This is a genomic window from Rhizobium sp. 862_C5_N1_2, from assembly GCF_051811205.1.
Lineage (GTDB): Bacteria > Pseudomonadota > Alphaproteobacteria > Rhizobiales > Rhizobiaceae > Rhizobium > Rhizobium leguminosarum.
The window spans coordinates 1,630,115-1,685,745 of sequence record NZ_JBPWPT010000001.1 but is presented as its reverse complement, the minus strand read 5'-3'; the positions used below and the strand labels follow the sequence as shown (position 1 = coordinate 1,685,745).

At 60.6% G+C, this 55,631-nt stretch carries 56 protein-coding genes, 3 tRNA genes and 1 pseudogene (1 of these 60 cut by a window edge); 20 read left to right on the top strand and 40 right to left on the bottom strand.

All coding sequences use genetic code 11. The features are described from left to right. Positions 1-432 carry the 5' portion of a metal-dependent hydrolase gene (locus ACD590_RS08545; RefSeq protein ID WP_334543779.1) on the bottom strand. 273 nt of this gene lie to the left of the window's left edge, so the window shows 432 of its 705 coding nt (coding positions 1-432); its start codon is at positions 430-432; its stop codon lies beyond the left edge, outside the window. 179 nt (positions 433-611) lie between these two features. Between ACD590_RS08545 and ruvX the strand changes: the two genes are divergently transcribed. Next, positions 612-1,106: a Holliday junction resolvase RuvX gene (gene ruvX, locus ACD590_RS08540; protein ID WP_047622261.1), complete on the top strand. Its 495-nt coding sequence runs from the start codon at positions 612-614 to the stop codon at positions 1,104-1,106. On the opposite strand, the gene ACD590_RS08535 is transcribed toward ruvX, so the two are convergent. The 3 genes from ACD590_RS08535 to ACD590_RS08525 all read right to left on the bottom strand — a co-directional run bounded on the left by ACD590_RS08535 (position 1,043) and on the right by ACD590_RS08525 (position 2,333). Further along, positions 1,043-1,375 (bottom strand): DUF6105 family protein, encoded by a 333-nt coding sequence (locus ACD590_RS08535; protein ID WP_018445606.1) that lies wholly within the window; start codon positions 1,373-1,375, stop codon positions 1,043-1,045. The two genes, ruvX and ACD590_RS08535, sit on opposite strands and share 64 nt — an antisense overlap. Further along, complete coding sequence (locus ACD590_RS08530) at positions 1,372-1,545, bottom strand: hypothetical protein (protein ID WP_018445607.1); 174 nt, start codon at positions 1,543-1,545, stop codon at positions 1,372-1,374. The genes ACD590_RS08535 and ACD590_RS08530 overlap by 4 nt, the downstream gene beginning before the upstream one ends. 128 nt (positions 1,546-1,673) lie before the next feature. Then, complete coding sequence (locus ACD590_RS08525; RefSeq protein ID WP_018445608.1) at positions 1,674-2,333, bottom strand: TetR/AcrR family transcriptional regulator; 660 nt, start codon at positions 2,331-2,333, stop codon at positions 1,674-1,676. A gap of 248 nt (positions 2,334-2,581) precedes the next feature. Between ACD590_RS08525 and map the strand changes: the two genes are divergently transcribed. The 5 genes from map to ACD590_RS08500 all read left to right on the top strand — a co-directional run bounded on the left by map (position 2,582) and on the right by ACD590_RS08500 (position 8,545). Beyond that, the gene (gene map / locus ACD590_RS08520; RefSeq protein ID WP_018241817.1) at positions 2,582-3,418 is read left to right on the top strand and encodes a type I methionyl aminopeptidase; all 837 of its coding nucleotides are present in this window, start codon (positions 2,582-2,584) and stop codon (positions 3,416-3,418) included. Between the two features lie 7 nt (positions 3,419-3,425). Further along, complete coding sequence (gene radC / locus ACD590_RS08515; RefSeq protein ID WP_026230553.1) at positions 3,426-4,253, top strand: RadC family protein; 828 nt, start codon at positions 3,426-3,428, stop codon at positions 4,251-4,253. Between the two features lie 118 nt (positions 4,254-4,371). Further along, positions 4,372-5,778 carry a Si-specific NAD(P)(+) transhydrogenase gene (gene sthA, locus ACD590_RS08510; RefSeq protein ID WP_439002431.1) on the top strand — a complete coding sequence of 469 codons (1,407 nt, stop codon included), beginning with the start codon at positions 4,372-4,374 and terminating at the stop codon, positions 5,776-5,778. A gap of 34 nt (positions 5,779-5,812) precedes the next feature. Next, on the top strand, positions 5,813-6,616 hold the full coding sequence (locus tag ACD590_RS08505; protein ID WP_439002430.1) for an endonuclease/exonuclease/phosphatase family protein: 804 nt from the start codon (positions 5,813-5,815) through the stop codon (positions 6,614-6,616). 159 nt (positions 6,617-6,775) lie between these two features. Further along, on the top strand, positions 6,776-8,545 hold the full coding sequence (locus ACD590_RS08500; protein WP_439002429.1) for a B12-binding domain-containing radical SAM protein: 1,770 nt from the start codon (positions 6,776-6,778) through the stop codon (positions 8,543-8,545). 135 nt (positions 8,546-8,680) lie between these two features. Here ACD590_RS08500 and ACD590_RS08495 read toward each other — a convergent pair whose 3' ends face one another. The 6 genes from ACD590_RS08495 to ACD590_RS08470 form a co-directional block, all read right to left on the bottom strand. Beyond that, positions 8,681-9,103, bottom strand: a complete 423-nt coding sequence (locus ACD590_RS08495) for a nuclear transport factor 2 family protein (RefSeq protein WP_168299246.1) — start codon at positions 9,101-9,103, stop codon at positions 8,681-8,683. A gap of 271 nt (positions 9,104-9,374) precedes the next feature. After that, positions 9,375-10,859, bottom strand: coding sequence for a trigger factor (tig, locus tag ACD590_RS08490; RefSeq protein ID WP_018241811.1), 1,485 nt, complete (start codon positions 10,857-10,859; stop codon positions 9,375-9,377). Between the two features lie 200 nt (positions 10,860-11,059). Further along, positions 11,060-11,144: transfer RNA gene (locus ACD590_RS08485), tRNA-Leu, on the bottom strand. A 153-nt stretch (positions 11,145-11,297) separates the two neighbouring features. After that, on the bottom strand, positions 11,298-11,888 hold the full coding sequence (locus tag ACD590_RS08480) for a GDYXXLXY domain-containing protein (RefSeq protein WP_439002428.1): 591 nt from the start codon (positions 11,886-11,888) through the stop codon (positions 11,298-11,300). Beyond that, positions 11,885-12,988, bottom strand: a complete 1,104-nt coding sequence (locus ACD590_RS08475; protein ID WP_112902772.1) for a DUF2157 domain-containing protein — start codon at positions 12,986-12,988, stop codon at positions 11,885-11,887. Before ACD590_RS08475 ends, ACD590_RS08480 begins: the two co-directional genes overlap by 4 nt. 395 nt (positions 12,989-13,383) lie before the next feature. Continuing rightward, entirely contained in the window at positions 13,384-13,635 is a 252-nt protein-coding gene (locus ACD590_RS08470) for a hypothetical protein (protein WP_439020965.1), read from the bottom strand. 229 nt (positions 13,636-13,864) lie between these two features. On the opposite strand from ACD590_RS08470, the gene ACD590_RS08465 reads away from it, so the two are divergent. The 3 genes from ACD590_RS08465 (at position 13,865) to trmFO (ending at position 16,013) form a co-directional block, all read left to right on the top strand. After that, on the top strand, positions 13,865-14,011 hold the full coding sequence (locus ACD590_RS08465) for a DUF1127 domain-containing protein (protein WP_010067591.1): 147 nt from the start codon (positions 13,865-13,867) through the stop codon (positions 14,009-14,011). 294 nt (positions 14,012-14,305) lie between these two features. After that, positions 14,306-14,449, top strand: a complete 144-nt coding sequence (locus tag ACD590_RS08460) for a DUF1127 domain-containing protein (RefSeq protein WP_003573524.1) — start codon at positions 14,306-14,308, stop codon at positions 14,447-14,449. Positions 14,450-14,579: 130 nt separating this feature from the next. Further along, the gene (trmFO, locus tag ACD590_RS08455; protein ID WP_439002427.1) at positions 14,580-16,013 is read left to right on the top strand and encodes a methylenetetrahydrofolate--tRNA-(uracil(54)-C(5))-methyltransferase (FADH(2)-oxidizing) TrmFO; all 1,434 of its coding nucleotides are present in this window, start codon (positions 14,580-14,582) and stop codon (positions 16,011-16,013) included. 103 nt (positions 16,014-16,116) lie between these two features. On the opposite strand, the gene ACD590_RS08450 is transcribed toward trmFO, so the two are convergent. From ACD590_RS08450 to yajC, 5 genes are all read right to left on the bottom strand, one after another. Continuing rightward, entirely contained in the window at positions 16,117-16,584 is a 468-nt protein-coding gene (locus tag ACD590_RS08450) for a hypothetical protein (RefSeq protein WP_439002426.1), read from the bottom strand. A gap of 71 nt (positions 16,585-16,655) precedes the next feature. Then, positions 16,656-17,513: a phytoene/squalene synthase family protein gene (locus tag ACD590_RS08445; RefSeq protein ID WP_439002425.1), complete on the bottom strand. Its 858-nt coding sequence runs from the start codon at positions 17,511-17,513 to the stop codon at positions 16,656-16,658. 2 nt (positions 17,514-17,515) lie between these two features. Beyond that, positions 17,516-17,902, bottom strand: coding sequence for an Mth938-like domain-containing protein (locus tag ACD590_RS08440; protein ID WP_439002424.1), 387 nt, complete (start codon positions 17,900-17,902; stop codon positions 17,516-17,518). Positions 17,903-17,905: 3 nt separating this feature from the next. Continuing rightward, positions 17,906-20,446: a protein translocase subunit SecDF gene (gene secDF, locus ACD590_RS08435; RefSeq protein ID WP_439002423.1), complete on the bottom strand. Its 2,541-nt coding sequence runs from the start codon at positions 20,444-20,446 to the stop codon at positions 17,906-17,908. 45 nt (positions 20,447-20,491) lie between these two features. Continuing rightward, on the bottom strand, positions 20,492-20,839 hold the full coding sequence (gene yajC, locus ACD590_RS08430) for a preprotein translocase subunit YajC (protein WP_003558894.1): 348 nt from the start codon (positions 20,837-20,839) through the stop codon (positions 20,492-20,494). Positions 20,840-21,045: 206 nt separating this feature from the next. On the opposite strand from yajC, the gene ACD590_RS08425 reads away from it, so the two are divergent. After that, entirely contained in the window at positions 21,046-21,918 is an 873-nt protein-coding gene (locus tag ACD590_RS08425) for an ATP-binding protein (RefSeq protein ID WP_247266169.1), read from the top strand. Between the two features lie 148 nt (positions 21,919-22,066). On the opposite strand, the gene ACD590_RS08420 is transcribed toward ACD590_RS08425, so the two are convergent. The 13 genes from ACD590_RS08420 to ACD590_RS08360 form a co-directional block, all read right to left on the bottom strand. Continuing rightward, positions 22,067-23,671: a peptidoglycan DD-metalloendopeptidase family protein gene (locus ACD590_RS08420; RefSeq protein ID WP_247266168.1), complete on the bottom strand. Its 1,605-nt coding sequence runs from the start codon at positions 23,669-23,671 to the stop codon at positions 22,067-22,069. 245 nt (positions 23,672-23,916) lie between these two features. Next, on the bottom strand, positions 23,917-24,570 hold the full coding sequence (locus ACD590_RS08415; protein WP_018241800.1) for a protein-L-isoaspartate(D-aspartate) O-methyltransferase: 654 nt from the start codon (positions 24,568-24,570) through the stop codon (positions 23,917-23,919). Next, on the bottom strand, positions 24,567-25,340 hold the full coding sequence (gene surE / locus ACD590_RS08410; protein WP_439002422.1) for a 5'/3'-nucleotidase SurE: 774 nt from the start codon (positions 25,338-25,340) through the stop codon (positions 24,567-24,569). Before surE ends, ACD590_RS08415 begins: the two co-directional genes overlap by 4 nt. A gap of 4 nt (positions 25,341-25,344) precedes the next feature. Continuing rightward, on the bottom strand, positions 25,345-26,628 hold the full coding sequence (gene serS, locus ACD590_RS08405; protein WP_439002421.1) for a serine--tRNA ligase: 1,284 nt from the start codon (positions 26,626-26,628) through the stop codon (positions 25,345-25,347). 199 nt (positions 26,629-26,827) lie between these two features. Continuing rightward, positions 26,828-27,655 (bottom strand): twin-arginine translocase subunit TatC, encoded by an 828-nt coding sequence (tatC, locus tag ACD590_RS08400; RefSeq protein WP_018241797.1) that lies wholly within the window; start codon positions 27,653-27,655, stop codon positions 26,828-26,830. Then, the gene (tatB, locus tag ACD590_RS08395; protein WP_018241796.1) at positions 27,652-28,263 is read right to left on the bottom strand and encodes a Sec-independent protein translocase protein TatB; all 612 of its coding nucleotides are present in this window, start codon (positions 28,261-28,263) and stop codon (positions 27,652-27,654) included. Before tatB ends, tatC begins: the two co-directional genes overlap by 4 nt. Positions 28,264-28,314: 51 nt before the next feature. Then, positions 28,315-28,506 carry a twin-arginine translocase TatA/TatE family subunit gene (locus ACD590_RS08390; RefSeq protein ID WP_003538990.1) on the bottom strand — a complete coding sequence of 64 codons (192 nt, stop codon included), beginning with the start codon at positions 28,504-28,506 and terminating at the stop codon, positions 28,315-28,317. Positions 28,507-28,689: 183 nt separating this feature from the next. Next, entirely contained in the window at positions 28,690-29,406 is a 717-nt protein-coding gene (scpB, locus tag ACD590_RS08385; protein ID WP_065277110.1) for an SMC-Scp complex subunit ScpB, read from the bottom strand. Beyond that, on the bottom strand, positions 29,403-30,260 hold the full coding sequence (locus tag ACD590_RS08380; RefSeq protein WP_112902754.1) for a segregation and condensation protein A: 858 nt from the start codon (positions 30,258-30,260) through the stop codon (positions 29,403-29,405). The genes scpB and ACD590_RS08380 overlap by 4 nt, the downstream gene beginning before the upstream one ends. 18 nt (positions 30,261-30,278) lie before the next feature. After that, the gene (gene nagZ / locus ACD590_RS08375; RefSeq protein WP_026188370.1) at positions 30,279-31,292 is read right to left on the bottom strand and encodes a beta-N-acetylhexosaminidase; all 1,014 of its coding nucleotides are present in this window, start codon (positions 31,290-31,292) and stop codon (positions 30,279-30,281) included. 114 nt (positions 31,293-31,406) lie between these two features. Next, positions 31,407-34,685, bottom strand: coding sequence for an SPOR domain-containing protein (locus ACD590_RS08370; RefSeq protein ID WP_439002420.1), 3,279 nt, complete (start codon positions 34,683-34,685; stop codon positions 31,407-31,409). A 62-nt stretch (positions 34,686-34,747) separates the two neighbouring features. After that, positions 34,748-36,505: an arginine--tRNA ligase gene (gene argS, locus ACD590_RS08365; RefSeq protein ID WP_018241791.1), complete on the bottom strand. Its 1,758-nt coding sequence runs from the start codon at positions 36,503-36,505 to the stop codon at positions 34,748-34,750. 65 nt (positions 36,506-36,570) lie between these two features. Next, entirely contained in the window at positions 36,571-37,788 is a 1,218-nt protein-coding gene (locus tag ACD590_RS08360) for a deoxyguanosinetriphosphate triphosphohydrolase (RefSeq protein WP_018241790.1), read from the bottom strand. A gap of 222 nt (positions 37,789-38,010) precedes the next feature. Here ACD590_RS08360 and erpA point away from each other — a divergent pair, with 222 nt between their 5' ends. Further along, entirely contained in the window at positions 38,011-38,343 is a 333-nt protein-coding gene (gene erpA, locus ACD590_RS08355; protein WP_018241789.1) for an iron-sulfur cluster insertion protein ErpA, read from the top strand. Between the two features lie 228 nt (positions 38,344-38,571). Then, on the top strand, positions 38,572-39,363 hold the full coding sequence (gene xth, locus ACD590_RS08350) for an exodeoxyribonuclease III (RefSeq protein WP_028732045.1): 792 nt from the start codon (positions 38,572-38,574) through the stop codon (positions 39,361-39,363). 15 nt (positions 39,364-39,378) lie between these two features. On the opposite strand, the gene exoR is transcribed toward xth, so the two are convergent. From exoR to ACD590_RS08320, 6 genes are all read right to left on the bottom strand, one after another. Then, complete coding sequence (gene exoR / locus ACD590_RS08345; protein WP_003558862.1) at positions 39,379-40,182, bottom strand: exopolysaccharide production regulator ExoR; 804 nt, start codon at positions 40,180-40,182, stop codon at positions 39,379-39,381. Between the two features lie 19 nt (positions 40,183-40,201). Beyond that, positions 40,202-40,813 carry a hypothetical protein gene (locus ACD590_RS08340; RefSeq protein ID WP_246721163.1) on the bottom strand — a complete coding sequence of 204 codons (612 nt, stop codon included), beginning with the start codon at positions 40,811-40,813 and terminating at the stop codon, positions 40,202-40,204. An 87-nt stretch (positions 40,814-40,900) separates the two neighbouring features. Beyond that, positions 40,901-42,175 carry an OmpP1/FadL family transporter gene (locus tag ACD590_RS08335; protein ID WP_168299227.1) on the bottom strand — a complete coding sequence of 425 codons (1,275 nt, stop codon included), beginning with the start codon at positions 42,173-42,175 and terminating at the stop codon, positions 40,901-40,903. 397 nt (positions 42,176-42,572) lie between these two features. Next, positions 42,573-45,416, bottom strand: a complete 2,844-nt coding sequence (locus ACD590_RS08330) for a valine--tRNA ligase (RefSeq protein WP_168299226.1) — start codon at positions 45,414-45,416, stop codon at positions 42,573-42,575. A 114-nt stretch (positions 45,417-45,530) separates the two neighbouring features. Then, the gene (locus tag ACD590_RS08325) at positions 45,531-46,397 is read right to left on the bottom strand and encodes a PopZ family protein (protein ID WP_439002418.1); all 867 of its coding nucleotides are present in this window, start codon (positions 46,395-46,397) and stop codon (positions 45,531-45,533) included. 333 nt (positions 46,398-46,730) lie between these two features. Continuing rightward, entirely contained in the window at positions 46,731-47,396 is a 666-nt protein-coding gene (locus ACD590_RS08320) for a protein-L-isoaspartate O-methyltransferase family protein (RefSeq protein WP_197728250.1), read from the bottom strand. A 486-nt stretch (positions 47,397-47,882) separates the two neighbouring features. Here ACD590_RS08320 and ACD590_RS08315 point away from each other — a divergent pair. Beyond that, a pseudogene (locus ACD590_RS08315) lies at positions 47,883-48,186 on the top strand (hypothetical protein). 71 nt (positions 48,187-48,257) lie between these two features. Here ACD590_RS08315 and ACD590_RS08310 read toward each other — a convergent pair. Further along, a tRNA-Cys gene (locus ACD590_RS08310) sits at positions 48,258-48,331 on the bottom strand. A 262-nt stretch (positions 48,332-48,593) separates the two neighbouring features. On the opposite strand from ACD590_RS08310, the gene ACD590_RS08305 reads away from it, so the two are divergent. Beyond that, complete coding sequence (locus ACD590_RS08305; RefSeq protein WP_130652269.1) at positions 48,594-48,932, top strand: KTSC domain-containing protein; 339 nt, start codon at positions 48,594-48,596, stop codon at positions 48,930-48,932. On the opposite strand, the gene ACD590_RS08300 is transcribed toward ACD590_RS08305, so the two are convergent. Both ACD590_RS08300 and ACD590_RS08295 read right to left on the bottom strand, forming a co-directional pair. Further along, on the bottom strand, positions 48,929-49,264 hold the full coding sequence (locus ACD590_RS08300; RefSeq protein ID WP_018241781.1) for a hypothetical protein: 336 nt from the start codon (positions 49,262-49,264) through the stop codon (positions 48,929-48,931). The genes ACD590_RS08305 and ACD590_RS08300 overlap by 4 nt on opposite strands. Positions 49,265-49,360: 96 nt before the next feature. Continuing rightward, entirely contained in the window at positions 49,361-49,678 is a 318-nt protein-coding gene (locus ACD590_RS08295; protein ID WP_018241780.1) for a hypothetical protein, read from the bottom strand. 117 nt (positions 49,679-49,795) lie between these two features. Here ACD590_RS08295 and ACD590_RS08290 point away from each other — a divergent pair. The 3 genes from ACD590_RS08290 to ACD590_RS08280 all read left to right on the top strand — a co-directional run bounded on the left by ACD590_RS08290 (position 49,796) and on the right by ACD590_RS08280 (position 50,645). Next, positions 49,796-49,870 (top strand) — tRNA-Asn (locus ACD590_RS08290). 181 nt (positions 49,871-50,051) lie between these two features. Then, positions 50,052-50,306 (top strand): hypothetical protein, encoded by a 255-nt coding sequence (locus ACD590_RS08285; protein ID WP_018241779.1) that lies wholly within the window; start codon positions 50,052-50,054, stop codon positions 50,304-50,306. Positions 50,307-50,315: 9 nt separating this feature from the next. Then, positions 50,316-50,645, top strand: a complete 330-nt coding sequence (locus ACD590_RS08280) for a hypothetical protein (protein ID WP_130652266.1) — start codon at positions 50,316-50,318, stop codon at positions 50,643-50,645. Between the two features lie 71 nt (positions 50,646-50,716). Here the strand turns inward: ACD590_RS08280 and ACD590_RS08275 are convergent, their stop codons facing one another. Further along, a complete protein-coding gene (locus ACD590_RS08275) occupies positions 50,717-50,896 on the bottom strand; it encodes a hypothetical protein (protein WP_018241777.1) in 180 nt (59 codons plus the stop codon). A gap of 73 nt (positions 50,897-50,969) precedes the next feature. After that, the gene (locus ACD590_RS08270; protein WP_439003568.1) at positions 50,970-51,296 is read right to left on the bottom strand and encodes a hypothetical protein; all 327 of its coding nucleotides are present in this window, start codon (positions 51,294-51,296) and stop codon (positions 50,970-50,972) included. On the opposite strand from ACD590_RS08270, the gene ACD590_RS08265 reads away from it, so the two are divergent. The 3 genes from ACD590_RS08265 (at position 51,232) to ACD590_RS08255 (ending at position 54,944) form a co-directional block, all read left to right on the top strand. Continuing rightward, complete coding sequence (locus ACD590_RS08265) at positions 51,232-52,128, top strand: hypothetical protein (protein WP_439002417.1); 897 nt, start codon at positions 51,232-51,234, stop codon at positions 52,126-52,128. The genes ACD590_RS08270 and ACD590_RS08265 overlap by 65 nt on opposite strands. Before the next feature lie 189 nt (positions 52,129-52,317). After that, positions 52,318-54,435 carry a catalase gene (locus tag ACD590_RS08260; RefSeq protein ID WP_439002416.1) on the top strand — a complete coding sequence of 706 codons (2,118 nt, stop codon included), beginning with the start codon at positions 52,318-52,320 and terminating at the stop codon, positions 54,433-54,435. 149 nt (positions 54,436-54,584) lie between these two features. Continuing rightward, positions 54,585-54,944, top strand: coding sequence for a low affinity iron permease family protein (locus ACD590_RS08255; RefSeq protein ID WP_439002415.1), 360 nt, complete (start codon positions 54,585-54,587; stop codon positions 54,942-54,944). Here ACD590_RS08255 and ACD590_RS08250 read toward each other — a convergent pair. Continuing rightward, the gene (locus tag ACD590_RS08250) at positions 54,941-55,348 is read right to left on the bottom strand and encodes a low affinity iron permease family protein (protein ID WP_018241771.1); all 408 of its coding nucleotides are present in this window, start codon (positions 55,346-55,348) and stop codon (positions 54,941-54,943) included. The two genes, ACD590_RS08255 and ACD590_RS08250, sit on opposite strands and share 4 nt — an antisense overlap. Positions 55,349-55,631: the final 283 nt, after the last annotated feature.

Here is a 55,631-nt window from a genome sequence, read left to right as displayed (position 1 = left end):
GGCAAGGATCGAGGCTTCGTCGTCGAAATGCAGCATCAGGCCATTGGCGTTGCCGAGCGCATGCGAGACGCCGTCCTCAGTGATCTGGGCGGAGGAGTGCAGTGCATTGGTGAAGGTCGCCGAGAAACTGCCGAGCGCGATCGTGCCGCCGGTATTGCCCATCTCGATCCTGTCGACGCCCTTGGAGCCGAGCCAAGCGGCGAGATCGGCATTGGCGAGAACGACGGCGCCGGTTTCCTTGGCGAGTGCCACGGTATCGCCGACATGATCGCCATGGCCATGCGTCAACAGGATGTGCGTGATGCCTGCGGAAACATCCTTGATATCCTGGCCGGAAAAGGAGGCGTTATAGCTGAGGAATGGGTCGAGCAGGATCTTCGCCTTGGATGTCTCGATGCGGAAGGCGGAATGGCCGAGCCAGGTGATCTTCATGAAATGTCTCCTTTATTACGTGATGCAAAGCCGGTTTCGATGCCACATCAAAGAATGAGGACATGATGTCGTCCGAAAACCGCTCACACTTTTCGGCGTCATGCCCTAAGGACATATCTTATGCGGCCGCAAAGAAAAGCGGCGGCGACTTCAATTTGTTTTGACGGGATGAAACGGCGATGACGGTGCTGACAATCGAGGAAATGGCCGAGACGCTTGCCCCGCGACAGGCAATTGCCGGCCTCGATCTCGGCACCAAGACGATCGGGCTTTCGATGTCCGATCTCGGGCGGCGTTTCGCCACGCCGCGCACGGTGATCCGCCGCGTCAAGTTCACCATCGATGCACAGGCGCTATTGGACTTCGCCGCAGCGGAAAAGGTCGCAGGCTTTATCATCGGCCTGCCGATGAACATGGATGGATCAGCAGGTCCGCGCGTGCAGGCAACGCGCGCCTTCGTGCGCAATATGGAGCAGAAGACGGCGCTGCCTTTCGTCTATTGGGATGAGCGGCTTTCGACGGTCGCCGCCGAACGGACGCTGCTCGAAATGGACGTCTCGCGCGCCAAGCGGGCCGAACGGATCGATTCGGCCGCCGCAAGCTTCATCCTTCAGGGCGCGCTCGACAGGCTTTCCTTGCTGGCAAGGTCTGATGGAGATGAATTCAGCGCCTGACGCGCCTTCCACCAGGCGATGATCGACTTTCGCTTCCGCAGGCCAAGGATGGCGAAAACGACGAGGCTGTCCACCGCGATCGCGCGGGCAACGAGCGGCGGGATGGTCTCCGGCGGAATGCCGAGCGCCTTGCCGTAAAGCTCGAAGGTCAGGTCATGAACCTGCCGCGTGAACATGAAGATGCCGAAACTCATGTCGTAATAGGAGAGCCAATACCATCCGCCCAGAAAGACGATGGGGCCGGCCCAGAAGATCAGAAACCACTTCATGCGGCCTCTCCTCCATGCTTGCGCGCCACGGGCAGATCGAGAGAGACCAACCAGGTCGACAATGCCATAATGCAAAGCACCAGCGTCGGAATTGCGATATCCAGCGCCAGGACTGCGAAAAACATCATCGCCGTCACCAGAAACGCGGCTTTAGCGATCTTGGTTGCCATGGGCGTCAACTCGGGGCTCTACTCATACATCTCTGCTCACCGCCACACTGTCGGCTTAACCAGCCCTGCGCAATGTAAACCATTTGTTAGGGTTAACGCAGGCCCGCCCCCCTGTGGATGAGTAGATCTCAGCCGTAGACGCCGCGCACGATGCGCTTCAGCGCCGTCGCCGCCTTCTCCCAGTCCTTTGATGTCTTCAGCGACAGGCCGGCGCACTGCCCGCCGGCTGCGGCGGCCAGCACGAGGTGCTGGATCGCAGCGATGATGACGGCGTTGACCGCTGCTGCATCCACGCCCTTCGGCGGCGCCAGCGAGCCGCGCATGCGCTCGAGCCAGAGGGCGAGCGCCTTCGAACGCGCTTCCGACAGCCGCCTCACCTGTTCGGTGTTTTCAGAAATCTCCCAGGCGAGGATGCGGCGCATCAGCGGATCGTTTCTCAAGGCGTCGAGGAGGAGAAGCGACAGCCGCTCCATCAGGTCGCCATAGGTGAGCAGGAACATGCCGCCGGCGTCTTCCGGGATTCGATCCTTCACCCATGTGCCGAGATCGGCGCCGATCGCCTCGACCAAGCCGTCGAGGCCGCCATAGTAGCGATAGATCAGCTGCTTGTCGCAACCAGCGCGGCGGGCAACCGCATTGATGCCGAAATTCTGGAAGCCTTCCTCGGCCAGCAGGCCCTTGGCTGCGGCAAGGATTGCGCGCTCGGTGGCGCCGCGATCACGCACGCGCCGTTCCGGCTCTCCGTCGACCCCGGGTGAATTTTCAAGATTTACCGCTTCATTCAGCATGACCGACCCTTCCCCGCTGTCACCAATCGGTGAGTAGCGGGGAGGCTTCATGCAATCAATCCTATCCCTTTGGGAAGATTGTGGATATTCCAGCCGGACCGTTGATTGTCCGTCGAACGGATGTGGAAAGCTGCACGCTGGACTGATCGGATCTGTCTAGAAATCTCGTCCTGGCGGTTGATCGTGATGGACGAACCCGGCATAGCTGCATTATGAACAAATCTAACAATCTCCGCTAAGGCCCTGCAATGGTGAACTATATCGAAGCCTCTACCGCGCCCCCGAAGAATACGGGCGCCATCCGGCTTTATGACGCTGAAGCATTCGAGGGTATGCGCAGGGCATGCCAGCTGACCGCGCGCTGCCTCGATGCGCTTGCCGACATCGTCAAGCCCGGCCTGCTGACTGATGAAATCGACCGGTTCGTCTTCGATTTCGGCATGGATCATGGCGCCTATCCGGCGACGCTGAATTATCGCGGTTACACAAAATCGACCTGCACTTCGATCAATCACGTCGTCTGCCACGGTATTCCGAACGACAAACCGCTGCGTGACGGCGATATCGTCAATATCGACGTCACCTTCGTGCTCGACGGCTGGCATGGGGATTCCAGTCGGATGTATCCCGTCGGCGTCGTCAAGCGTGCTGCCGAGCGGCTGCTCGAGGTCACCTATGAATCACTGATGCGCGGCATTGGCGCCGTCAGGCCCGGCGCCCGCACCGGAGCGATCGGCGAGGCGATCCAGACCTATGCGGAAGCCGAACGCTGTTCGGTGGTGCGCGATTTCTGCGGCCATGGCGTTGGCCGGCTGTTCCACGATTCGCCGAATATCCTGCACTACGGCCGCGCCAACGAGGGGCCGGAGCTGCGCGAAGGCATGATCTTCACCATCGAGCCGATGATCAACCTCGGTCGGCCGCATGTGAAGGTGCTCGCCGACGGCTGGACGGCGGTCACCCGCGACCGCTCGCTGTCGGCCCAGTACGAACATACCGTCGGTGTCACCTCCGATGGCTGCGAGATCTTCACGCTGTCGCCGGGTGGGCTCGACCGCCCCGGTCTGCCATCGCACAACGGGTGACGATTCGATGGCGAAAGGCCCCGTTTCGACATCTTCCGACGACGAGCTGCCTTTCGAGACGCAAGAGCCCATTGCCGCCGACGAACGCTCATTCTTTGGCGGACGACCGCAGAAACCGTCCGCACCAAATGCCAGGACCGCCCTGCCCGCTTCGCTTGCCGGCCATGAACATTATCATGGCCATCGCGAGCGGTTGCGTGACCGCTTCCGTGAGCTGGGCGACACCGCGCTTGCCGACTACGAAATCCTCGAGCTGCTGCTTTTTCGCCTGATCCCGCGGCGCGACACCAAGCCGATCGCCAAGGCGCTGATCGAGCGGTTCGGCTCGCTCTCCGGCGTCTTCGGTGCGCCTGCGGCGCTGCTGACCGAGGTAAAGGGCGTCGGCGAGGCCGTAGCGCTCGACCTGAAGCTGATCTCGACTGTCGCCCACCGGACCTTGAAGAGCGAGCTCAGGAGCAAGCAGGTCCTGTCTTCGTGGTCTTCGGTCATCCAATATTGCCATGCCGCCATGGCGCACGAGACACGCGAACAGTTCCGCATCCTCTTCCTCGACAAGCGCAATGTGCTGATCGCCGATGAGGTGCAAGGTCGCGGCACGGTCGACCACACGCCGGTCTATCCGCGCGAGGTGGTGAAACGCGCGCTCGAGCTTTCGGCAACGGCGATGATCCTGGTGCACAACCATCCGTCCGGCGACCCGACACCGTCGCGCGCCGACATCGACATGACGAAGGTGATCATCGATGCGGCCAAGGCTCTCGATATCACCGTCCACGACCACGTCATCATCGGCAGGGATGGCCATGTCAGCCTGAAGGGGCTGAAGCTGATCTGAAAGGCACAGGTCCGGCGGAATCGGCGGCTGTAAAACAATCTGTAACATTGACCGGCTAACGATGGACGGGCGACATTTTGCGTCGCAAAATGATTCCTTTCCAATCCGGGGCTTGATGATGCTTCAGTACGATCTCGTTGTGGTGGGCAGCGGTCCCGCAGGGCGCCGCGGCGCGATCCAAGCGGCAAAACTCGGCAAGAAAGTGCTTGTCATCGAGCAGGGCAAGCGCGTCGGCGGCGTGTCCGTGCACACCGGCACCATCCCCTCGAAGACGCTGCGCGAGACCGCACTTAATCTTTCCGGCTGGCGCGAACGCGGCTTCTACGGCCGGTCTTACCGCGTCAAGGAAGAGATCAGTGCAGATGACCTGCGCCGCCGCCTGCTGATTACGCTCAACCACGAGGTCGAGGTGCTTGAACACCAGTTCGCCCGCAACCGCGTGCAGCATATTCGCGGCAAGGCGAGCTTCATCGATGCGTCGACGCTGCAGGTGATCAAGGATGACGGTGAGACCACGCAGGTCACCGGCGCCAGCGTGCTGCTTGCCGTCGGCACAAAGCCTTTCCGCCCCGATTACATACCCTTCGACGGCAAGACCGTGCTTGACAGCGACGAACTGCTCGACATCCAGGACCTGCCGCGATCGATGGTTGTCATCGGCGCCGGCGTCATCGGCATCGAATATGCGACGATCTTCAGCGCGCTCGACACGGCTGTCACCGTGATCGACCCGAAGGCGACAATGCTCGACTTCATCGACAAGGAAATCATCGAGGATTTTACCTACCAGCTGCGCGACCGCAACATGAAGCTGCTGCTCGGCCAGAAGGTCGACAAGGTGGAGACGCTTGAGAATGGCAAGGTCGAGCTGACGCTCGACAGCGGCCGGCGCCTGACGACCGACATGGTGCTTTTCGCCGCCGGCCGCATGGGGGCGACCGATGCGCTGAACCTTCAGGCCATCGGCCTCGAAGCCGACAGCCGCGGCCGTCTCAAGGTCAATCCGGAAACCTTCCAGACATCGGTTGCCAACGTCTACGCCGCCGGCGACGTCGTCGGCTTTCCGAGCCTTGCCTCGACCTCGATGGAACAGGGCCGCATCGCCGCCCGCGTCGCGATCGGCGCGGTCGCCAAGGAACCGCCGAAATATTTCCCCTACGGCATCTATGCCGTGCCGGAGATTTCGACCTGCGGCCTGACCGAAGAAGAGATGAAGGAGCGCGGCATTCCCTATGAATGCGGCATCGCCCGCTTCCGCGAGACGTCACGCGGTCATATCATGGGCCTCGACACCGGGCTTTTGAAGCTGATCTTCTCGCTGAAGACGCGCCGCCTGCTCGGCGTGCATATCGTCGGCGAAGGCGCCACCGAGCTGGTGCATATCGGCCAGGCGGTGCTCAATCTCAAAGGGACCGTCGAATATTTCGTCGAAAACACCTTCAACTACCCGACGCTCGCCGAAGCCTACAAGATCGCCGGGCTCGATGCCTGGAACCGGATGGGCGACATCAAGTCGGAACTCTAAGTCCGTCGCGTAGACAGCAAATCCGGGAACGACATTGCGCATCATTTCGCTGAACGCATGGGGCGGCAGGCTGCATGACGCCCTGATTACCTACGTCACCGAGGCCGATCCGGATGTGCTGTGCCTGCAGGAGGTGCTGCGGGCGCCGGGTACGGGCTGCGGCTGGTCGGTCTATCGGGACGGCGATGTCGAGTTGCCGCAGCGCTTCAATCTCTTTACCGAGATCAGCGCCGCCCTGCCCGGCCACGACGGCTTCTTCTGCCCGACCTCGAAAGGCGAGCTTTTCGATGGCGATACCGTCATTGTCGCCGAATTCGGGCTGGCGACCTTCGTGCGCAAAACCCACTCCGTCATCGCCCAGGGGCTGGACTTCGTGCATGGCCGTTTTTCCGCTGATGGCTGGGGCGAACATCCGCGGCCCCGAAACGCCCATTGCATCCGCCTCTTCAGCCATGAGCATGCTTCAACCATAACTATCGCCCACATGCATGGCCTGCGCGATCCCGCAGGCAAGGGCGATACCGCAGCGCGCGACGAGCAGGCCGTAGCGCTGATCAGGCTCATCGAGCGCGTCTGGCCCGGCGACGAAAGGCTCGTCGTCTGCGGCGATTTCAACGTGCTGCCCGACAGCTCGACCTTTACGATTCTTGCCAGACTCGGGCTTTCCGATCTCGTCACCGGATACGGCCTTGTAGACACGCGAACCTCCTACTATCTGAAGCAGGGCCGCTTTGCCGACTACATGCTGGTGACACCGGAGGTGAAGGTTGCCAAATTCGAAGTGGTCGTGGCACCCGAAGTCTCCGACCATCGCGCATTGCTGCTCGATATCGGGTAGTATATTGAGGAATGATACACTTCGCGGAGCGTTTGCGCGCCGTGCCGTTTTTTACGCCTTAGTTTGACCTCCTAAATCGCATTGATGTGTCGTGCCTGCTATATGCCTTCAACGCCATTTTGCCTTCGGGCAAAAGCTTCTAAAGAAAGATAGATACTCTTGTCCCATGTCTTAGAAGCTGCGCGCCGACGTTTTCAGCTGATCCTGATCAAGCCGTCGCATTATGACGATGATGGCTACGTAATCCGCTGGTGGCGGGCGATGATCCCCTCCAATTCGCTTGCGGCTCTTTACGGCATCGCCGCCGAATGTGCCGAGCGCAAGGTGCTCGGCGACGATACGGCGATCGACATCACCGTGATCGACGAAACCAACACCCGGATCGATGTCGCCGGACTGCTGGCGCAGTTCAAGCGCCACGACAATTTCGGCATGATCGCACTCGTCGGCGTCCAGACCAACCAGTATCCGCGCGCCCTCGATATCGCCCGTCCGTTCCGAGATGCCGGCCTGCCGGTTTCGATCGGCGGCTTTCATGTTTCCGGCTGCCTGTCGATGCTGGATGGCAAGGCGGTCGGGCTCGACGCCTGCCGCGACATGGGCATCTCGATGTTTGCCGGCGAGGCCGAGGGCCGGCTCGACATGGTGCTGCGCGACGCCGCCGCCGGCGAACTGAAGCCGCTCTACAATTTCATGAACGACCTTCCGGGCATCGGCGGCACGCCGGTTCCCTTCCTGCCGAAGGACAATATCCAGCGCACGCTCGGGCTCAGCACCAGCTTCGATGCCGGGCGTGGCTGTCCCTATCAGTGCTCGTTCTGCACCATCATCAATGTGCAGGGACGCAAGTCACGCTTCCGTTCGGCCGACGACGTCGAGAAACTGGTGCGGATGAACTGGGCGCAGGGCATCCACAAATTCTTCATCACCGACGACAATTTCGCCCGTAACAAGGATTGGGAAGCGATCTTCGACCGGCTGATCGAGCTCAAGGAGCGGGACGGCATTCCGCTCGGCCTGATGATCCAGGTCGACACGCTCTGCCACAAGATCCCTAACTTCATCGAGAAATCCAGACGCGCCGGTGTCACCCGCGTCTTCATCGGCCTCGAAAACGTCAATCCGGACAATCTGACCGCCGCCAAGAAGAACCAGAACAAGATCACTGAATACCGCAAGATGCTGCTCGCCTGGAAGGCACAGGGCATCATGACGCTTGCCGGTTATATCTTGGGCTTCCCGGCCGATACGCCGGAATCGATCCGCCGCGACATCACGATCATCCAGGAAGAGCTGCCGCTCGACGTCATCGAATTCTTCATCCTGACGCCGCTGCCCGGTTCCGAGGACCATCAGGTCCTGTGGAAGAAGGGCATCGAGATGGATGCCGATCTCAATATCTATGATGTCGAGCACGTCTGCACCGCGCATCCCAAAATGAGCAAGCAGGAATGGGAAAACATCTACCACGAGGCCTGGTCGCTCTATTATTCGCCTGATCATATGAAGACGCTGCTGCGCCGTGCCGTGGCGACGGGGGTACCGCTGGCAAGGCTCGTCAAGGTTCTCGTCTCCTTCGCGACCACCGTGCCGCTAGAAAACGTGCATCCGCTGCAAAGCGGCCTGCTGCGCCTGAAGACCCCGTCGGAGCGGCGCCCGGACCTGCCGCGTGAGAATCCGCTGGTCTTCTGGCCGCGTTTTGCCTGGGAAACCTTCAGAAAACATGCTTCGCTCGCCGGCACGATCATTGGCTTGACGATTTCGGCATTCCTGATTTCAAGGGATGCGAAGTCGAAGACCTATATGGATCAGGCCCTGACGCCGGTCGCCGACGACGAAGAAGAAACGCTCCACCTCTTCACACAGACCGCCGGCGGCGCCGCAGCCGTCAGCCATGTCAGGAAAGTCGCGCAACTGACAGCGCATTGAGCGGTAATTCTTGAACGCCGGATGACGCCCAAAAACATGGGCGGCATCAAACTCTAAGCCAATGCATGTCGATAAAGCGCGTCGCTTGAATCAAGTTTGACAACGCGCTTTGAAGGCTCCGAATTTAGTGGCCGTTTAAGCGACTTGGATCATCTGGGTCGTCTCGGCCACTTGCAGCGTGTCGACGAATTCGACGATCTTGACGGGTTTCCCATCTCGGAAATGGATCTTGTCGACGAATTCCGTATGGAAGCTCACGCCCGATGGGATGTGCCTGACCTCGCCTTCGCGGTGGGCAAAGACCATATGCTCATCTTCGTCCACATAGATGCCGGCTGTCCTGATATTCGATAGATCCCACACTGTGATAAGCTGGGTTATCGCCTGGCGAAAAGCATGCCCGCTTGATTCAGTCGAAAAAGGCGCCAGCCGTGTATTGCCGACCATGCGAAAGGTGCAACCCTCGCCGATCAGCGCCAGCGTAGCTTCGACATCGCCGCGGTCACGCACAGCATAGATTTCTTCCACGAGCTTCTTCATGTCATGCTTTGCAGTCATTTTCCGGTCCCTCCACCATCAGCGAAATCTGCATCTAATTATACTTTAACGCAACTCTTTGTTGTTTCGGATGAATAAACACAATGGAGTAGGCGGCGCGAATGAAACTGCCTGGATAATAGAAAAAGGCCCCGCACGATGGCGAGGCCTTCCAAACTTTACTGCATGATTCCTTAAATCGGAATCCGATTTCAGGATGCAGCAATTCAAAGTGTTACAGCGTCCTTAGCGCGTCTAAAAAGACGCGCGGCGCTGTAGGACTGAAAAGCGATTATTCGGCGCTTTCGTCAGCCGCCTTCTTCTTCGGAGCAGCCTTCTTCTTCGGTGCTGCTTCTTCGCCTTCACCGGCGTCAGCTGCTTCTGCCTTGGCGGCAGCCTTCTTCTTCGGCGCGGCCTTCTTGGTCTCGGCCTTCGCCTCGCCTTCTTCCTCGGCGAGCAGCTCTTCCTTCGTCACCTTCTTGTCGGTGACGTCGATTTCGGTCAGCAGGTGATCGATGACCTTCTCTTCGAAGATCGGTGCGCGGATCGAAGCGGCGGCACCCGGCTGGCTGCGGAAGAATTCGAGGATCTGCTTTTCCTGGCCCGGATACTGGCGCAGCTGATCGTAAATGGCGCGCTGCATCTCGTCTTCGCTGACCTCGACGCCGGCCTTTTCGCCGATTTCGGAGAGAACGAGGCCGAGGCGAACGCGGCGCTCGGCGAGCGTCTTGTATTCCTCGCGAGCCTTCTCCTCAGTCGTGTCTTCGTCCTCGAAGGTCTTGCCGGACTGGGCGAGGTCGTTGTTCACCTGGCTCCAGATGCCGTTATATTCGGCGTCGACGAGCGAGTTCGGGGTCTCGAACTTGTACATCTCGTCGAGCTGGTCGAGGATCTGGCGCTTCAGCTTCTGGCGGGTCAGCGAGCCGTACTGCGATTCGATCTGGCCACGGACGATTTCCTTCAGGCGATCGGCGGATTCGATGCCGAGCTTGGAGGCGAGTTCGTCGTTGATCTCGACATCGGCAGGTGCTGCGACTTCCTTGACTGACACGTCGAAGGTCGCTTCCTTGCCGGCGAGGTTTTTGGCCGGGTAGTCGGCCGGGAAGGTCACGGTGATGGTCTTCTCAACGCCGGCCTTGACGCCGACGAGCTGGTCTTCGAAGCCCGGAATGAAGCGGCCGGAGCCGAGCACCAGTTCGGCGCCCTGGTCGGTGCCGCCTTCGAAGGCTTCGCCGTCGACCTTGCCGACATAATCCATGGTGATGCGGTCGCCGTTCGCGGCCTTGCCGGTCTTGGTCTCGTAGGCGCGGGCGCTTTCGGCGACCTTCAGGACCTGCTCGTTGACTTCGTCGTCCGAGATGTCGATGACTTCGCGCGTGACCTTGATGCCCTTGACCGACTTCAGTTCGATCGGCGGCAGAACTTCATAGGAGAGCGTGAATTCGAAATCCTGCTCGGCAGCGAGGATCTTGTCGGCTTCGTCCTTGTCTTCCGTCATGGCGATTTCCGGCTGCGTGGCCGACTTCTCACCGCGGCTGGACAGGATCGCGGCCGGCTGCTCGCGGACGATCTCGTTGACGAGGTCGGCCATGATCGACTTGCCGTAGACCTTCTTCAGGTGAGCAGCGGGTACCTTGCCCGGACGGAAGCCGTTGATGCGTACCTTGTCCTTCACATCGGCAAGACGCTCATTCATCTTGTCTTGCATGTCCTTGGCCGGGATAACGACCTTGATTTCGCGCTTCAGCCCTTCAGCGAGCGTTTCGATAACCTGCATGTCTTCCTACCTTCATTTCGTGGCGGCCGTGCCCAGACGCCGTTCGTTTCGATGAGCACGACGCCGGCGATCCTGCCGCGCGTGGCTTTTCCCAATTCCTGTATCATTCCGCCCAAAGGGGAACGGCACTCGCGGGGTGTTCGGGACAACTCTCGGCTGCCCTAAGCCAACCGATTTCAGTCTCCCGCCTGCAAACAGCTTGGTGCGGGTAGAGAGACTTGAACTCCCACGCCTTGCGGCACCAGAACCTAAATCTGGCGTGTCTACCAATTTCACCATACCCGCGTTCACAAAACCGCATGCCTATGCCTGCGCATGAGGCCTTCCGGAGCGCGGCGTCTCTATATCACCCGATTTGGTCGAGGCAAAGGAAAAATGAACGGCAAATGACAGGGGACCTGCGGCCCTGCAGCCGCCCTCCTCCGAAGCGTCGTCGGATCAGTAAAGCGGCTCGTCGTAAACCGCCTTGCCGTCAACGAGAAGGCTGCGGATTTGCGCGCTTCCATCAGCCGAGACACGCACCGATATTGCGACATTGCCGTCGTTGCGGGCCTCCTCGATCGGCTTGCCCTTGCCTTCAGGAACGTAGTAGCGCTCGATGCCGTATTCGACACGCATATTGTCGCCGGCGGCAAGTCCGCCACCATAAAACGGCAGGCTGCGCAGGATCACCGTCTCCGGCTGCGGAGGCAGCTCGTGGAAGGACGATTCGGTGACGGTCCAGAAACCGTCCTCCTGCCTCTTCAACCGAACCCATAACACCCGTTCGCCAACCTCGGCCGGAATCCCGCCGGAAACCGTGTGAACCGGCACTGAGGAAATGTCGTAGTTCAAGACGACATAATCGCCGCGCAAGAAATCGCGCGGATCGACGGGCGCCGTCTTCAACAGCACCTCGGCGCCGTTGCTGAGGATCGACGCCCGGCTCTGGATGATCGTGCCGAGGATAAGGGTCTGCAGACCGGCGACGATGATGGCCGAAAGCAGATAGCCCTTGCCGGATTGCAGCTTTGCCATGAACGAGCTCATGCGCGCTCCCCCTGGGCATTCGCCGAAAAACGCCGTTCGAGACGGATGACCATCCAGGCGACCAGCGCGACCACGAGACCGGAGAAAAGGAAGAGGCTCGACGTGCCGAGGATGGAGCCGACGGTGACGGAGGCGAGATAAAGCATCTCGGCGGCAAAGGTCGCATAGGCGAGATATCGCACCGCGCCGTTATCCCTGCCGTGCAGGGCGATCGCCAGCACGGAAGCGGCAAGCGTCGCCACTCCTAGCACCACCAGCCGCCAGCCATCCTCGATCTCGATATGCAGCAGCAGGAAGCCGATTACAGCGACAAGGAAGCTGTAGAAGGCCGGAGCCGCACCGGCGCTCCTGATCAAGGAGGCGATACGCGGGAGCGGCACCGCCGTCAGGACAAAGGCCGCCATTCCGCCGATCGCGAAGGCTAGCGCCACGGCGATCTCCTCATAAAGAGTATAGAGCCAGGCGAGCCAGCCGATCAGCAGCAGATAGGCCAGATGGCGAGCCCGCTCGGCGCCGGTATACCGCACCAGCCCGATGACGATCACCGCCATGAGAGGCGCCACCCAGGGGTCGAAGCCTATCCAATGTGTGTCGTTGTTCTCAAGATAGACGGCGAAGGACGCCCAGGAGAGGAAGCCCGCGACGACTGCCACGGCACCCGAACGGAACAGGATCGCCGAGATCGTCGCGATCGCGAACCAGAGATACATCACCGTCTGCTCGTCGCCGGAGAGGTGATACATTTGCCCGACCAGCGAGATGGCGCCGCCGAAACTCATCGCGCCGATGACCAGCAAGCCACCTGCGGCCGCTGTCGCTCCGCGGGCAAGCATCCGGGCAGCGGCGATATGCACCAACCAGATCAGGGCAAGGATGCCGCCGACGCGGACAAGGCGCGGGATAGCTTCCCAGTTGGAGGCGACGACCAACAGGATGGCAGCGGCAAGCAGCACCGCCGCCAGCGCCATCAGCACCCTGCCGAGGCTGAAGCTTGCAGGGCGGCTGTCATATTCGGCGAGAAGCGCACCTGCCGTTTCCTGCCCGAGCAGGCCCTTGCCCACCCAGAGCGAGAGATCCCGCTCCAATCTGCCGCGATACATGCTCAACCCCCTGATTTCCGGAACGTCGACTGCGGCGCTGCGGCTCACGCCGTTATAGACGCAGCACGGGCGTTCGCAAACGCTGTTGCGACAAACATACAAGTTCCTCATTGGTCTAAATAGTATCGAGTGTTAACCGGCCGCTAACGGCAGAAGCGCTAATATAAGCTTATGGCCGGAGAGGCATGCGATCCTTGCATATCCCCCATGAATTTATTGCACTGCACAATACTCATTAGTCATACTATAGATCAGAACATCGAAGCGCGGGGATGGCGCCCCGGCCCGGCTCCAGCCGGATGCCCGCGGATGCTTTGTCCGTGACGAGATTCGCAGCTGCGCACTCCTCCTCCCAGCGCGTTGCGATAGACTGGCAACACTCCTCCTCCCAGTTGTCAGTCACCATCACACGCCCGCCGGATCCTCCCCCGGCGGGCGTTTTTGTTGAGCCAAAGCTTTATTAAAGCATTGATGGTTGAAGGATTTTCGTCGTGTGACGCCGTCAATGCCACATTGTCGTCACACCGCCCCACCAACCCCGTGAACAGATGCGCGACTTCCGATCCGAAGCGGAACGCCTCTTTTTTGTTGCAGAAGGACGGGCGGAACTGGCGGAGGGAGCGGCGTTTTCCGATGCGGCACCCCATTCGCCCCTCCAAATCGACCTGCTCTCCTAAAAGTCATTCTGCCTATTCGTTGACCAAAAAACGGTAAGTCTGCGTCAAATACCCTTTGAGCATTGCATCATTTGCATGGGTGATCTGAAAACTTGGCTGTTTTAGTCTTTCGCGCCGCAACATATATTCCGGTCATCAAATAGAGGTCAGCGCCGATCGGTGGCTGCTGGCAGATGAAACCCTCGGAAAGGGGCTTAACATGAACTTCTCTCGCTCTTTCAATAACTGGCGCAAGTATCGTCAGACCGTCACGGAACTCGGCCGCATGACCAACCGCGAATTGCACGATCTCGGCATCGACCGTTCGGACATCCATCGCGTTGCCCGTGAGGCTTCTTCCCGCTAATTCAAGGCGATCGCCGCTCCTCCCAAGCACGATTGCTCTCGATCGAAACGCCCGCTGTACCCACAGCGGGCGTTTTCTTTTGTCTGCACGTGGTGGCCGCGGCGGTTGCATGTTTTTCCGCTTGATTAGCCCGCTCAAAAAATATTCACCGCCTAATTGTCGAGCATCACATTGCACAATTGCATGGCAGACGCCTTTTATTTGCACTGCACAATCGGACGGTTCTCGCCTATATAGACATCAACCGCAGAGAGACAGGCGATCCCGCCGCCCCGCGGACATAGGAAGAAGACAATGAACCCGATCCGCATTGCAAAAAGCTGGCTCAGCTACCGTCGTACGCTCAACGAACTCGGCGGCCTTTCCAACCAGACCCTGTCCGATATCGGCGTCAGCCGCTACGACATCCGCAATATTGCATCCCGCTCGTTCCGCTAATAGCGAGTACGATGCTTCCAAGACGGCGCCACGAAGGCGCCGTTTTTGATTCCGGGGTACTGGGCCACGAAGGCGCCGTTTTTGATTCCCGGGTGTTGGATCGCTCCTGCCGACATGATATCAGCCCAGGATGAACACGATCTCCTCCTATTCCCCCATCCACGTCGTCGGCGGCGGGCTTGCCGGTTCGGAAGCCGCCTGGCAGATCGCCAGTTCCGGCGTTCCGGTCATCCTGCATGAAATGCGCGGGGTGCGCGGCACGGATGCGCATAAGACCGACGGCCTGGCCGAACTTGTCTGTTCCAATTCCTTCCGTTCCGACGATGCGACCAGCAATGCCGTTGGCGTCATCCATGCAGAGATGCGCATGGCGGGCTCGCTGATTATGGCCGCCGCCGATCGGTGCCAGGTACCGGCCGGCGGTGCGCTCGCCGTCGATCGTGACGGCTTCTCCGAGGCGGTGACCAAGGCGGTCCATGACCACCCGCTCATCACCGTCGTGCGTGAAGAGATCACCGGCCTGCCGCCCAGTGACTGGGATCTTGCCATCGTTGCCACCGGACCGCTGACGGCGCCGTCGCTCGCGAGCGCCATCCAGGCAGAAACCGGCGAGGATTCGCTCGCCTTCTTCGACGCCATCGCGCCGATCGTCTACCGCGAGAGCATCGACATGGATATCTGCTGGTATCAGTCGCGCTACGACAAGGTCGGGCCTGGCGGCACCGGCAAGGATTATATCAACTGCCCGATGGACGAGGCGCAGTACAATGCCTTCGTCGACGCGCTGATATCAGGCGACACGGTCGGTTTCAAGGAATGGGAGGGCACGCCTTATTTCGACGGCTGCCTGCCGATCGAGGTGATGGCTGAACGCGGCCGCGAGACACTGCGCCACGGACCGATGAAGCCAATGGGGCTGACGAACGCGCATAACCCGACAGTCAAGGCCTATGCCGTCGTGCAGCTGCGGCAGGACAATGCACTCGGCACGCTCTACAACATGGTCGGCTTCCAGACGAAGCTGAAATATGGCGCGCAGGCGGACATTTTCCGGATGATCCCGGGTCTGGAAAATGCGGAATTTGCCCGTCTCGGCGGCCTGCACCGCAATACCTATATCAACTCCCCAACCCTGCTCGACCGGTCACTGACGCTAAAATCGCGGCCCGGCCTGCGTTTTGCCGGCCAGATCACCGGCTGTGAGGGTTATGTGGAAAGCGCCAGCGTCGGGCTGATGGCCGGGCGTTTCGCCGCCGCCGAACGCAAGGGCGAGGCGATCTCGCTACCGCCGGCGACGACGGCGCTCGGCGCGCTGCTCGGCCACATCACCGGTGGGCACATCGTCTCCGACGAGGAGCCGGGCAAACGATCGTTCCAGCCGATGAACATCAATTTCGGGCTGTTTCCTGAGCTCCAGCCGGGCTCGATCGTCAAACCTGAAGGCGTCAAGCGCTTCCGCGGCAAAGACAAGACGATCATGAAGCGGCAGTTGATCGCGCGGCGTGCTCTTGCCGACTGCGCGACCTGGCTCGGTCAAGAATCGACGCTTGCCGAAAGCGCCTGACCGGCGTTTTCAAGTGCATCGGACCCGGCTCGTGCGACCCGCGTGAAGTCTTTGCTTTTATGCATGTCGCCCAAAAGCGCTGCACACTTTTGGGCGACCTGCATTACTGCTTGGTCGCGGCCGAAATATTGCCGGGCGGCAGGTCCTTATCCGGCTCGGCGATATAATTGCCGAGCAGCCAGAGCGAAACCTCCGAGGCTTCCTTGGCGGAAGCGAATTCGAAATCGCCGTTGTGATAGGGTGCATCGAGGAAGTCGATCACCAGTCCCCGGCCCGTTTCCGAGCCCACGACGCGCACCCGACCCGGCTCGATCAGATGGCAGGCGAAATGGCGCGACATGTTGCGCATGAAGCCCGCCTTGTCGTCGTGCAGGCGCACGAAGACGGCCTGGCCGTTTTCCGTCGCCTGCAGCTGACGGATCGCCTCGTTCGGAAAGGCGCGGCCGAACTCGATGATGGCGAGGCCCGTGTCATGCAGGCCGTCTTCCTTGTTCTGCGCGGCCATGCGCGTTGCCACGAAAGCAATGAAAATGACGATGGCGAAAAGGACGCACCAGACGATAATGCCCACGCCGAGTCTCCGTTCAAAGGGTAGCGGTGGAAGCCTTGTAGCGCGCGAGACTTGCGCGAATTTGACCGATATCAGATTTTTCGGAGTGCGGCAGCCAGCCCCATCCGCAGCTGGCGGCGCCACTGCGGCGGCTGCAGCGGCCGGTCAAACAGCAAGGCGCCTCGTTTCTGCGCCCTGATGAGCACCGGTTCGGCAATCGTCGCCGGCAGGAAGGCCGGAAAGACAGCTAGCGCAATCGGTCCCGCCGCCCTCGCCTTTGCCAGATGTTCGCGACCGAGGCCGGCGAAGGCCTCGATGGCGGCAGAGATGCGCGGCCGGTCTTCGCCGGCGAGGAAGGCATCGCGGTCGAGACCGGTGGCGGACAGGATCTGCAGCGGAATATAGATCTGGCCACGGCGGCGATGCAGCGGCATCAGCAGCAACAGCCCGGCGACCGCTTGGGCGACGCCGGCATGGCCGGCGGCGTCGGCCGAGCGTGCGGCCTCCTCCGGCGAAAGCACCAGGCTTGCGAGCTGGATCAGCGCGGATGCCGTTTCGCCGGCATAGCCTTCAAGCGAAAGACGTGTCTCCATCGGATCGTCATAGAGATCGAAGGTGCGGGCCCCGATCATGTCGATCAGCGTCTTGCGCGGCAGGCGGTGCGTTTCAATCGCCATCAGAAGCGCCGCGGCGACGGGATTAGCCGCCGTCGAGCCGTGTGCGCTGCCCTCCAGAAGATCGTGCCAATATTGTAGCCGCACCTCCCCGGGCAACGGCTCGTGCACGAGATCGCGGATGCGGGCAAGCTCGGCATTGAAGGCATAGAGAGCCGCAAGCGCGCCGCGCTTTTCCTCTGGCGACAGCAGACAGGCGAGGTAGCGGTCGCGATCGCTCTCACGCAGCATCGCCAGGCAGATCTCCTGGTTCGTCGCAATATGCGCTTCGGTCATCGTCAGACCGCAATCAACGCCGCGGCGACGGCACGTTGCTCGGCGAGCATGATATTGAAGGTGCGCACTGCGGCCCCGGTGCTCATCGGATCGGAGGAGATGCCGCGCGATTTCAGCGCCAGCTTCAATTCCTCGGGCAGGCGGCGAAGCTCGGTTCCAGTACCGACGAGCAGAACCTCGATATCACTAGCCTCATCAAGCACGCGGCGGAAATTTTCAGGCGACAGCGCTTTCGACATATCCATGTCCCAGCCATGAATGCCGGAGGGCAGGCAAAGGATCGAGCCACGATGCGACATGTCGGCAAAGCGAAAGCCGCCATTGCCGTAAGCATCGATCGGAGCGCGCCCGGGGAAATGCGCAGCGCGGATTTCTATGCCTTTTGCCATGTTTCAAACCACCGTGCCGGATTTTACACCGGCATCCGTCTTGTTGCTCTCTTCCCCGTCGGGAGCCTCCGGCCGCAGCCGGAAGACGATCAAGACAGGAGCGGCGATATAGATCGAAGAGAAGGTGCCGAGAGCGACGCCAAAGAGCATCGCAAAGGTGAAGGAGCGGATGACTTCGCCCCCAAAGAGAAAGAGCGCCAGCAAGGCGGTCAGCGTCGTCGCCGCGGTCAGAACGGTGCGCGACAGCGTCTGGTTGATCGAGGCATCGATCAGGATCGGCAGCGGCATCTTCTTGTATCGCTTGAGATTTTCGCGCATTCGGTCATAGACCACGACCGTGTCGTTCAGGGAATAACCGACGACGGTGAGCACGGCGGCGATGCTCGTCAGGTTGAACTCGATACCGGTGAGGACGAAGAGACCAAGCATGATGATGACGTCGTGCAGCGTTGCGACGATGGCGCCGACCGCGAACTGCCATTCGAAGCGGATCCAGATGTAGATCAGGATCGCGGCTAGTGCTGCAAGCACGCCGAGCGTCGCCATCATCGTCAATTCGCCCGAGATCGCGGGTCCGACGACGTCAACGCGGCGAAAATCATAGTCCTCCTGGAGCTCGCCGCGCACCAGCGTCGCCGCCGACTGCTCGGCATTTTCGCCGCCGCCCTGGGAAGCGATGCGGATCCGCGCGTTCGACGGTCCGCCCGTGCGCTCGACGCGCACGTCGCCCAGATTGAGATCATTGAGGCGCGAGTGGAGATCGGCGATGTCGGCATTGCCCTGCTTCGCCGTCACCTCGATGAGCGAGCCGCCAGTGAAATCGATGCCGAGATGCAGGCCGACGGTGGCAAAGGCGGCCATGGCAATCAGCGAAATGACCGCCGACGCCGTAAAGACATAACGGCGGATTCCCATGAAGCGGATATTGGCGTGTTCAAAAAGATGCGCCAGAACGCTCTTCGGCAGATGTCGAGGACGGCGCGCTCTCAGCCAGACGGCAACGATCGAGCGCGTCAGGGTGAAAGCCGTGAAAACAGTCGTCAGGATGCCGACCGCCAGCGTCACCGCGAAGCCGCGGATGGATTCGCTGCCGAGGAAAAAGAGGATGATGGCGGCGATGAAGATCGTCACATTCGCATCGATGATCGTTGCAAATGCGCGTGAGAAACCGCGGCCGACGGCCTCCGCAAAGGAATGGGTGGTCTTCTCCTCTTCGCGGATACGCTCGTAGATCAGAACGTTCGAGTCGACCGCCATGCCGACAATCAGCACGATGCCGGCAATCCCGGGCAAGGTGAGCGTCGCGCCGGCAAGGCTCAGCACCGCGACGATGAGCATCAGGTTGAAGAAGAGCGAGACGACGGCGATGACGCCGAGGATGCGATAGAGCGCGATCATCAGTGCCGCGACCAGCACGACGGCGACGAGACCGGCAACGAGGCCGCTGAAGATGGAATCGGCGCCGAATCTCGGGCTGACGCTGCGTTCCTCAACGCTGGTCAGCGTCGCCGGCAAGGCGCCGGCGCGCAGCATGATCGCAAGGTCGCGGACGCCATCTTCCGAGAAGTTCGCCGAAATCCGGCCCTCACCGCCGGTGATTGCCGCATCGATAACCGGTGACGACATCACCTGGTCGTCGAAGACGATGGCAAGGTGCTTGCCGATATTCTGCCCCGTCGCCTGCGCCAGCCGCTGCGTACCTTCCGCATCGAGACGGTAGGCAATCGCGGTATCCTGCGTCTGCTGATCAACGACAGGCTCGATATCGACCATGTTGCTGCCAGTGGCGAAAGCCGCGCGGTCGACCAGATAAGGTACCGGCGGATCGTCAAGCGAATAGAGCACCTGCGATGTCGCCGGCCAACGGCCGTTCAGCGCCTCCTGCCCCGACATGCTTTCGTCGATCAGATGAAAGGAAAGTTTGGCCGGCTGGTTCAGGATGTTCTTCAGCCGCTCAGCATCGACCGATCCCAGCACCTGCACGACGATCCGGTCGGCGCCATCCGGGCGAACAAGGAAATTATCATAGCCGAATCCGGCGATACGGCGGCCAACGATATCGAGCGACCGGGTCCGCGCGGAAGCAACGTCAGCGGTAATGCCGGCGTCGGAAATCTGCAGCGAGAGCTGCCCCTCCGCGCCCTGCTGCAGCGCGACCCCAGGTCCCGAATGTCCGCCAACCGTCGTCAAAGGCTTCAGGAGATCGACCGCCGCCTGTGTCTGCGCCGGATCGGTGATGCGGACGGTGACGGTCTGGTCATTGCCGGTCAGCCCGGTATAGCGGATGCCAGCGCCGCGCAGCGCGTTGCGCACATTGGCGACCGCCTCTTCCAGGCGGTCCTTGACGATATCGGAACGCTCGACCTTCAGAACGATATGCGAGCCGCCCTGCAGGTCGAGACCAAGCACTACGCGGTCGTGCCGCAACCAATCCGGCAGGGAGGATCGCTGCGCCTCAGTCAGCAGATTGGGCGCAGCGATGGCGATGGCCGCAAACGCGACCAGCCAAATCAGAAGTGTTTTCCAGCGGGAAAAATGCAACATTCTCTCGACGATCTTCCGATCCGGCGGTCCTGCCGTTATCGCTTGTTACGCCGCGTCGGCCTTGACCGGTTCACCCTTGACGCGAATTTCGGAGATGCCGCTGCGGACGATGCGCACGCGCACGCCATCAGCGATCTCGACTTCGACTTCCTTCTCGTCGACGACCTTGGTGACCTTGCCGACAAGACCGCCGCCGGTGACGACCTGGTCGCCGCGACGAATTGCCTTCAGGGTCTCCTCACGCTTTTTTGCCTGTGCGCGCTGCGGACGGATCAGCAGGAAGTACCAGACGACCATCAGCGGCACGAACAGGATGATCATTTCGAAACCGGAACCGCCGAATCCCGTTGCGGTATCGGTCGCGCTCTGGGCGAATGCCGGGGTGATGAACATGCTAAACTCCTCAGGCTTGGGCGGCGGAACTCCGCCTCTCTTTTCAGGTTGCCGGACTATAGTTACCGCTTCGATGAATGCAACAGAAACAGCCGGAAACAGTACCGATTCCGCTGCCTCATAACCTTTCCGCCGTCAAAACGCCATGCTACCCGGCATCGAAAGATTAAAGCGGATTGCCGCAGTGAGAAATCAGGAGGCCACCGATGACCGAGGAAATCAACACAGCCCTGCTCGCCGAACTGAGACGGCTCGCAGACGCCGTCGAGCGTCTTGCCGGACCGGCACCCGCCCTCAACGATTGGGATGCTGCCGACTGTTTCGTCTGGGCGCCTTTGCGCCAGCATCTGCAGCCGGTCAAGAGACCGAACCGGGTGGCGTTGACGCTCATCCGCGGCGTCGATCATGTGCGCGACATCCTGCATGAGAATACTGTGCGTTTCGCCGAGGGTTATGCCGCCAACAATGTGCTGCTCTGGGGGGCGCGCGGCATGGGCAAATCCTCGCTGGTCAAGGCCGTGCACGAGGATGTCAGGCGCGAAAGCAGTGCCTTGCTGAAGCTGGTCGAAGTCCATCGCGAGGATATCGCCACCCTCCCCCATCTGCTCGATCTCCTGAAGGACACGCCGTACCGTGTGATCGTCTTTTGCGACGATCTCTCCTTCGATCACGATGACACCGCCTACAAATCGCTGAAGGCAGCACTCGACGGCGGCGTCGAAGGGCGGCCGGACAATGTGCTCTTTTACGCCACCTCCAACCGGCGTCATCTCCTGCCGCGCCACATGATGGAAAACGAGCAGTCGACGGCGATCAATCCGTCGGAGGCGGTCGAGGAAAAGGTTTCGCTTTCCGACCGCTTCGGCCTCTGGCTCGGCTTCCACAAATGCAGCCAGGAGGATTATCTCGGCATGATCGACGGCTATGCCGATCACTTCAAGCTCGAGCTCGAACGCGACAAGATGCATGCCGAGGCGCTGGAATGGGCAACGACGCGCGGCGCACGCTCCGGCCGCGTCGCCTGGCAGTATATCCAGGACCTGGCCGGGCGCATGCGCGTTCACATCGATCGGGGCTAGAGCGCGTCGCGCGTCAATCCGAATTCACGCGACGCGTTTTGGGTCTTTGTCGTTTATCCCAAAACCGCTGCGCACTTTTGCGCGACATGCATTAAATGACAAAAGCCCGGCTGGTGGCCGGGCTTTTGCGTTTCCTGGTACGCAGTACCTATTCCAGGAAAGTCATCGGGTTGACCGGGGACGCGTCCTTGCGCACCTCGAAATGGACCTGCGGCTGCTTGACGTCGCCGCTCATGCCGGAGACGGCAACCGTCTGGCCGCGCTGGATCTTCTGGCCGCGGGTGACGCTCAGCGTGTCGGCGTTGCCGTAGACGGTGACGGTGCCGTCGTCGTGACGGACGAGAACCGTGTTGCCGAGTTCCTTCAGGCCGTTGCCGGCATAAATGACGACGCCGTTTTCAGCGGCCTTAATAGGTGTGCCCTGCGGTACCGAGATGTCGATGCCGTCATTGCGGTTGCCGTTGACGTTGGCGCCGTATGAAGCAATGACCTGGCCGCGCACCGGCCAGCGGTATTTGCCGATGCCGGTCGATTCCGGCGCGGCAGAGCTGACGTCCGACTTCTTCTCGGCATCGTCGACGGTCTGGGTGGCGGCCGGTGCCTTATAGGGCGCAGGCTGCACGGAAGCCGTCTGCAGGGCAGCTGCCGGCTGGGTCGGCTTCGGATCGACCTTCTCGGCCGGGATCGAGGCGGTCTTGATATTGTCGGCGGTGCCGTTCGGGATCTTCAGGGCCTGACCGATGCGGAGCGAGTTGGCCGAAAGATTGTTGGCGGCCTTGAGATCGTCGACACTGCTGCCGGTCGCCTTGGCGATCTTTGCCAGGGAATCGCCCTGCTTGACGACATAGGTGCCGGCAGGTGCCTTCGGATCCTTGCCGGCGCCGACGGGAAGCTTGCCGGTGGCATCGGCACTCGCCAGCGTCTTGTCGCGGGCGGAATTGGCGCCCGGAATGACGGCAACGTTCTGCTCAGGCGCCTTCGGCGCCTCTGGCATCTTGCCGGGCTTGGAAAGGTCAGCCGCCTGCGATGCCGCCTTGGCGGCATTGCCGCCGTTGAATGTCGGGATGAGGATCGCCTGGCCCGGCTGGGCGGCAGATGCCGTCTTCAGATCATTGACGCGCAGGATTTCCTTTTCCGGAACGCCGAAACGCCTGGAGAGCGTAGCGATGCTTTCACCCGGTCGCAGCGTCACCGAAGGAGCGTTGGTCGCGGACCAGCCGGAAACCTTCGGCGTCGTGCCGGTCGTCAGCGTATCAGGCGTCACCTTGGGTGCCGCCGGCGCGACCAATCGGGGCTTTTCGGCCTGCGGCGCAGCTGGGAAAGGCTGGGCGAGCGCAACTTCCTTTTCCCGCTGCCGGGACGGAGCAACGGCCGTCGGCGCGGCCAGATCTGAACGCTGCACCGAGACCGGCGCGGAAGCGAGACGTGCGCTTGAGCTCGACGTGCGGGTCGGATCGTAACCCTGGCGTGCGGGATAAGGCTGGTTCAGCGCGCCATTGCCGCCGCCATAGCCCGACTGGCTGGCAACGGCCGAACCGCCGAGATCGGCGCGCGGCACCGGATCACCCTGAGAACCGTTCATATTCCTGCGCGGAATGGAACTTGTGGTGATCTGGTCCTGCCCGGAGGAGGAAAACAAGCCGCCAAACCGTGTCACATCGGAACTGCAGCCCGTTGCGGCACTTGCCAGCAGGCCAACAACCAGAAGATTACCGGCCGACTTCCCGAACTTTGGCGAAAGACTGAAACGCATGACTCGACCCACTGAGAACGCAACCATTTGTGAGTCTATTAAAACGCGTTAGTATTACCACGCGGTTAAGATGCTGGAATCAGTGCGATATTTTTGAGAAGTTGATAACCATAGGCTTACGGGTGAAAAATCGTAGTGCGCAGAGCATAATGCCGAAAACTGCGAGCAGCTTTTCCGATTGTGATGCATATTCAGATTTCACGCCGATCCGTCCGGAAAACATCTACGCCTAGGGCAGCGAGGCCCTACAACAGCGAGGCAAGGCGCGGAACGATCGGCAGATAGGGTGCTTCGAACAGTTCCTCGCGTTCGAAACGGCTGCCGGTTTTCGTCAGCCGCACCATGCGACACTCGTTCTCGGAGATCATTAGCGGCGCGATCATCGAGCCACCGGAAACGAGCTGGTCGGTATAAAAGCGCGGCATCGCGTTGAAGGCCGCAGTCACCAGGATGCGGTCGAAGGTGCCCTCGCCCTGCATGCCGGCACTACCGTCGGCATGGCGAATGATGACGCTGCGCAGACCAAGCGATTCCATGCGCCGCTGCGCTGCCGTTGTCAGCGTCTTGTAGCGGTCGATGGACAGGACACGCTCGGCCATGCGGCCCATGACGGCAGCGGTAAAGCCGCTTCCGGTGCCGATCTCCAGGACGCGCTGGCCGGGCTTGAGCTTCAGGTGATGCAGGATGCGGACGGCAAAATCGATGCCTTCGAGAAAGGAGCCGCACTCGATCGGGATCGTCCGGCTTGAATAGGCGTCGTCGGCATATTGCGGCGGCACAAATAGTGAGCGCTGCGTCTGCTCGACCGCCGTCAGCAGATCGAGGTCGGAGATGCCTTCGGCACGCAATCTGAGGACGAGCGCAGCAAAGCCCTCCTTCTCCGCCAGTCTTGCCGTCAAACTTGTGCTCCGTATCCCAAGGCCCGCGCCACGCGGTCCGTCACGGAATAATCGGTCAGATCCAGTTTCAAAGGCGTTACCGAAATCTTATTATGCTTCAGGGCGTGAATATCGGTGCCTTCAACGAAGGCGCCGGCGCGTTCGCCAAACTTCAGCCAGTAGTAAGGAAAGCCCCGGCCGTCAGAGCGGGCGTCGACCTGCAGATTGAAGGCGAGCTTGCCCTGCATGGTCACCTCGGCGCCATTGACTTCGTCGGGACGGCAGTTCGGGAAGTTGAGATTGAGGAACGTACCCTCCGGCAGCTCCAGGACCATCAGCTTTTCCAGAAGAGCCGGCGCATGCGTTTCGCAGACCTCCCAGGGCACGATGCGTGCGCCGTCCTCATAGTGATAGGCCTGGCTCAGCGCGAAGGAGCGCACGCCCTGCATGGTGCCTTCGATGGCGCCGGCGATCGTGCCGGAATAGGTCACGTCGTCGGCAACGTTCGAGCCTGAATTGACGCCGGACAGGACCAGATCCGGCTTGATGTCCATTACCTGCCTGATGCCCATGATGACGCAATCGGTCGGCGTGCCGCGCAGGGCGAAATGCTTGTCGGAAATCTTGCGCAGCCGCAACGGTTCGGAGAGGCTCAGCGAATGGGCAAGGCCGCTCTGGTCGGTCTCGGGCGCGACGATCCAGACATCGTCGGACAGCGTCCGCGCGATCCGCTCCAGCGCTGCAAGGCCTTCGGCGTGAATGCCGTCGTCATTCGTAAGCAGGATGCGCATCGCCTCAGGCCGCCCGTTCGATCTTGGTCAATCCGCCCATATAGGGCAGCAAAACGTCCGGAATCGTGACGGAACCGTCCTCGTTCAGATAATTTTCAAGGACAGCGATCAGGCAGCGGCCGACGGCCGTGCCGGAACCGTTCAGCGTGTGGACGAACCTGTTGCTCTTGTCTTCCTTGCCGCGGTAGCGCGCATTCATTCGGCGGCCCTGAAAATCGCCGCAGACCGAGCAGGAGGAGATTTCACGGAAGGCATTCTGCCCCGGCAGCCAGACTTCGAGATCGTAAGTTTTGCGCGAGCCGAAGCCCATATCGCCGGTGCAAAGCGTCATGGTGCGGAAATGCAGGCCGAGGCGCTTCAGCACTTCCTCGGCGCAGGCGGTCATGCGTTCATGCTCGGCAACGGCGCTCTCGGCATCGGTGATCGACACAAGCTCGCATTTCCAGAACTGATGCTGGCGCAGCATGCCGCGCGTGTCGCGGCCGGCGGAGCCCGCTTCCGAGCGGAAGGACGGCGTCAACGCGGTAAAGCGGAGCGGCAGCTTTTCCTGATCGAGGATTTCTTCGCGCACCAGATTGGTCAGCGTCACTTCGGCCGTCGGGATCAGCCAGCGGCCGTCCGTCGTCCTGAAGAGATCCTCGGCGAATTTCGGCAGCTGGGCGGTGCCATAAACGGCCTCGTCACGCACCATCAGCGGCGAACTAACTTCGGTATAGCCGTGCTCGCTGGTGTGGAGATCGATCATGAACTGGCCGAGTGCCCGCTCAAGCTTGGCGAGCGGCCCGGTCAGAACTGTGAAGCGCGAGCCGGAGAGCTTGGCGGCGCGCTCGAAGTCCATATAGCCGAGCGCTTCGCCGATTTCGAAGTGCTCCTTCGGTGCGTGGTTCCAGCGCGGCTTTTCGCCAACGGTGCGGGCGACGACATTGTCATGCTCGTCCTTGCCGACCGGGACGTCGTCGAAAGGTATGTTCGGGATGCGCGAGAGCGCGTCGTTGAGTTCGGCCGTCAGTTGCCGGTCCTCTTCCTCGATCGCCGGCAGCAGGGTCTTCAGTTCAGACACCTCGGCCTTCAGCTTCTCGGCAAGCTCGCTATTCTTCTGGGCCATCGCCGCGCCAATTTCCTTGGAGGCGAGGTTGCGGCGGGACAGCAAGTCCTGCGCCCTTTGGACGGCGGAGCGCCGCTTTTCATCGAGGGCAACGAGACTTTGTGCCAGAGGCTCCGCGCCGCGCTTGGCAAGGGCGGCATCGAGCGCTTCGGGATTCTCACGGATCCATTTGATATCGAGCATCGTCGTTCCAGGTCGTTGCAACAGAGGTGGCCCGGCCAAAGCCTGATCGGACCTCGACCGGATATTACAGCGCCGCCGTGTCTTTTCAGACGCGCAAGGGACGCTGTAACACTTTGAATTGCTGCATAATCCTTAAACCGATTCCGATTTAAGGATTATGCAGTCGACGACGTTCATGAAGGGATTTCCAGATCTCAGCTCAGACGCTGTCCGTCTTGGCAACGTCTGCGGATCCAGTTTCCTTTTCGACCGCCTGCCGGGCACGCTGGCGCTCCACGAGTCGCGCCGCATGGATGGAAATCTCGTAGAGAAGGATCGTCGGTATCGCAAGGCCGATCTGGGACATCGGATCCGGCGGCGTCAGCACGGCGGCGACAACAAAGGCGAGGACGATGGCAAACTTGCGCTTTTCGGCGAGCCATTGCGACGTCAGAAGACCGACACGAGCAAGCAGCGTGGTGACGACGGGAAGCTGGAAGACGAGGCCGAAGGAGAAGACCAGCGTCATGATCAGGCTCAGATATTCCGAGACCTTCGGCATCAGCGAGATCGCTATTTCGTCATGACCTGGCGCCTGCTGCATCGACAGGAAGAACCACATGACCATCGGCGTGAAGAAGAAATAGACGAGCGCGCCGCCCATCAGGAACAGGACCGGCGAGGCGATCAGGAACGGCAGGAAAGCCTGGCGCTCATTCTTGTAGAGACCCGGCGCCACGAACTTGTAGACCTGGGCGGCAATGATCGGGAACGCGACCACAAGGCCGCCGAACATCGCCACCTTGACCTGCGTGAAGAAGAATTCCTGCGGCGCGGTGTAGATGAGCTGGGCTTTCTCGACGTCGAGATGCGCCCACACGACGGCTGTCTTGTAGGGTATGACCAGATAGTTGAAGAGATGCTTGGCAAAAAAGAAGCATGCGATGAAGGCGACGAAAAAGGCGCCGATCGACCACATCAGCCGCGTGCGCAGCTCCATCAGGTGCTCGATCAACGGCTGCGGCTTGTCTTCGATATCACCGCTCATGCCTCGTCCTTCTTCGTCTGCGCCGGCTTCTTCGGCGTTGCAGGCTTCCTGACTGCCGTCGTGCGTTTCGGCTTTTCCACAGGCACGGCAACGGCAGCCGCAGCATCGACCTTATCGGCAGCCTTGACGCGCGGCTTGCGCACAACCTTCGGCTTGGCGGCAACCGTATCGGCCTGGACAATCGCTGCTGCGACGGGTTCCGACGGCGCAGGTGTCGCTACCAATGGCGGCGTTTCCGGCAAGCTCATCGACGGCGTCGGGGCTGCAACAGCGTCGGGCGGCACCTCGGTCTTGTTCTCCGTGACCGTGGTCGACTTCTGCAGGTCGGCCTTGATCTCGTTGCCCATCTGGCGAAGCGGATTCATCGCCTCGCGCAGGCTGTTGACCGGGTTGAGTTTCTGGGCGTCGCTGATCGTCTGGCGGACATCGTCAAGTTCCGCTTCGCGCAACGCCTCATCGAACTGCGCACGGAATTCACCCGCGACCTTGCGGGCGCGCTGCGTCATCTTGCCGAAAGCGCGCAGCATCGGCGGCAAATCCTTGGGACCGACGACCACGATCAGTACGACCGCGATGACCAAAAGCTCGGTCCAGCCAATATCGAACATGCAAGGCTCCTGGACGGGAAGCGCGGGGGCTGCGCTTTTTCCCGGACTTGGTTACTTCGTTTCGTCGGCCTTGTGATCGACGGTCTTTGCCGTGTCCGGCGCGTCTTCGTCCGTCATGCCCTTCTTGAAGCTCTTGATGCCCTTGGCAACGTCGCCCATCAGTTCCGGAATCTTGCCGCGACCGAACAACAACAGCACGATGACCAGAACGATCAGCCAGTGCCACATGCTAAAAGAACCCATTACGCTAACTCCCTGTTTCTATGTTCCCACGATGTAAGGATTTCCAACATCGTTTCCAACATCAAGCCCTGTGAACTGAGCTTAATGTCACGGTATCGCCCTTTGTGACAAGCCATCGACCCATCGAAAAGTGGTGGCCACCATTGTTTTCGCCATGCATGGCAAAAGCAAGACGCAAGCCCCTCAATCTTCAGGGGTGCCACGCGGTGCCAGCAACCCCAGTTCCTCGAGGTCCATCTGGGTGATCGGGTCTTCGTCCTCGGTCAGTTCGTCGTTCATCAACGGCGAGGGAATATTGAAATTCGCCGGAATGCGGCCCGACAGCAAGCCCGCTCCCTTCAACTCTTCGAGACCGGGCAGGTCACGCAGCTCTTCGAGTCCGAAATGGTCGAGGAAATCGCGTGTCGTGCCCAATGTCACCGGCCGGCCCGGTGTGCGCCGGCGGCCGCGGAAGCGCACCCAGCCCGCCTCCATCAGCACGTCGAGCGTGCCGCGCGAGGTCTGGACGCCGCGGATATCTTCGATTTCCGCACGTGTCACCGGCTGATGATAGGCGATGATCGCCAGCACTTCCAGTGCGGCGCGCGAAAGCTTCTTCACCTCATTGTCATCACGGCGGATGACGAAGGACAGGTCGGCGGCGGTGCGGAAGGCCCAGGCGCCTTCGACCTGCACAAGATTGACGCCCCGCGGCGCATATTGCTCCTTCAGGCGCAGCATGATCGCATGCACGTCGGTCTTCTCGGGCAGGCGCTCAGCGAGGAAGCCTTCGGAGACCGGCTGCGAGGAGGCGAAGACCAGCGCCTCGGCGATGCGCTCGGCCTCGATCTCGGCCTGCAGGTCGCGGCCCCTGTCTTCGAAATTGCCTTCGAATTCCTCCTCGCTCCTCGGATCGATCAAGCCGGCTGCTCCTGTTCCACCACCTGCAGCGTGGCATGTTTCGGACCGCGGCGCATGTATATCGGCTGAAAGGCGCCGTCCTGGCGGATTTCGAGCTTGCCCTCGCGCACCAGCTCCAGCGAGGCGGCAAAGGCGCTGGCGATTGCTGTGACGCGTTCTTCAGGCGCTGCGAGATAACGCAGCAGATAATGTTCCATCGCCGTCCAGTCACCGATCTCGCCGATCATCTGGGTCAGCAGTTCGCGGGCATCGGTCAGCGACCAGACGGTGCGCCGCTCGATCGTCACCTGAGTGACGGCATGGCGCTGGCGCAGCGCCGCATAGGCAGTCAGGAGATCGTAGAGGCTTGCCGCGTAAGCGGACTGCTGCCGGTCGGGAATATGCTCGGGGGCGCCACGCACGAAGATATCGCGGCCGAGGCGGTTGCGGTTGACGAGGCCGTCTGCCGCCTGGCGCATGGCTTCGAGACGTTTCAGGCGGAAGGCGAGTGTTGCCGCCAGCTCCTCGCCGGAAGGGCCGTCATCCTTGACCTGCTGGGGAATGAGCAGCTTCGACTTCAGATAGGCAAGCCAGGCTGCCATGACGAGATAGTCGGCGGCAAGCTCGATGCGGATACGCCGGGCGCTTTCGATGAACAGCAGATATTGCTCGGCGAGCGCCAGCACCGAAATGCGCGACAAATCGACCTTCTGGTTTCGGGCGAGATAGAGCAACAGGTCGAGCGGGCCTTCGAAGCCGGCGACGTCGATCACCAGCGCCGGCTCGTGGCTGGCGCGCTCGGCACCGTTATCCTGCCACAACTTGTCCATCGGCGTCGCCGCCTGCGGGCGTTCCGTGCCCTTGACCGTGCTCACCTAGCTACTCCCTTACGATCAGACCGTCGCAAACATCGCCTCGAATTCCGCCCTCAATTCCGCTTCATCTGATGTATCCGGCGTCGCGAAGCCCGCTTCCACCGCTTTTGCACGGGCAAGCGATATGCCGGCGAGCGGCGGAACATTTGCCACGACATCTAGCATCTCGTCCATATTGCCATTGCAATGCAGCACGATATCGCATCCGCCTGCAATGATATTCGCCGCGCGTTCACCGATCGTGCCGGAAAGAGCGTTCATCGAGCTGTCGTCGGAGAGCAGCAGACCGTTAAAGCCGATGTGTTCGCGGATGATGCCGTCGATCACCTTGCGCGAGGTCGTCGCCGGATTGTCCGGGTCGATGGCGGCGAAAACGACGTGACAGGTCATGGCCATCAACTCGTCCTTCATCGCGACAAAGGGCGGGAAATCATGCAGCTCCAGCTCATCGCGCGAGACGGTGACGACAGGCAGCTCCAGATGTGAATCCGCAAAGCCGCGACCGTGGCCGGGCATATGCTTCATCACAGGCAACAGGCCGCCGGCCTTCAGCCCTGCGGCAGCCGCTTTCCCCATCGCGATGACGGTTTCGGGATCGCCGCCATAGGCTCGGTCACCGATGACGTTGCTGCTGCCCTCGACAGGCACATCGAGCACCGGCAGGCAATCGACATCGATGCCGAGGCTCGAAAGGTCGAAGGCGTGCAGCCGCGACATCAGCCAGGCGGCGCGCAGGCCGAGCACGCGATCGCGGCGATAGAGATCGCCGAGCGCCAGGCCGGAAGGATAACGCGCTAGAACGGGTGGGCGGATGCGCTGGACGCGGCCGCCCTCCTGGTCGATCAGCACCGGTGCATGCCAGCCGACACTGTCGCGCAGTTCGGCGACGAGATCGGTGATCTGCCGTGCTTCGGAGATGTTGCGCCCGAAGAGGATGAAGCCCCAGGGCCGTTCGCCCCGATAAAAGGCTTTCTCTTCGGATGTGAGGGAAAGGCCGCTGCAGCCAAGGATCATCGCTTTTGATTCGGTCATATCCGAATCATAGACGGCGCCCGGCCAAATGCGAGCAAGGTCGGGCCGGATGCACAAAAAAGAGCGGCGGGCCGATCCGGCCCGCCGCTCCTATATTCTGTTCAAAAAACCGATCTACTTGGAGATCAGGCAGCTTCCGCCCGCCGCGCGATACTGTTCGCAGAGCGCTGCGGCCTCGTCCTTGGAACCGGCCGGAATGCGGACACGGTAGAAAGTACCCTTGCCGGCGATATCGGCCCTGCGGATCTCATGACTGCGGCCGCCAAGCACGCTGGCGAATTTCTTCGACAGGTTGGCATAGGATTTGGTCGCCTCGTCTTCCGAAGGCAGCGAGGCGATCTGGATGCCGTAGCCGCCGGCGGATGCGGCCTGCTGTGGCTTTGCGGCGACTGGAGCTGCGGCCGCGACCTCAGTCGTCTTCGGCTGCTGTGCGGGCGGCCGGACATTGCCCTTCTCGGTGACGGTGCCGACGACGTTGACGGGCTGGTCGGCCGGACGCGCGGTCGGAATCGGCGCGGTATCGGCAATCGCCGAGGTCTTGACCGGGCGCACCGGCGGAGCGGCCGGAGCGGGATTTGCGGCCTGCGCATCAGCACTGCCGGCGAGCGGCGGCTGTGCCGGCGCAGTTTCGACAGGGGCTGCAGAACGCGCATCGGCGGAAGCAACCTCGGCGCTTGCCGGGAAGCTTGCGGCCGTTCCGCCGACTGGAGGCACGGGCGAGGTCGATTGCGCGGACGGGGTCGACTGGGCCGTCAACGGCGGCTGAGCCGGCGGTGTCGGCTGGGCAGACGGCGTCGCCTGGGCAGACTGTGTCGCCTGAGCAGACTGCGTCGGCTGGGCAGACGGCATCGGCTGATCGACGGGCGCCGGCTCCTCGCGGGCAACCAACGTACCGTCAGGCTTGACGATCATCGTGCGGACCTTGCGTGGCGAAACGGACGGCGTCTTGTCGGCGTCGCTTGCCGAAGCGTTGTCGGCATTGTCCTGGTTCGGCAACAGACGCGGATCCTCCGTCTCACCGACCGCAGTCGGCGTGACCTGATCGTCAGCGTTGGCGTTCTCGTCGTCTTCAGGCAGCGCTTCCGGTGTCAGCGTGCGCTGGACAACATCGACGGGCGCCTCGTCGGAAGAAACGAGCGCCTTCTGCTTCGGCTCTTCGGCAGAACCCGCAACACGGTCGTAAACGGCCTTATCCTGGTTCGGCACGGTCTTGCCGCCAGGATTTTCCGGAACGACCTTGACCGGCTCCTTGTCGGCGGTGATCACGCGCGGCTCGCCGGACGCGACAATGCCGAGCCCCTCGCCGTTCCACACGGAGGAATAGACACCATAAGCGACACCGGCGAAGACCACGAGCACGACGGCCCCGGCAAGCAGCCGGCGCATCGACCGGGCGCGGCTGAAATCAGCGGCCTGGCTTGCCGACTCGATACGAACCTCGGAGGTCTCGCGGCGCTCGACCGGCTCGCGCACGCTGCGGCGGAAATCCTCCTCCAGCGCCCGTTCGAAATCATCGAGGCCATCGGCGATGGTGGGCTTGACCGGCGTTGCCGCGGCCGCAGCCGTATCCCGGACTGGCGTCGGCGTTTGCCGCGGCTTGGCCGGTTCAAAGAAGCTGGCGATCTCCGCGTCGAGATCGAAATCGAAATCAGCAGTTTTCGCGACCGGCGCGGGCTGCTCGACCGGCGGCAGCATCGGCACGTGCATGTCGTCGACGGTCTCGGGACGATCCTCCGGATCGCAGATCATCGCCGGATCGAATGGCAGGTCTTCGGTCGAGTCGGAGGCAGCCGCCCAGTTGAAAGCCGGAGCCGGAGCTGGAGCCTGCGGCTCGGGAACGAAGGCTGGAGCGGACCGTACAGGGGCGGCAGCGGCCGGCTGGAAAGCAGGAGCTGGCGGCTCTGGCGCAAAAACAGGCGCGGGCCGAGGCGTAGCGACGGCAGCGGTTGGCTGGGGAGCAGGTGCAGGCGGCTCTGGCTGCGGCGATGGGTCGGACGTCTCGGAGAAATCGAGGTCGGCGAGTTCCAGCTCGATGCCGGCAAGATCCAGCTCGAAATCATGGCCGGCGAAGGGGTCGTCGGCTTCCGGCACCGGCTGCGGCGCCCGCGAATATGCCGTTGCGGCAGGCTGGGGCACAACGACCTCGGCAAGCTGCGGCGCGATCGGCCTTGCGGCTTCGGAAGCATAGACCGGAGCCGGTTCGATCGGAGCAGGCTGGACGGGTGCTGCGGCGAGCGGTGCGGGCGCGATCACCTTGGGCTCGACAGGTGCGGCGGCCATGGGAGCAGCAGAAACGGGCGCTGCCTCGATCGATGCGGGCTGCGGCGAGACGGGCGTCGGATTGGCACGTTGCGGCACCGGATAACGCGAGACGTCGGCGAGCAGATCGTCAAGATCGAACGTGCCGGCGGTGTGCGGAACATCAGGCACCACCTCGGTCAGCGCGGCATCGGCCTGGATCTCGCCTTCGACGGCGGCGGCGATGAGATCGAAACCGGCATCGGACCCGAAATCCTGCAGCTCTTCCTCGATCTCGACGAATTCTTCGGCCTCGGCGGTCTCTTCCGATGCGATCACCTCATCATGGCGATCGAGCTCGGCGGGGAAGCCAAGCGACGGTGAAGCGGATTCGAATTCCTCGGAAGGCTCGATAGCGGCGACGGTCGCCGGCGGCTCGATGACAGGTTGCGGTTCGACCACAGGAAGATCGGCGGACGGTGCCTCAGCAACCGGTGCTGCGACCGTTTCGGCCACAGGCTCCGGCAAAACAACCTGTTCCTCGCGCTTCGGTGCATGGAAATTGGCAAGCGGCAGCCTGATGCTGGCGGCCGACCATTGCGGCGCCTTGGCGGGCTGCGGCAGCGAAGAAACGGGTGCTGCGCCGATCGACAGCTCAAGCTCCTCGATCAGGTCGCGCGCACCGCCGAAGGCCGATTGCAACGATGCCTCGGGCTCGGGGGAAAGCTGCTCCGCCCAGTCGGCGGCAGATGCGTCCTCATTCCCTGCGGCGGGCAAAGCTACTTCTTCATCAGCCTCGCCTTCTTCAGCCTCGACGGGGGCGACGGAAACCGGCTCAGGAGCCTCCGCACGTTCGGCGGCGGGAGAAGCGTCGAGAACGGGCTCGACGTAATCTTCAGGAGTGACATCATCAGAGAACGGGTCGGCGGGCCGGTCGAGCTCTGCGAGCGGACGTGGCGAATCGTAGCGGTCGAACTCGCGCCCAAGCTCGTCTTCGAGATCGAGGGCGGGCTCGCGGCGTGCGGTCTCAGTCACCGTATTCGCCGCAACACGCGGCTCGAAGCCGACGATCCGGGCAAGTTCAGCCAACGGATCATCATCGGCAAACAGATCGTTTTTTCCGCGCGTATCATACGCAAGTTGTTTATCAGCCATGCCTATTCCCACTCGCAAACGCCAACGCTCAAATGCCAGCGCATTGTGGGGAAATGGTGACGTTATCGCATTTCGTCCGGTGCGGCAGTGCCTGTAATGGCGAGTCCCGACTTCAAAACCGACGCGACGGCGTACACCAGCCCAAGTCTGGCAATACTTGATTCTCGGTTTTTATCATTAACAAATCGTAATTCTGGCTGATCTTTACCTTTGTTCCAGTGCGCATGGAAGGAACTGGCGAGGTCGTAGAGGTAAAAAGCGACGCGATGTGGCTCCTGCGACTGGGCCGCCGCATCGACGATACGCGGGAATTCAGCAAGCTTGGCGACGAGCTGCAATTCGGCCGGATCGCCAATGCCTGCAACGGTTTGCGCGAGATTCTCGGGCGAAACATCGAGGTCGGCAAAAGCCTCCCTCGCCTGCCGGAAGACCGACATGCAGCGAGCATGCGCATATTGCACGTAGAAGACTGGATTATCTTTCGATTGTTCCGTCACTTTAGCGAAATCGAAGTCGAGCGGTTCGGAATTCTTGCGATAAAGCATCATGAACCGGACCGAATCACGACCGACTTCTTCGACGACGTCCCGAAGCGTGACGAAATCGCCCGAGCGTTTCGACATCTTCACCGGCTCGCCATTGCGATAGAGCTTGACGAGCTGGCAGAGCAGCACCGTCAGCTTCGCCTTACCGTCCGAAACGCCGCGTGCAACCGCTTCCAGGCGCTTGACGTAACCGCCATGGTCGGCGCCAAGCACGTAGATCATCTCGTCGAAACCACGGTCGAACTTGTTCTTGAAGTAGGCGACGTCGGCGGCGAAATAGGTGTAGGAGCCATCCGACTTGATCAGCGGCCGGTCGATATCGTCGCCCACCTCGGTCGAGCGGAACAGTGTCTGTTCGCGATCTTCCCAATCCTCGGGAAGCTGACCCTTCGGCGGCGGTAGTGTTCCCTTGTAGACGTAACCCTTGAAGGTCAGGTCGTTGATCGCCGTGCGGATCGCGGCCGCACCATTGGCATGCAGGGTTCGCTCGGAGAAGAAGACGTCGTGATGGACGTTCAGCGACGCCAGATCGTCGCGGATCATCACCATCATCGCATCGATGGTGCGATCCTTGACGATCGGCATCCATTGGTCTTCCGGCATGTTGTGCAGACGCACGCCGTAATCGGCGGCAAGCGACTGACCGACAGGCACGAGATAGTCGCCGGGATAGAGACCCGAGGGGATTTCGCCGATCTTTTCGCCGAGCGCTTCACGATAGCGCAGGAAGACGGAACGGGCGAGCACGTCGATCTGCGAGCCGGCATCGTTGATGTAATATTCCTTCTCGACGCCGTAACCGGCAAAAGCGAGCAGGTTGGCGAGCGCGTCGCCGACGACGGCGCCACGGCAATGGCCGACATGCATGGGACCGGTCGGATTGGCCGAGACATATTCGACGTTGACCTTCTTGCCTTTGCCGAGCGTCGAGCGGCCGTAATCGGTGCCGGCGCCGATCATCGATGCGAGCAGCCGCTGCCAGTAGCCGACGGCGAGACGGATGTTAATGAAGCCGGGACCCGCGACCGAGACGTCGGCGACGTCGGCATCCTCTTTCAGCTTGGCGATGATGACGTCGGCCAGCGCGCGCGGGTTGGTTCCGAGCGGTTTTGCCAGCACCATTGCGGCATTGGTCGCCACATCGCCATGGCTCGCATCACGCGGCGGCTCGACGGTGATGCGGCCGAAATCGAGCTCGGATCGCTTTTCCCTGACCAGATCGATCTGTTCAAGGGCGGTTTTGATCCTGGCTTCGAAGTCGGTAAAAAGGTTCATCGCACTCTTCCATGCATAGGCTGTGCCAAAGGCTCAAATCGGCCCTCGGCGTGGGCGACCGCTGCCTATCGCAAATCCGGAGTGTGGTCAAACAACCGCCTGTGGGCGCTGATGGCATAGGTGTCGGTCATGCCGGCGAGATAATCGCCGACATGACGAGCCTTCGGCGCGTCGGACAGGCCGGCGATATGATCGACCCAGTAATGGCTTTGCATCTCCTTCGGATTGGCCATGTAGGCGGCGAAGAGATCGGTGACGATCTGGGCGGCGCCGGCACGGATGCGCATGATATCCGGATTGCGGTAGATGCGTTTGAAGAGCATCGCCTTGATCTGCTTGTCGGTCTCGGCCATTCCCTCGGAAAAGCTGGCGATAATCTGGCCGGCACCGCGGATATCGGCTGCGCTTTCAGGGCGCAAGAGCGACAGGCGTTGTTGCGCGACGCCGATCACGTCTTCCACCATGCGGGTAATCTGACGGCGCATGATCTCATGGGTGAAGCGGCTGGCCTCCAGATGCGGATATCGCTCCCGCACCTCGGCCATCAGCCCTGCAAGAAACGGGATTTCCTCCAGCATCTCGAAAGTCAGATAGCCGGAGCGCAGGCCATCGTCGATATCGTGGGTATTATAGGCAATGTCATCGGCGATCGCCGCAACCTGGGCCTCGAGGCTGGCATAGGTTGCAAGCTCGAGATCGTGCAGCTCGCAATAATCAAGGATCGGTTGCGGAACGGGACCGCGCGTGCCGACTCCCTCAGGCGTCAGAAGCGGGCCATTGTGCTTGACGAGACCTTCGAGGCTTTCCCATGTCAGGTTGATGCCGTCGAATTCAGCATAACGCCTCTCCAGCTTGGTCACGATGCGCAGCGATTGGGCATTGTGGTCGAAGCCGCCATAGGGCAGCAGCACCTCGTGCAACGCGTCCTCGCCGGTATGACCGAACGGCGTGTGGCCGAAATCGTGCACGAGCGCAACGCCCTCGGCCAGATCCTCGTCGAGCTTCAGGGCGCGGGCAAGAGCGCGGGCGATCTGCGCCACCTCGATCGTGTGAGTCAGCCGGGTGCGGTAGTGATCGCCGTCCTGGGCAATGAAGACCTGGGTTTTGTGCTTTAGCCTGCGGAAGGCAGTAGTGTGAACGATGCGGTCGCGGTCGCGCTGGAAATCGGAGCGTGTCGGGCTGCCGTCCTCCTGATAGAGCCGTCCGCGCGTCGTCCAGGGATCGGCCGCATAGACCGCCCTTTCACTGCTGCCGAAACCCAAAGCACGCGTATCGATCGTCATTCTTCACCGTCATCCTGCATGTTGCCGCATCTGCCCATTGACGCCGCTTATCGCTCTTCATACCTATAGCTCGATGAAACGGCAAAGAGGCGCTTTCTTAACCGCTTCGGCGCATCATCGCCTTTTCGCGAAGATTATGGTAAGTTTCTTTGATATCAGGCATTTGAACATTCAAGTGCCAAAACCCATTCTCTCCGGATCTTGACCCCGGCAGGAGGAAACATGACGGATACAAGTGTAACCCTTTCAGATGCCGCGGCAAAGCGTATCGCTGCGATCGTCGGCGCCGAAGCCGGCAAGAGCGCGTTGCGCGTTTCCGTCGAAGGCGGCGGCTGTTCGGGGTTTTCCTACAAGTTCGATCTTGCCGACAGGGCTGACGACGACGACATCATCGTCGAAAAGAACGATGCCAAGGTGCTGATTGACAGCCTTTCGCTCGTCTACATGGCGGGCTCGGAGATCGACTTCGTCGACAATCTGCTTGGCCAATCCTTCCAGATCAAGAACCCGAATGCGGTGGCAAGCTGCGGCTGTGGCACCAGTTTCTCGATCTGAACGTTTAAACGCACGGACTCCCCATCAAACCGGCCGAAGAATTCCTTCCGGCCGGTTTATCGTCTTGTCCGCCGGTGAAAGACCACGATAAAAGAAGCGCACTAAAGCGCGCTGCATCGACGCTGATTCATGCGGTGCGCTTTAGCTCTTTGTTTTTTATGCCTGTCGTAATCCCAGAACCGCTGCACACTTCTGGGCGACATGCATGATGCGGAACGGGACAGAGCCATGAAGATCGCGACCTGGAACATCAACGGCGTCAAGGCGCGCATCGACAATCTCACGCAATGGCTCAAGGATTCCGATCCGGATATCGTCTGCCTGCAGGAGATCAAGACGGTCGATGAAGGTTTCCCGCGGCTGGAGATCGAGGCGCTCGGCTATCATGTCGAAACGCACGGCCAGAAGGGCTTCAACGGCGTCGCGATCCTCTCCAAGAGTTCACCTTTCGAAGTGAACCGCGGCCTGCCCGGCGATCCGCTGGACGAACAGGCGCGTTTCCTCGAAGCGGCGTTCACGCTGTCCGACACGCGCATCCTGCGCGTCTGCTGCATCTACCTGCCGAACGGCAATCCTGTCGAAACGGAGAAATATCCCTACAAGCTCGCCTGGATGGAGCGTCTGCGGACGTTTGCAGCCGAACGGCTGGCCTATGAAGACATGCTGGTTCTTGCCGGCGATTACAATGTCATCCCGGAACCGCACGACTGCTTCGATCCCAAGGTCTGGGAAAACGATGCACTGTTTCTGCCGCAGACGCGGGAGGCGTTCCGCAAGCTCGAAAATCTCGGGCTGACGGATGCCGTGCGCGCGACGACGGATGCGACGCAGTTCTATTCCTTCTGGGATTATCAGGCCGGCGCCTGGCCGAAGAACAACGGCATCCGTATCGACCATCTGCTGTTGTCACCGGAAGCCGCCGACCGGATGACATCGGCTGCGATCGAAAAACATGTGCGGGCCTGGGAAAAGCCGTCCGACCACGTGCCTGTCATCGCTTATTTCGATTTCGCGGGCTGAGCGTCCAATCGGCGCTTAGTCGTCGGAACCGCTCGCGATGGTGTGCGAGAGGGATACCGCCGTGCGGCGGTCGGCCTCGTTCGCAACCGAGAAGGCCTGCTCCTGCAGCGCTTCCATCCAGCTGCAGTCCTTGGGCTTGCAGCGGTCGAGCGCTGCCGTCATCAGCGCCAGACCGCGGGCCGTCTGGCCTTCATCGAACAGAATATTGCCGAAGACCGCCATGGCGCCGGGATGGCCGCTCTTGCGGGCCTGGTTCAGCCACTTCTTCGCCTGCTGCGGGCTGGCATTGCCGCCCTCGCCGGCCAGCATCATCTGCGCCAGCTGGAACTGTGCCTCGGGGACGCCAAAGGTGGAAGCCACCTGAAAATAAAGCTGGCGCGCCTGGCTGAGGTCGATCCTGACCGGACTGCCGGCAATGCCATGCTTGTAATAGCTGGCGAGCGAGAGCAGCGCGTTGACGAAGAAGCCCGTATCTTCCGAGCCGGGTTCGACGCCCTGCTGGGCAATCTCGCTGTAGATCTTGAAGGCTTCGAAATCGTCCTGCGTGACACCGTCACCATCGGCATACATGTTGGCGAGCGCCCAGCGCGAACCGGTGTGGCCCTTTTCGGCCGCGTATTTATAGGCTTCGACCGCTTCTTCCTTCTGGCCGTTCTTATAGGCTTTGAAGCCGAACTTGAAGAGATCGAAGGGTCCGGATTCCTTGCTGACGCCACCTTTGATGTCGAATGCGCGGCACGGACCGGACAGCGCCAGTGCTACGGCTATCGACATGCCCATCAGCATGAATTTGAACAGTTTGAACTCGGACGTCACCATTTCAACCGATTTCTTTCGCTCATCTCAGGCAGGCGGCAACGGCGCTCGCACCGTGCATCCCGCGGATGTATTTCTTCGAGGCGAGCGATCCCGCGGCGAGCTCCATGGCTCCTTTACCCGCGTCGCATCCAGCCCACTGGCCCTTTCTCAAAGGCGATATTCTCAGCCCATCCTTCAGAACCACCCGGCTCCCGGCATGGCTCGACTGCAATCTCCGTGGCACTCTTTCGGCAGGTGCGGTATTCGCCTTCCCGCCTTTATCGCATTCGTAAACAGTAAATGTGACGAAACCGGTATCGACATTTTCGGCAAAGCCGGGCTGCTCATCCGAGCGGGTCGAAAACAGCGACAATGAACGGATCGACGACTTCATCGCGAGGCCGGATTGGCGGCCGGAACTGCCTTGTTCGGAAAGCGAAACGACCGCAATCGAACGAATGTCGCCAATCGCGCCGTACGATCTGATGTACCCGGAAAAAAATCGACCCATGCTACTATTTACACGCACCGTACGCCTGCCATCTCCTCGCCTGCGAATAGCGCTGCGCCCTCTTTGTGGCGGGAAATGGACAAATTCGCCCTGCCGCCACCATACGCCAAACGTCGTAAAAATGTGTTGCTGAATCGTCACAAATTGGAACGTCGATTTGTCTTGCCAACGCCCAAAGAAAAGCCCGGCGAACTGCCGGGCTCTAAGACTTCTACTTGGGCAGCAAGATCAGAACTTGACCTTTACGCTGGTGGAAAGGGCCGCCAGCAGATCGTCGCCGAAGGAATAGGAGACGTCGTTGCCGTAGGTCCGGCCATTATACACGTAGGTGCCGGATTCTCCGCCGGTCATGATGCCGAGCGCGCCGGCCAGACGCCACTCGACATTCTCCACCGGCGTATAGGAGACACCTGCGCCGAGCGTCCATGTGTCGGTCTGGGCGCCGTAGCCCTGGCTCGTGCCACGATCCCAGGTCAGGCTGAGGGCGCCGGCCCATTGCTCGTTGAACTTGTGGCCGACGCCACCGCTGATCGTCCAGCCGTCGCGATAGAAGAGATCGAGCGAGGTGAGCTGGCTGCTGGCGGAGCAAGCGACGACGCCTTTGGTGGCCTTCGGGCAGAAGGCGATCGACTGCAGCACGCTCCAATTCGTCCACTTGACCGAACCGAAGGCGAGCCAGTCGGGCGCAATGCCGCTCTGCAGCTTGAGTTCGACGGAATCCGGCGCCTCAGCCGAACCATAGACCGGCGTCACGACGCCAAGGTAGGGATTGGCAGGATTGGCGGCCTTCGGCACCTCGGTCAGGTCGACCGTGCCGGTGAGATCGTCATACTTGACCTTGCTGTTGTAGACTAGGCTGGCGCGGAAGGCATATTCCTCGATTTCGTAGGCGATGCCCGCCCGCCATCCCATGGCCTGGTCGGCAAGATCCAGACGGCCGGTGCCGTCATAGACCAGCGCGGCCGCCCCTGTGATCGGCGCGACGAGGCGTGTCTTGAAACCATCGACCGTCTGATAGAAGCCGCCGCCGATCAGACGAAGCTGGCCGGGGCCCATATCGAAACGATAGGAGCAGGTGGCGCCGTAGTTGCGGGTGCTGATCTTGGTTTCGATGTTGTCGTTGACGCCCAGCCAGTCGGCGCCGGGATTGGTGTGTGCGCCGAATGGTGTCGAAAAATCGCCCATACAGTCGATAGCATCGCCGAAACCGACCTTCACCCCGAGATAGGGGATCCAGTAATCCTCGGTATCATCGGCCGTGGTCGAACCTCCGCCAATGCCGTTCGTGCCGAGGCCATCGGTGGGATCGGTGTCCTTGACGTTTTTCAGCTTGCGCTGCGGCATGACATAGGTCGCGCCGGACTGGACGGCGAACCTCGAATTGTCGAAGAGAAGGTCGATATTATATCCGCCGCGCTCCAGACCGCCGGCGAAGGACGGCGATGCAAGCGACGATAGAAGAACGAGCGATGTTATGCCCTTGGAAAACCTACGAGATGCCATTGTGTCTCCCCCACTCCAGCAATTGATGTGACCCCACTCTAGTAAGTGTTCGCGTGATATGGCAACGCGCCCCACGGCAGCGCTCCCAGGCATTGCAGCGGCTAACTTACGTAAAGAAATTGACGGACACGTCAAAAAACCTGGTTAATAAAATTTTATTCCAGACCTATCGAATTTCAGGTGGGCTTTTGGGTTTTCATTCCAAACATTGCAGAAGCTGTATCAATCCGACAACAGTGGCAGTTTTCGCCCGCTGGAGCTTCGCATGAGAGCAATCCACAGGATGAAGTGCTGAAAATGCGCCGTTTCACGCGCGAACCGGACGAATCACAACAAAAAAGACGCGCCGGCGGAGGGCGCGTCTTTGAAATAACTTACCAAAATGGGTCCGTGAAACTTACCCGGCTTCGCTCACCCTGGAAAGAGCGGTCCTCAGGCTTGCGATCTGCCCCTTCAGTTCCTCGAGACGATCGCGCTCGGCCTCGACCACTTCGGGATTGGCGTTGGCGACGAACTTCTGGTTGGAGAGCTTGCCGTCGATGCGGGAGATCTCGCCTTCCATCTTGGCAATCGCCTTTTCGAGACGGGCCTTTTCGGCGGAAAGGTCGATCAGCTTGCCGAGCGGCAGGCAGATGGTCGCTTCAGCGACGACGATCTGAGCGGCACCCTTGGGCGCATCGTCAGCCAGCGATATCGCCTCGACGCGCGCAAGCCGCTTGATGGCGGCGTCGTGGCGGAACAGCCGTTCACGCGTCAGGTTGTTGGCCTTGACGACGACGAGCGGGGCTGTCGCCGATGGCGGGACGTTCATTTCAGCGCGCACCGAGCGGATGCCGGAGACGAGGTCGATCAGCCAGTTGATCTCGTCGGCCGCCCCGTCGTCGGCATAGGACGGCGCCGGCCATTCGGCGTGGCAGACCAGTGTGTCGCGCTCTTTGCCTTCGCCTGCCGTATGGGCCCAAAGCTCTTCGGTCATGAAGGGCATGAAGGGATGCAGCAGCTTGTAGATCTCTTCGAGAATGTAGGCGCTGCAGGCCTGGGCTTCCGCCTTGGCGCCCTCGTCCTCGCCGTTGAAGACCGGCTTCAAGAGCTCGAGATACCAGTCGCAGACCTCGTTCCAGACGAAGCGATAGAGCGCGCCGGCGGCATCGTTGAAGCGGAAGGCTTCCAGCGCTTCCGTAACGTCACGTTCCGTACGGGCAAGTTCCGTCAGGATCCAGCGGTTGATGGTAAGCTCGGCCGCCTCGGGTACGAAATGCGGGTCGCTCTTTGCCCCGTTCATCTCGGCGAAGCGCGTGGCGTTCCAGAGCTTGGTGCCGAAATTGCGGTAGCCGGCGATGCGGGCCGGATCGAGCTTTACGTCGCGGCCCTGCGCCGCCATGATTGCCAGGGTGAAGCGCAGCGCGTCGGCGCCGTATTCGTCGATCAGTTCCAAGGGATCGATGACGTTGCCTTTCGATTTCGACATCTTCTGCCCATTCTTGTCGCGCACCAGCGCGTGGACATAGACGGTCTGGAAGGGCTCGACCGGTTCGCCATCCTCGTCCTTCATGAAATGCAGGCCCATCATCATCATGCGGGCAACCCAGAAGAAGATGATGTCGAAGCCGGTAACAAGAACGTTGGTCGGGTAATAACGCGCCAGCTCCGGCGTCTCGTCCGGCCAGCCGAGCGTCGAGAAAGGCCAGAGTGCCGAGGAGAACCAGGTGTCGAGCACGTCCTCGTCACGCGTCAGGATCTCGCCCGGCTTGAAGTTTTCGAGCAGGTCCTCGACATAGGCCTTCATCGGCCCCTCATGCGAGAGGTAATGCTGGATCGCCGCCTGCAGCGCCTCCTCCTCGGTCTTTTCGACGAAGACCTGGCCGTCCGGGCCGTACCAGGCGGGAATCTGGTGACCCCACCAGAGCTGACGGGAGACACACCAGGGCTGGATGTTTTCCATCCATTCGTAATAGGTCTTGTCCCAGCTCTTCGGCACCATCCTGGTGCGACCTTCGCGGACCGAGGCGATCGCCGGTTCGGCGAGCGTCTTGGCGTCGACATACCATTGTTCGGTCAGCCGCGGCTCGATCGGCACGCCGCCGCGGTCGCCGTGCGGTACCATGTGCTTGTGCGGTTCGATCTTGTCGAGAAGGTCGGCCTCTTCGAAAATCTCGACAATGACCTTGCGCGCATAGAAGCGGTCCTGCCCTTCCAGGCGGTCCCAGGCGCCATGCAGCGCCGCCGGATTGTCGAGGCCTTCGAGGAAATCCTCATTGTCCTTGATGGTGATCGTGCCGTCGATATTCAGGATGTTGATCGAGCGCAGGCCAGCCCGCTTGCCGACGTCAAAGTCGTTGAAGTCATGCGCCGGCGTGATCTTGACGGCACCGCTACCTGCCGTCGGATCGGCGTAGCTGTCAGCAACGACCGGAATGCGGCGGCCGACGATCGGCAGGATGACATGCTTGCCGATGATCGACTTGTAACGCTCGTCCTCCGGATTGACGGCAACACCGGTATCGCCCAGCATCGTTTCCGGACGCGTGGTGGCAACGACCAGATAGTCGCGCGTTTCCCATTCGGTCGGCTTGCCTTCCTCGTCGAAAGCGATCGGGTACTGGTAGGTGACACCCGGCTCGAGCGGATAGCGAAGATGCCAGAGATTGCCCTTGATCTCATGCTGTTCGACTTCAAGATCGGAGATCGCCGTCAGCAGCTTCGGATCCCAGTTGACGAGGCGCTTGTCCTTGTAGATCAGCCCTTCCTTATAGAGCGTGACGAAAACCTCGAGAACGGCCTTCGACAGGCCCTCGTCCATGGTGAAACGTTCGCGCGACCAGTCGCATGACGCACCCAGACGCTTCAGCTGGTTGAAGATCAGGCCACCCGATTCCCCCTTCCATTCCCAGACCTTGTCGATGAAGGCTTCGCGGCCCATGTCGCGGCGGCTGGGCAGCTGCTGTTCCATCAGCTTGCGCTCGACGACCATCTGGGTGGCAATGCCGGCATGGTCCATGCCCGGCTGCCAGAGCACGTCCTTGCCGCGCATGCGCTCGAAGCGAACCAGGATGTCCTGTAGCGTGTTGTTCAGTGCGTGCCCCATGTGCAGCGAACCGGTGACATTCGGCGGCGGGATCACGATGGTGAAGGTCTCCGCTCCGGGCCGGGCGTTCGCGCCGGCACGGAAGGCATCCGCCTCGTCCCATTTCGCGGCGATTTTCGGTTCGACGGCGGCGGAATCATAGGTCTTGTCGAGCATTTTATGACCAATTTCGAGGTTCGAGGTGGCGTTTGTAAATAGGATGGTCACGGCCAAGTCAATAAAAAAGCCGCCCCGGAGACCGGAGCGGCTTTTCAAGAAAAAGCAATCCGATCAGCGGCGCGGGCCGCGTGCCACGCGCTCGATTTCTTCGCGCACCAACCGCTCGACCAGTGTCGGCAGATTATCATCAAGCCATTCGCGCAGCATCGGGCGCAGCATGTCCTCTGCGATCTCGTCCAGCGACCGGCGCTCTGCGCCGTCGATTGCCGCGGCGAGCTCCTCGAAAGAGCGGCTGATCTGCAGGCCGGCATCCTCCGAAAGCAGCGTCGGCTGGACCTCGTCCAGAACGCTCGGCAGGAAACGCTCGGTCGACGACTGAGCGGGCTCCATAGCCGGCGGCGCTGTTTCGACGGCAGGCGCCGGCTCGGCGACGGCCACCCCAGGCGTTTCCGTCGACACCGGCTCGGCCGGCTGCTGGATAGCAACATGCTGAACGGGCGCTGCGGCAGCGGGGAAAATAGGCTGTGGTTGCGGTTGCGGTGCCGCGGCGCGCGGCGGTTCCGGCATCACGGCCGGCGGCGGTTCGGGCTGGCGGAAACCGCTCGGAATTTCGCGCAGGGCTTGACCGGCCTGCACGGCGCTGCGCTCGGAGGCGGCGCGCACGCGGGCGGCGACATCGGCAAGCGACAGGGCGCGGGCCGGTACTTCTGCTTCGGGGGCGGTGCCGGCCGAATTGGCGGCGACGAAACGCGGATCGGAGGAGCGCATGACCGGTTCGGGGAATTCCACGCCGGCATAGGTGTCGTCGACCGTCAGATGAATTTCGGAGCCGTTGTCATCCTCATCGGCGCCGTAGACCGGCGGCAGGGATGCGGAAATCGCCTTGCCGGCGCCGGGCTCATTGCTTTCGATGATCTGGCGGATGGAGGCCAGAATTTCTTCCATGGACGGTTCACGCGCTACACTTGGCTGAGCCATTTCTATCCCCGTTATCCCAAAACAACGACCGGATGGTGTGGAGCATTCATCCGAATCACCACGACCTTAGAATACCCCAGGCGTGAAAAAAATCATCGCGAATCAAATGAATGCCGCCATGCACAGTTTTGTTACCCAATGTTTGCCACCCGCAAAGCCTGTCGCGATTTTGCTGCGGCGACATCCATGAAACAGAACTTGAAGCGCACGGCCTCTATCCAGTCCGCCGTGGTCGCGTCAGCGTAAATGATGTTTGTGAAGGCTTTCCAGCGGCATTGATAAAAAACGGGCGCCGATGGCGCCCGTCGCTGAATTTCGTCGATAAGAACGATGTCAGAAAACGAATTCACGCGCCTTGGCGAAACCCGGCAGCGGCTTGACCGAGGCATTGAAGAAGACATTTTCCGAAACAGCGCCGCGCTCGGCGACGAAGACCTTGGCGCGGGCGGCATTGCCGTAACCTTCGACCGTGATCAGACGGCCACCATCGCGCAATTGACCGAGAAGAGTTGTTGGAACCTCTTCGACGGCGCCGTTGACGAAGATCAGATCATAGGGAGCGCCGGCAGCGTAGCCATTTTCGAGCGGGCCGGTCACAACTTCGACCTTGGCGTATCCGGCAAGCTGCGTCTTCGCCTCGGCGGCGAGCGCCTCGTCGCATTCGAGCGCGATGACGGAGCCGGCAATGATCGACAGCAGCGCCGATGTGTAACCCGTGCCGCAACCGACTTCGAGTACGAAATCATCCTTGGTGATCGCGGCCAGCTGCAGCAGCTTGGCGAGTGGCGACGCCTCCATCAGGAAGCGGGCCGGCTTTCCCGGTGCGGCGGCTGATATCTCGACATCGTTGTCGATATAAGCCAGCAGCTTCGCCTTCTCCGGCACGAAAGTCTCACGCGGCACCGTGAGAAACGCCGTCAGCACGGAATGCGAGGTAACGTCCGTCGTGCGAACCTGGGTATCGACCATCTTTGCGCGCGCTGCTTCGAAATCCATCATGTCCTCTCGCTCTTAAAAAGCGGTTCCTGTCCCTCGTCTCTTAATCTCCACCACGGATGCTTTCAAGGCTTGGCAGCCGCAGGCGGAAAGAATCCGGCCGGCGCCTCTTCCGTGCCACAGGAGACAGGATGGACGCTGCAACTCCAGCGTGGAACCTTCCGCCCCCTCATGTTATGATTTGCAACGGAGGAAATAGGAGGAGCAGGCCATGTCTGCGATTTTTGAATATTTCACGCTGTTCGATTTTTTCATCGTCGCAGCGCTGATTGGCATATTCTGCTGCGGGCTGCTGGACGGCGAAACGACCTGGAGGCGATAGGGCGCCGAAGCGCATTCGGAGATATCCCCCGCATCGCGGCTGCGGCAATTCATGTCGGCGGGCGCAGGTCTGACATGCGTTCTTTTCCTTTGAAATCCAGCCTTCGACAGCCGCATGCGCATTAACGTTACGTCAACCATTTTGTTGCTGCGCCCTCGCCTTCCGCTATGGGTGTGCGCATGCAAACCTTTCTGATCCAATCGCGCGGCATAGAAGCGCTTCACTACAACGCCGATGCCCGCCTGCTGCTGATCAAATACAGCAGCGGGCGACATTCGCAGCTTCACCCGCATTTCGCCGCAGGGCATGCGACGGCTGCTCGGCGCCGGCCCCGAAATCGATGACGGGCCTGAACTGAGCGATCTGGAATATCAGGCGGAAATCCGCAAGGGCGGCCTGAGGGCGCTCTACCGACTCACGGGAATCAATCCGTCACAGTTCGATTTTTCGCCCGGCCAGCGGATCTGGTAGCATCGCAAACGCCGATGCCGCACCGCTGCGCCAGCGGCGTTTCACATTAATTCTATCATGTGGAAGAATGTTGGAGGCCTCGCCCGGAATTGAACCGGGGTACAAGGATTTGCAGTCCTCTGCGTCACCACTCCGCCACGAGGCCTCACGCGCTCGTTATCTGAGCCGTGGCGAGCGTTTAGAATGATCGTAAGGAAATCGCAAGAGGGCATTTCGGAAAAACGCCATTCCGCAGTTGCTGAAACGACCATTTTTCCATCCCCAAACGGAGTGGGCGCAGGCTGGAATTTTCACGGCCGTAACGATGCCCCATTTCCTGCCAATGATTGCATTTGAAACAAATTCTTGACTTGACTTCGATCATCGTCCGGGCCTCAATTATCCTCGGGAGGGTATAGGAGCTTGCGATGGATTGGGCTGCCCTCAAATCGAAGCACGTGCATGCGGCATTCGATGCCGAAACCCGGGATCTGCATGTAAAATTCCCCGGTTCTCCGCCGGTGAAACATGCAAATATTCCGCTGCACGTCTACCAGAACCTGCTGGAAACGGATGATCCGCACTTCTATTACAAATATTATATAGCGCCGTCTCGCGTATCACCGGGCCGTCGACAACCGGTCTCCGTGGCATCCTACGCAGTGAAGCTCGTCCTCCTCCTTGCCGTTTGCAGCCTGTTGCTGGCGACCAGCCTCGATCCGGACCATGGCGGGGTTTTCGAGGAAAGCGAACTCAGATCCAACTAGACGCGAATCTGGATGAGCTGCGCCCCCAGCCCAATCTCCGGGCCTGCGACAAGGCGGCTGGTTCCGGCGTCGAAATTGTCGCTCCTGTTCTGAGAACGGTAGCGCCGATTGTCCCGCTCGCGGTCGTTCCTCCCGTCGCGCTCATTCCGGCCGTTGAAATTGCGATAGTTTCGAGGTCCGCTATTGCCGCCTTGGCCGTGATCGACCACGCAGCCTTCAGGACGGCGACAGATGCCGCGAGCGTCAAAACCGCCGCTGTCTACTTGGGCCTCGGCGGAAATGGCTGAGAGAACAGCCGCTGCCGACAGGGCGACAACAAAAAATGCCTTCATTTCCTCACCCGGACCATCGTGACGCAATTTTGCGTTTTACATTCGATAAACCACGAAAGCGAAAAGCGATCCACAGTTCCACACCCACCTTGCCCATCAGCCAGCCGGGTTTCGCCGCCTGTGCCACCAGACAGCCAGCCGCCGCCGAAGCCGGCGCGCGAACGGCAGATCATGCGAGAGCACCAGGAAGCCGAGCGGCAGCATCCAGAAGCCGAGAATGGGCAAGAAACCCAGCAAGCCGCAGAAAATGAGGGCCACGCCGAGTGCCATCCGCGCGATGCGCGAGCGTGGCATGCCGATGCTGAAGGAGCCGAGCACAAGCCTGCCGCTTGCATGATCGATGCCGAAGCGCCGTGCCCGCGTCTTGCGCTTTTCGCCACCACTTGTCTCACTGCGATCATTCACATTTGTCATTCCCAAGAGATGGGCGCAGGCACCCCAAATACAAGTTCATTTCATTTTTTTGAAAAAACCGCTTGGCAAATCGGGAAAGCGTTTGTATTAGCCCACTCACACCGCGCCAAGCAGTGATCCCTGGTAGCTCAGCGGTAGAGCATTCGACTGTTAATCGACAGGTCGCCGGTTCGAATCCGGCCCGGGGAGCCATTTTTCAAGTAATCGCCTGTTTCGTTGATAAATCCGAAAGCAGGCGTTTTCTTCCCCACTTTTCCTCCCGCTTTTGAATGCTCCCAAGGGCTTTTCGCGTTGGGCATCGCGGACAACGCGCTTTTTACGACGGATAGGCATTCGCTGGCCAACCAACCGGCGGCGGTGTAAAGCAAACGCCATGGCGCTAGATCCTGAAAAAGCATTTTTAGATTACAGTGCGGCGGACTGCAGCGTGCAGTTCTGGACCGCCAACGCACCGGCCGTGCAATTCACCTCTTTGGAAGCCGCCGTCAGATTCGCAAAAGACCATGGCGGCAGGTGGGAAGAGATTGAGATAACAGTCCATCTGCCGCGCGAGGACATCGTATTCGCCACCGGTAAAGTGCATCAACTCATTGACGCTTTGCCAGGTGATCTCCGGAAAAAACGGTAATGAGGTGGATTGGCCGTCAATAGAACCGGCTGGCGCGCTGCCGGGCCGTCTTGGCCAATTTTCAAAAAGTGTCTTGAACTTTCAATAGACGCTTTTTCTGTTCAGCTCAAAGCATCAGCTTGCCTCGCTCGGACCACGCCCGCAGCTCGCGGTGATGCAGCGAAACACATACTCTCGCCACAGCACCTGGATAAGATCACGGTCATGGCTCTCAGTATGGCGATAGGAATCGGAATCGGCGCGGCAGTCGGCCCGATACTGTTCGATGACGCCGCGATCGGCATCACATTCGGTGTCGCGATCGGCGCCGCGGTTGGGGCTGCCATCAAACAGAAGTGACGGCTTGCTGAACGCCAGCCTGACGCTCCGCCAGCTCCGGTTTGCTTGTACGGGCAAAGAGACGACTGCCTCTAGTAGCTGCACGAACGACCGTCGCCGGGTCGGAACCCATCGGCGCAGGCCGGGTTCATTGAATCTCCCGGCTGATATCCTGATGCCGTGCCATAGGAATTCGGTGGTGTCGAGCAGGCCGAGATGATGGCGGCAAGACTGATTGCCCCGGCTGCTACAAATGCCCGAAATTTCTTCATCGATGCCTCTCCAGTTTGGCTGTGACCGAGTGACGAGAGCTTCTGCTCTCTCCTGCCAAGATCACCTTGTCCCTCAAGATATGGCGCTCGCTTCGCCGGACGTCAGCTCCGAACGCGCAAGATTCTTATCGATCTCGATTAGCTCCGCATGAAGATTGTCGATGACCAAGCCGGCCGGGAACAAAGACCGTGGTTCAAAGTTGAGTGGCATCAACCACGTAACGTCAGTTTCTGACAGGAGGTCTTTCATGGGTCGCGGTATTCTGCTTTGGCTGCTTGGTGTTCCACTGCCGATCATCATCCTTCTTGCTCTGTTTATGCGATAGGGACGGATCATGTCGGTTTCAATGACAGGTTCCGGAGAGATTGCTACTCCGGTCGAATCCTCCAAATCGGCCATGACATGGGGGCCCATCTTCGGAGGCGCCGCTGCTGCCATCGGCGTGACCCTCATTCTTTTGCTGCTTGGATCCGGGGTTGGGTTGACGATGGTGTCGCCCTGGTCGGGGCAAAGCAGCTCGCTCGGCACGGTCGGGGTGACGGCGGCGATCTGGCTCGTTGTCGTGCAATGGCTCTCCTCCGGGCTCGGCGGCTATATCACCGGCCGGCTGCGCACGAAGTGGGCGGCTGTCCGCACCGACGAGGTATTCTTCCGCGACACGGCGCACGGCTTCATCAGCTGGGCGCTGGCGACGATTTTCGTCGCCGGATTTCTAGCCTCGTCGCTGACCTCTCTTGCCGGTGCGGGCGCACAGGCCGTCGGCTCGGCGGCCACCGCCGCAGGTTCGGCGGCGTCATCGACGGCATCGGTCGCGGATCTGCCCACCGCCTATTTTACCGACGCTTTGCTGCGTCCTGAACAGGCCCGTGCAGGAGCAACATCCGATGATGCTGCTGCAACGGCTGAGGTCTCCCGCATCCTCCTCAACGGTGCGGCTGCCGGCCAGATCCCGGATGACGACAAGGCCTATCTTGCCACCATCGTCTCTGCTCGCACCGGTCTTTCCGAGGCCGATGCACGCACCCGCGTCGACACTGTGCTGAAGCGCATCGACGACGCCAAGGTCGCCGCCCAGAAAGCCGCCGATGAGGCACGCAAGGCTGCCTCCACCACAGCATTGCTCGGCGCGTTGTCACTTCTGATCGGGGCATTCATCGCTGCTGCCGCCGCAGCGTTTGGCGGTTCGCAGCGCGACGAAGAGGAAGATCTCATCGTTACCTCCCGGATCTAAGATCGACGGAAATCGGGGCGCAGGGTCGAAAGGCCACGCGCCCCTTTATGTTGGGCCTCGGGTCTCCCGTGGTCGACTATCGGCCGCCCCCAGGTGGCCTCTTGCCCAGTTGCGGTTTATTTCGCATCGAGCGGAACATGTGGCCGTTGGGGAGCTTCGGTTAGGTAAAACCCTTTCCGGAGAATATAGATGGCCAAGAAGACCTCTCAAACCTCGCCCTCGGACAACGCAACGATCCATGATCAGAAACTGCACCGGGGTGCAGGCGGCGAGCTTCATCAGTTTGCCGAAGACGGCATGCCGGTGCTGACCACAGCGCAAGGTGGCCCCGTTTCCGACGATCAGAATACGCTTCGCGTTGGCGCCCGTGGCCCTGCCCTCATCGACGACTTCCACTTCCGTGAGAAAATCTTTCATTTCGACCACGAGCGCATTCCCGAGCGGGTCGTGCATGCGCGCGGTTACGGGGCCCATGGCTACTTCGAAACATACGAATCCCTGGCCGCCTATACCCGGGCCGATCTTTTCCAGCGGCCCGGCGAAAAGACGCTGGCCTTCGTCCGGTTCTCGACCGTTGCCGGCAGCAAGGGTTCCTTCGATCTGGCGCGCGACGTGCGCGGTTTCGCAGTGAAGATCTACACCCAGCAGGGAAATTGGGACCTGGTCGGCAACAACATCCCGGTCTTCTTCATTCAGGACGCGATCAAATTTCCCGACGTCATTCATTCCGTAAAGCCGGAGCCCGACAGGCAATTTCCGCAGGCGCAGTCGGCGCATGACAATTTCTGGGACTTCATTACCCTCACGCCCGAAAGCATGCACATGATCATGTGGGTGATGTCGGACCGCGCCATTCCGCGATCTTTCCGGTTCATGGAGGGGTTCGGCGTTCATACCTTCCGCTTCGTCAACGCAGCGGATGAATCGACCTTCGTCAAATTCCACTGGAAACCCAAGCTCGGCCTGCAGTCCGTCGCCTGGAACGAGGCAGTCAAAATCAATGGAGCGGATCCGGATTTCCATCGCCGCGACCTCTGGCAGTCGATCCATTCGGGAGCCTTCCCGGAATGGGAGCTCTGCGTGCAGCTTTTCGATCAGGACTTCGCCGACACGTTCGACTTCGACATTCTCGATCCGACGAAGATCATTCCGGAGGAGATCCTTCCGGTCAAACCGATCGGCCGTCTTGTGCTCGACCGCATGCCGGAGAACTTTTTTGCGGAGACCGAGCAGGTCGCGTTTATGACGCAGAATGTTCCCCCCGGTATCGACTTCAGCAACGATCCGCTGCTGCAGGGACGAAATTTCTCCTATCTCGACACGCAGTTGAAACGTCTGGGCGGTCCGAATTTCACGCATCTGCCGATCAACGCGCCGAAGTGTCCCTTCCACAATTTCCAGCAGGACGGCCATATGGCGATGCGCAATCCTGTCGGACGCGTCAATTACCAGCCGAATTCCTGGAATCAGGGGCCGCGGGAATCGCCGGTCCAGGGCTATCGCCACTTCCCGGCCGAGGAGCAGGGCCCCAAGGTTCGGCTGCGGCCGGAAAGCTTTGCCGATCATTACAGCCAGGCGCGACAGTTCTACATCAGCCAGACTCCGCCCGAGCAACGCCATATCGCTGCGGCGCTGATCTTCGAACTGAGCAAGGTCGAAACGCCGGTCATTCGTGAGCGTATGGTCTCGCATCTGATGAACATCGATGAGACGCTGGCCAGCAAGGTCGGCCACGCACTCGGCTTCAAATCGATGCCGAAGCCTGCCGATGCCGCCATGCCGACGCGGCAGGATCTCGAGCCGTCGCCGGCGCTCAGCATCGTCGAACGCGGTCCGAAGCGGTTCGAAGGACGCAAGCTCGGCATTCTTGTCAGCGATGGTACCGATGCCGCTATCTTCAAGGCGCTGCTTGCCGAGAACACCGAGCAGAAGGCAACATTCGAAGTGATCGCGCCAAAGATCGGCGGCGTGACACTCTCGGACGGCAATTGGATCGAGGCGCATCAGATGATCGACGGCGGACCTTCGGTGCTTTACGACGCCGTCGCCCTCCTCCCCTCGGCAGAGGGAACCGGCGATCTGCTGAAGGAGGCCACGGCCCGCGATTTCGTGGCGGATGCCTTCGTGCACTGCAAGTTCATAGGTTATGTGGAAACAGCGCTGCCGCTGATGCAGAAGGCCGGAATTGCCGATGCACTGGATGAGGGCGTGATTGCGCTCGGAGCAGCAAAAGATGTCACGGCTTTTATCAAGGCGCTTGGCAAACTGCGGGTCTGGGGCCGAGAGCCGTCGGTCAAATTGAATTGACCGTCTCGTCTTCATGTCCGCGAGAGAATGGCTAGTCGTCAGAATAAAACCCGCGGAAACGCGGGTTTTATGTCGTTTGCGGCGCCCTATCTATTCTGCCGAGGTGATGGAAGCCTCTCCGTCTTCCGTTTTACGCTGTGGAGAGCCGTATGCGCTGGCGCTTTCGACAGATCTCTGACTGGGCCGTCTCATGGGCAGGGCATCCTGCGGTCCCTGTCACGCTGGTCGCATTCGCAGTCATATGGACGGCAGTCGGTCTCAGCTTCTCCTTTCCACGCGGGTGGTTTCTGCTGACCAATATGATCGGTACCCTCATTATATTTTTTATCTTGCTGCTGGTGCAGCACTCCCAAAATCGGGACATGATGGCGCTTCATGCCAAGCTCGACGAACTGATCCGATCAAACAAGGCAGGAAACCACTGGATTGCGGTCGAGAAGAAAAACGCCGAGGCAATCGAGGGAATGCGCCGGCAACACCACGACCAAATCTCAAAGACGGCGAATTAGGCAGACGCTGCCTCTGCGGCAGATTTCTCATCCGCCTTTTCCTCGACGCATTCGGCTTTCTCGGCAAGGGTCTTGCTCATTTCCCTGAGTTCGCCCTCCTCCAGCTTTTCGATGCCGACAAACTTGTTGGCCGCCTGACTCGTCAGGATGAGTTCGTCAAGTTTGGCCTGCAGAGCCTTTCCGTCACGGTTCTGGCTGTTCTGCAACACGAACACCATCAAGAAGGTAATGATCGTGGTGGTGGTGTTGATCACAAGTTGCCAGGTTTCGGAATAGCCGAAAAAAGGGCCGGAAACCGCCCAGACAAGCACGAGCGCCAAAGCCGCTACGAAGGTGAACGGCTTTCCCGAGAGATCGGCGACGGCGGTAGCAAAGGAAGAGAAGAAGTTGGATTTGTTCGACATCTGAAACGCCTCGTTGGGTCGCAGCGTCAATGCTGTCAATCGACAACATCAACTCCACATCCGGGCCGAAGTTCCTGGCGCCGCCGATGTCAATCCAGAGGTCGGACGCCCATCTGCTTGCACCATGGAGAAGACTGCCGCTAAGCTGGATGTCTGATGAGAAAAGTGTCCATGCATTGAGAAGCCCGGTGGCTTGAAAAATATTGTGCACCGCAGCAACCATTTCGTAGACTGACGCGTTTAGTTCAGCATCACCGCCATCCCGGCTGCTGATTGGCGGAGA

Excerpts from the sequence above, each read along its gene's own strand:
- surE (WP_439002422.1), bottom strand. The coding sequence starts at position 25,340 with ATGCGCATCCTGCTTACGAATGACGACGGCATTCACGCCGAAGGCCTT.
- ACD590_RS08265 (WP_439002417.1), top strand. The coding sequence starts at position 51,232 with ATGTCGGTTTCAATGACAGGTTCCGGAGAGATTGCTACTCCGGTCGAA.
- ACD590_RS08330 (WP_168299226.1), bottom strand. The coding sequence starts at position 45,416 with ATGCTCGACAAGACCTATGATTCCGCCGCCGTCGAACCGAAAATCGCC.
- ACD590_RS08320 (WP_197728250.1), bottom strand. The coding sequence starts at position 47,396 with ATGATGGATTTCGAAGCAGCGCGCGCAAAGATGGTCGATACCCAGGTT.
- xth (WP_028732045.1), top strand. The coding sequence starts at position 38,572 with ATGAAGATCGCGACCTGGAACATCAACGGCGTCAAGGCGCGCATCGAC.
- tatC (WP_018241797.1), bottom strand. The coding sequence starts at position 27,655 with ATGAGCGGTGATATCGAAGACAAGCCGCAGCCGTTGATCGAGCACCTG.
- ACD590_RS08360 (WP_018241790.1), bottom strand. The coding sequence starts at position 37,788 with ATGACGATCGATACGCGTGCTTTGGGTTTCGGCAGCAGTGAAAGGGCG.
- ACD590_RS08300 (WP_018241781.1), bottom strand. The coding sequence starts at position 49,264 with ATGAAGGCATTTTTTGTTGTCGCCCTGTCGGCAGCGGCTGTTCTCTCA.
- ACD590_RS08425 (WP_247266169.1), top strand. The coding sequence starts at position 21,046 with ATGACCGAGGAAATCAACACAGCCCTGCTCGCCGAACTGAGACGGCTC.
- ACD590_RS08480 (WP_439002428.1), bottom strand. The coding sequence starts at position 11,888 with ATGAGCTCGTTCATGGCAAAGCTGCAATCCGGCAAGGGCTATCTGCTT.
- erpA (WP_018241789.1), top strand. The coding sequence starts at position 38,011 with ATGACGGATACAAGTGTAACCCTTTCAGATGCCGCGGCAAAGCGTATC.
- yajC (WP_003558894.1), bottom strand. The coding sequence starts at position 20,839 with ATGTTCATCACCCCGGCATTCGCCCAGAGCGCGACCGATACCGCAACG.
- ACD590_RS08370 (WP_439002420.1), bottom strand. The coding sequence starts at position 34,685 with ATGGCTGATAAACAACTTGCGTATGATACGCGCGGAAAAAACGATCTG.
- ACD590_RS08390 (WP_003538990.1), bottom strand. The coding sequence starts at position 28,506 with ATGGGTTCTTTTAGCATGTGGCACTGGCTGATCGTTCTGGTCATCGTG.
- ACD590_RS08305 (WP_130652269.1), top strand. The coding sequence starts at position 48,594 with ATGGATTGGGCTGCCCTCAAATCGAAGCACGTGCATGCGGCATTCGAT.
- trmFO (WP_439002427.1), top strand. The coding sequence starts at position 14,580 with ATGAACACGATCTCCTCCTATTCCCCCATCCACGTCGTCGGCGGCGGG.
- ACD590_RS08440 (WP_439002424.1), bottom strand. The coding sequence starts at position 17,902 with ATGGCAAAAGGCATAGAAATCCGCGCTGCGCATTTCCCCGGGCGCGCT.
- ACD590_RS08530 (WP_018445607.1), bottom strand. The coding sequence starts at position 1,545 with ATGGCAACCAAGATCGCTAAAGCCGCGTTTCTGGTGACGGCGATGATG.
- ACD590_RS08535 (WP_018445606.1), bottom strand. The coding sequence starts at position 1,375 with ATGAAGTGGTTTCTGATCTTCTGGGCCGGCCCCATCGTCTTTCTGGGC.
- ACD590_RS08325 (WP_439002418.1), bottom strand. The coding sequence starts at position 46,397 with ATGGCTCAGCCAAGTGTAGCGCGTGAACCGTCCATGGAAGAAATTCTG.
- ACD590_RS08525 (WP_018445608.1), bottom strand. The coding sequence starts at position 2,333 with ATGCTGAATGAAGCGGTAAATCTTGAAAATTCACCCGGGGTCGACGGA.
- ACD590_RS08470 (WP_439020965.1), bottom strand. The coding sequence starts at position 13,635 with ATGGGGTGCCGCATCGGAAAACGCCGCTCCCTCCGCCAGTTCCGCCCG.
- ACD590_RS08295 (WP_018241780.1), bottom strand. The coding sequence starts at position 49,678 with ATGACAAATGTGAATGATCGCAGTGAGACAAGTGGTGGCGAAAAGCGC.
- sthA (WP_439002431.1), top strand. The coding sequence starts at position 4,372 with ATGCTTCAGTACGATCTCGTTGTGGTGGGCAGCGGTCCCGCAGGGCGC.
- tig (WP_018241811.1), bottom strand. The coding sequence starts at position 10,859 with ATGCAGGTTATCGAAACGCTCGCTGAAGGGCTGAAGCGCGAAATCAAG.
- ACD590_RS08420 (WP_247266168.1), bottom strand. The coding sequence starts at position 23,671 with ATGCGTTTCAGTCTTTCGCCAAAGTTCGGGAAGTCGGCCGGTAATCTT.
- ACD590_RS08250 (WP_018241771.1), bottom strand. The coding sequence starts at position 55,348 with ATGTCGAACAAATCCAACTTCTTCTCTTCCTTTGCTACCGCCGTCGCC.
- exoR (WP_003558862.1), bottom strand. The coding sequence starts at position 40,182 with ATGGTGACGTCCGAGTTCAAACTGTTCAAATTCATGCTGATGGGCATG.
- tatB (WP_018241796.1), bottom strand. The coding sequence starts at position 28,263 with ATGTTCGATATTGGCTGGACCGAGCTTTTGGTCATCGCGGTCGTACTG.
- serS (WP_439002421.1), bottom strand. The coding sequence starts at position 26,628 with ATGCTCGATATCAAATGGATCCGTGAGAATCCCGAAGCGCTCGATGCC.
- radC (WP_026230553.1), top strand. The coding sequence starts at position 3,426 with ATGGCGAAAGGCCCCGTTTCGACATCTTCCGACGACGAGCTGCCTTTC.
- map (WP_018241817.1), top strand. The coding sequence starts at position 2,582 with ATGGTGAACTATATCGAAGCCTCTACCGCGCCCCCGAAGAATACGGGC.
- ACD590_RS08460 (WP_003573524.1), top strand. The coding sequence starts at position 14,306 with ATGAACCCGATCCGCATTGCAAAAAGCTGGCTCAGCTACCGTCGTACG.
- ACD590_RS08335 (WP_168299227.1), bottom strand. The coding sequence starts at position 42,175 with ATGGCATCTCGTAGGTTTTCCAAGGGCATAACATCGCTCGTTCTTCTA.
- nagZ (WP_026188370.1), bottom strand. The coding sequence starts at position 31,292 with ATGACCGAATCAAAAGCGATGATCCTTGGCTGCAGCGGCCTTTCCCTC.
- ACD590_RS08275 (WP_018241777.1), bottom strand. The coding sequence starts at position 50,896 with ATGAAGAAATTTCGGGCATTTGTAGCAGCCGGGGCAATCAGTCTTGCC.
- argS (WP_018241791.1), bottom strand. The coding sequence starts at position 36,505 with ATGAACCTTTTTACCGACTTCGAAGCCAGGATCAAAACCGCCCTTGAA.
- ACD590_RS08475 (WP_112902772.1), bottom strand. The coding sequence starts at position 12,988 with ATGTATCGCGGCAGATTGGAGCGGGATCTCTCGCTCTGGGTGGGCAAG.
- ACD590_RS08285 (WP_018241779.1), top strand. The coding sequence starts at position 50,052 with ATGGCGCTAGATCCTGAAAAAGCATTTTTAGATTACAGTGCGGCGGAC.
- ACD590_RS08465 (WP_010067591.1), top strand. The coding sequence starts at position 13,865 with ATGAACTTCTCTCGCTCTTTCAATAACTGGCGCAAGTATCGTCAGACC.
- ACD590_RS08270 (WP_439003568.1), bottom strand. The coding sequence starts at position 51,296 with ATGGCCGATTTGGAGGATTCGACCGGAGTAGCAATCTCTCCGGAACCT.
- ACD590_RS08260 (WP_439002416.1), top strand. The coding sequence starts at position 52,318 with ATGGCCAAGAAGACCTCTCAAACCTCGCCCTCGGACAACGCAACGATC.
- ACD590_RS08255 (WP_439002415.1), top strand. The coding sequence starts at position 54,585 with ATGCGCTGGCGCTTTCGACAGATCTCTGACTGGGCCGTCTCATGGGCA.
- ruvX (WP_047622261.1), top strand. The coding sequence starts at position 612 with ATGACGGTGCTGACAATCGAGGAAATGGCCGAGACGCTTGCCCCGCGA.
- ACD590_RS08445 (WP_439002425.1), bottom strand. The coding sequence starts at position 17,513 with ATGACCGAAGCGCATATTGCGACGAACCAGGAGATCTGCCTGGCGATG.
- secDF (WP_439002423.1), bottom strand. The coding sequence starts at position 20,446 with ATGTTGCATTTTTCCCGCTGGAAAACACTTCTGATTTGGCTGGTCGCG.
- ACD590_RS08495 (WP_168299246.1), bottom strand. The coding sequence starts at position 9,103 with ATGACTGCAAAGCATGACATGAAGAAGCTCGTGGAAGAAATCTATGCT.